This is a genomic window from Clostridium sp. CM028, assembly GCF_030585565.1.
GTDB classification, from domain to species: domain Bacteria; phylum Bacillota; class Clostridia; order Clostridiales; family Clostridiaceae; genus Clostridium_AD; species Clostridium_AD estertheticum_B.
Map to the genome: position 1 here is coordinate 1787813 of NZ_CP077766.1, position 57671 is coordinate 1845483.

The window sequence follows — 57671 nt, forward strand, 5'->3', positions numbered from 1 at the left end:
AAAAACAATGCTGAAAAGGTTGGACCAATTAGAAGTGCCAGGCCTTACTTCTTAGATATTTCAAAAGAATATAACCTGCCCTTTGCTCATTGTGGTGGAAGTTCGGAAGCTCTTGTTAAAATAAAAAATGAAAACTTGATGAGTATGAATGAAATGACACATGCTTCTACTTATTGGAGAGATTCGCTGCGAAAGGCTCCTCATAATCTTTATACCTCCACAGAAAAATTAAGAGAACTTGTTAAAAGAAAAGATTTTGTCAAAGCTCCTACTGTAAAATTAAAATTTGACAAAGGCTATTGGGATAACGCTAAATCACCGAAAGCTATAGATGTACTTTTAAAAATAAACAAAAATTACAACACTGGTTACAATTATAAGGATGGCCTTTACCTCAAAAGCATGGATGGAAAATCATCAACTAATAAAGAGAATAAGCTTCCACTAGCATTTAAAACCATAGTGGTGCAAATCACCTCCATTAAAAAACAAGCAGATGGACAACATTTAGACATTTCTCTTGTAGGTAAGGGGGATGGTTATGTTATTAGTAATGGTAAATTTATAAAAATGCATTGGGCTAAAAAAGATGCCACTTCGCAAACACTTCTAACTGATGAGGGTGGTAATAATTTGCCATTAAATCCTGGAAAAACTTGCTGGAACATTGTAGATAAAAATACCATTGTAGATATTAATTAAATTATAAGGTTAGGCGAAAAAAAGACTTGCCTCGTATAATGAGACAAGTCTTTTTGTTGTATTTCGATTAAGCTTTTTGAATTTTTCCATCAATTTCTTCCTGATTAATTGTTTCTACAATATATTCCTCATCAAAATATTCTTCATCAATATCTTCTTCAACAATATCATTACAAACCTCAGCTTTAGTTAAGCATATTAAACATTTTGAAACTTTTTTGTTTACTACACCCACTCCTAATAGAAGAAATGCGATACCTCCATATATTGCAACTGGTTCAAATATTCCTGGCAACAATTGTGATGGCACTAACGCATCCCTTACAGTAGCGGCAGAATAACCCTGAGCTACAGCTTGATTAAAGTTAGTTCTATATAAGAAAACATTATTAACTAATAATGCAACTCCCATAATTACAACAACTGAAGCGACAACATACAAAGTAATTGAAATAGCAGATTTTCCTGATTTTTTAGACGCATTTTTTGCTTTGATTTTCATAGTAATTCGTCCCCATTTCCGCCATTAAAGGCTATATTATAATTTCGTTTTAATACTGATATTATTTTTCAGCACTTCTGCTTCTTTTAATAATAGTAACAAATAATTGTTGCATTTAAGTGTCAATATTGTGAACAATTTATAACTAGGGTTTCCAAGTTTTAAACCCATCCTCCATTAATAATACATCTAAGTGTTTTGAAAGAGATTTCCACTCACTTTTTAAACAATGATATGCTTCTTTACCGTCATCACTTAAAACGTAAAACTTACGTGGGCGACTAAAACAAACTCGATTTGTACTACAAAAACAAAATATAAAATGTTTAAAACATAAATAGCCTATATTCGGCCCCTATAAAAGACCATATAGCCAGTAATGGTACTATTATCTAGCATATGTTCCATTTTTATCCGTATATCACCTATACCCCAATATTGACAGACCTGTCACATTTATTCTCAATTTATGGAGTTTTGTAAACAGACAATCCTATGATACCATATAGGTTGTTAGTTTTAATTAATAAAATTTGACTGACATTCTATTATTTTATTGAGGAGAGGTTATATGTTAGAGTTTAGGAATATAAGGAAGGTTTTCAAGGGCAAAACCGTAATTAACGACATTAGTTTTACTGTAAATAAGGGAGAATTTGTAGTTATAGTAGGACAAAGTGGTTGCGGTAAAACCACAACCTTAAAATTGATTAATAGGTTAATTTCACCAACATCAGGGAGCATACACTTGGATGGTAAAAATATATTAAAGGGTGATACAATTAAGCTACGACGGAATATGGGGTATGTCATACAGCAAACAGGACTTTTACCACATATGACTGTAGGAGAGAATATTGGAATAATACCAATGCTGGAAAAATGGCCAGAAGATAAAATACTTGACCGAACAACTGAACTTTTAAAGATGGTAGGAATGAAGGCAGAAGAGTATGTTGATAGATATCCATGTGAATTAAGTGGAGGTCAGCAACAAAGAATTGGGGTAGCAAGGGCCTGGGCAACAAATCCAGATGTAATTCTTATGGACGAGCCTTTTAGTGCCTTAGATCCAATTACGAGAAATCAGCTTCAAGATGAATTGTTTAATCTTCAGCAAGAGTCTAAAAAGACAATAGTTTTCGTAACTCATGATATGGATGAAGCCCTTAAGCTCGGTGATAGAATTTGTATTATGAAGGACGGAAACATTGTTCAGTATGATACTCCAGAAGAAATTTTAAATAATCCTGCTAATGATTTCGTTAAAGAATTTATAGGTAAAAATAGAATATGGCAGCAACCAGGGTTTATAAAAGCTAGGGATATTATGATTACAGAGCCAATTACAACTAGTGGCAACAGAACAGTAGTCCAAGCTTTAGAAATCATGAAGGCAAACAAAGTGGACAGCTTGTTAATTATTAATAAAGAAGATAAGCTGGAAGGAATCATTACAATAAAAGATATTATAAGGAATTATATAGGTTCTATAAAGGTAAATACTATTATGGGCACAGAAATTAAAACCGTTAATTTAGATGACTCTTTAATAGATATATTAAATCTAATGAATGAACTTAAAATTGGATATGTTCCAGTTGTAGATGACAGTTCTAAATTAGTTGGATTAATTACTGAGAGTAGCTTGTTGATTGTTTTAAGCAATCAGTATATTAACCAGGAGGATGATGAATAATGGGCATATTAAATGGAATAGTTAGTTTTAAAGACTTTGTAGTTTCAAGGCAGAGTCAAATAATAGATTTAACACTTCAACATATTGAATTAACCGTATTTGCTGTGGTTATAGCCATAATTATTGGAATCCCTTTAGGTATATTAATATCTAGAGTTAAGAAGTTATCGGGGCCCGTTATAGGTCTTGCGAATTTAATACAAGCAATACCTAGTTTAGCTTTATTAGGGTTTTTAATACCAATACTTGGAATAGGTAGTACGCCAGCAATACTTATGGTATTTTTATATTCACTACTTCCTATTATAAAAAATACCTATACTGGACTTATGAATATAAATCCAGATGTAATCGAGTCATCTAAAGGCATGGGTATGACAAATAAACAAGTACTTAAATTAGTTCAATTACCACTTGCGTTCCCAGTAATTATGACTGGTATAAGAATATCAGCAGTTACTGCTGTTGGACTTATGACAATTGCAGCATTTATAGGTGCAGGCGGACTTGGATATATGGTATTCTCAGGTGTGCAAACGGTAGATAATAATATGATTCTAGCTGGAGCAATTCCTGCATGTTTATTAGCACTGTTAATGGACTCTATTGTAGAGAAAATTGAACAAGGGGTAACACCTCCAGGAATCAGAAAAGCAGATGGAACAATTAAACTGTCTAAGAGAAAAAAACACAAGTTTAGTAAAACGCAAAAAATCATAGCTAGTAGTTTAGCTATGATACTGATAGCTAGCGGTGTGTATATGTCCACTAAAAAGACTGACACTATTGTTGTAGGTTGTTACAACAGTTCCGAACAAATTATATTAGGTAATATACTAGCAACACTAATAGAAAAAAATACAGATATCAAAGTAGAGACACATTTAAATTTAGGAGGATCAGGCCTCGCTTATTCTGCATTAAAAACTGGTGAAATAGACATGTACCCTGAGTATACTGGAATGAGTTTAGTCGGTATTATGAAGAGGTCCCCAATTAATGATCCAGCTAAAGCTTATAAAATTGTAAGTGATTATTACATTAAAAACTACGGTATAACTTGGCTAAACCCCCTTGGTTTTAATGATACTTATACATTGTCGGTAGGACAAGACACTGCTAAAAAATACAATCTAGAGACCATTTCAGACCTTGCAAAAGTAGGAGGCGAGCTTAATCTCGGTGCTACATTAGAATTTTGCAATAGAGCAGATGGTTATTCAGGATTAACTAAAGTATATAATTTGAAATTTAAAAGTGCTAGCGCGATTGATGGAGGACTTCGGTATACAGCCTTAGACAATAAAAAAGTAGATGCTATAGATGCTTTTAAAACTGAAGGGTTATTAAAGTCATATAACCTTAAGGTTTTAAAAGATGATAAAAACTTCTTCCCAAATTATGATTGTGTACCCATAGTTAGTAGTAAAACTCTTGAAAAACATCCAGAACTTAAACCTTTAATTAATAAATTAGGCGGCAAGATTACGAAAGAAAAAATGATAGACTTAAATTATAAAGTTGATAAGCTTTCCGAAGAACCAGCAAAGGTTGCCGAAGACTTTTTAAGGGAAAATAAATTGATTAAGTAGTATATAAAGTTATAGAATATCTTTTATAAGAAGAGGTATAGCAAAATTTTGCTATACCTCTTCTTATAAAAGATTATTTAGACATGAAGTTTTTACCACGGTGCATATCAATTTCCTCTACCTTTATTACTTTGAGTGAATCGCTAGCATCTTTTTCTAACGCTAATTTTCCGTACTTATTTACTTCATTTTTATCTCGTGAACCATGTTTAAGGGATGCTGCTCCACCTATGCATCCACCAGAACAAGCCATTCCTTCTATGAAATTGCCGTTTGATCTATTAAATTTCAATAATTTCAAGGCTTTATCACATTCAATAAGGCCGTCACAGCTAATAGGTTTAAACTCAACTGAAACATTTTCAGCATCAACTAAGTGTTTTACTGCTTCGGTAAGACCACCAGCTTTAGCAAAAATCCTTCCATAATAAGAAGCATTATTCAAAGGAAGTTCTTCACACTCTTGAAGATCTATTTCAAATGCCTCAAGCATTGCCTGAAGTTCTTCAAAAGTCATTACATAATCAGTAATGCCTTTTATATCTGATTGCTTTATTTCCATTTTTTTAGCCGTACAAGGTCCAATAAATACAACTTTAGCTAAAGGATCTGTATTTTTAATGAGCTTAGAAATTGCTATCATCGGAGAAACTGTGCTTGATACATGTTTACCGAGCTCTGGGTAATTTTTCTTAATATATGAAACAAAAGCTGGGCAACAAGAGCTTGTCATAGTTTTGAGCTCCTCGATAGTTTCTATAAATTCTTTTGTTTCATTTTGAACTACCATATCTGCACCAATAGCTGCTTCTACGACATCATAAAAGCCCATTTTTTTTATACCTGAAAGTACTTGACCAATCTTAACATCGGTAAATTGACTAGCGATTGCAGGCGCAACGACAGCATATACATGCATATTTTTATCTTCTTTTGATTCTATTAATGTATTAGTAATATCTACTACTGATGATTTATCCATAATCGCACCAAAAGGGCATTGATAAACACAAGCACCGCATTGTATACATTTATCATTATCTATTACTGCTTTTTTATCTTCATCAATACTTAATGCGCCTGCACTGCAAGCTCTACGACATGGTCTCATAACATCAGAAATTGCGTTGTACGGGCAAGCAGCTTCACATTTGCCACATTCAATACATTTTTCTGTATCAATGTAAGATCTACGATTTATAGAGTGAATTGCATCCACAGGGCATACTTGAATGCATTTGTGTGTTAAACAACCTCTACAAGCTTCGGTAACCGTGAATCGTTGTATGGGACATTCATCACAAGCAATACTTATTACTTCAATAACATTTTTGTTTTTTTTACATCCGCCCATTACAAGTTTTATTCTTTCCCCAATAATTGCCCTTTCCTTATGAATACAACAACGAGTTCTTGCTTTAGGGCCCGGAACAAGAACCTTAAATAGATTTCTACCTTCTTTTTTTAGAGTTCCTTTAATCGCAAGTTTAACTACCTCTGTTATTACCTCATATTTTATAAGTTGTATATCATTATCAAAATGCTTCAAATTTATCACTTCTCCTATTTTTATAATGTAAAGTATGAATATCAAATTGTAGACACTTTTAAAAACGTGTAAAAGATATTCAATTCCTATTATCGAGAATATATATATGTATTGTTCCTAATAATTGGTTTTAGTTACATTAAAATAATATCACTATGTTAAGAAATCAGCAAGTGGGCCCCTCAAGTACCCACAATACCTTTCCTTGACAAAACACCATTGTTATAATAAGTTCTAAACTTCTGGTTTATTTTTTATTAATTCCAATATACATTCTATATCCATAAATTTAAAATATAATTCTATAGTAAGCTCATCTAATACAACTAATACAACTACATCATATTCATAATTTTGTTTAATCCTAATTTTTTCTGAGTGCTTAGCAAGTTAAATTTAAACGTAATATGAAATATGTAATGAAATTGTAATAATTCTGTAATCTTTTAAATTAGAATAAGTAGTATTATAAATGTATAGATACGACAACATTTTACATATGAGATGATAATATTGCAAATTTTGGACAAGTTGTATTTAATTGTAATTTTATTCAGTGTTTATTATTTGCAAATAAGCTGTTAAGGAAGTGTTAAATAAGTGTTAAATATTAATGAAACAAAGAGACTTAATAAAAGAACTATAAAAATAAATTTATTATCTGGCTGCATTTTTTTAATTTTAATAGGTGCTCTCATAATAGGTAAAAATTTTCTTAAAGAAGAAGTTAAAGCTGAACCAGTTACTGCTACAAATAATAATGCATTACAGCATAATAATGAAACCATCAATAAACCACCAAAAAATTATACCGTAAATAAAGAAGGACAAAAGTACATTTATGATGCTACAAAGGTAAATGCCATAGTAAATTACAAAGAAAAAAATGATGGTAAGAAGATAGCATTTCTTACCTTTGATGATGGTCCATCTACCACTGTAACCCCCCAAATACTAGATATTCTAAAAGAGTATGACGTTAAAGCAACATTTTTTTTGATTGGAGAAAATATAGAAGAGAATGAAAAAAGTAAAGAACTTGTAAAGCGTGAATTTAATGAAGGACATGCAATAGGCAATCACACTTATTGTCATAGCCTGAATGTGTTGTTTCCTAACAACAAAATTAATATACCTGTTTTCATGAATGATGTAAAAAAAACCGAGGACGCTTTAAAAAATATTCTTGGCCAGGATTTTAATACAAATATTTTAAGGGTGCCAGGAGGATATATGTCCAGGACATATTATAAAGATCCAACTTTACCAGAGTTTGATACAATATTAAAGAAAAAAAACATGGTCAGTATAGATTGGAATGCTCAAATTAAAGACGCGGAAGGTAAGCGCAATAAAAGTCCAGAAGAGTTCCTTAGCATATTAAAGGAAGAGGTTGGAACAAAAGAAAAAGTAATTATATTGATGCATGATACTTATGGTAAAATAGGAACTGCTAATGCATTACCTCAAATTATAGAATATTTAAAGGGTCAAGGATATGAATTTAAAACAATAAAATAAGTGCTAACGCGACTAGTCGCGTTAGCACTTATTTTACTTTTTTTTGCCAATCATCCACATAACTACCCGTAGCCCAATGGGCCATTACTGGCAGCTCTCCTGATTTAAACTTCAAAGTTAATGATTTTTCTCCAAGGTTATATCCTTTTATAGTAAAAACCATTAATTCTGTATTGGTTAGAACAACAACAAAGTCTCTATTAGGTGAGGAATAAGCATCCACTGCACTAGGAACCTTTGTTTTTATTACGTTAAAAGAAGGAAATAAATTATCATATGTAGTTAATGATTTAGGTGTAGCATAAGGAATATCAAAATCTATAAATGAATTCTTACTATTTATTTTCGTTTCCATTCTTCCCCTTAGTATCCATCGTCCACTCCTTCTTATTACACCCCAATTAGTATCCACTTTTTTTAGATTTTCATCTTTAATGTTTTTAGGTGCGTTTAAAAGTGTACCTGCCAAAGTAGACTTTTCTATTTCCCTTCCCAGTATGCTTGTAAGTTTTATGGATTCTCCCAATAGATTATCCATAGGAAGAATTTTAAGCTGATTATTAGTGTATTTATTTTCTGAATAATTATTATTTACATCCTCTAAAGTATCAATTGAAACATAATTGCTACCTACAAATTTAATAGCCATACTACCTTCCGCTTTGGTATACTTTATTTGTTTTGAATTTGTATTTATCGGTTTAGTCGGATTAATTGGATTAATTGGATAAGACCAAAGTACATCCTTAGCATCTCCATTTTCTATTTTCTTACTTATCCCTACCTTCCAAAATCCATCTTGCCTTGGAAGTAGCAAATCTTTAGTTTCCACAATGGGTAGAATTTTATCATTTACCGAACTAATCATTAAGGTTTTATATAAATATTTGCTAAGCCCATCTTCCGCTTTAGGGTTTTCATACCTTAGTCCAAGTAATAATCCTGACTTAGATCTTATTTCTTTTTCTGCCTTACTGATTAAAATTTTTGTGTTATCTTCTTTATCTTTATCATATGAATGCGTAGTACTAGAATCTTTTACTTTATGAAAATATAATAAAATGCCCTCATAATTTTTTATTAAAGTTACCTCATCCAACTTTATGTATTCATCGTAAAAAATATTATTGGAGTTAATGGTTATAATTTGCACATCATCATTTTGTATTCCTAAACTTTTAGCACTTATTTTTACAGTATTCCAAAAATAGTTTTTAGTATTCACGGACTTAACTTTATATTGAGGATTATTAGAAATGTCACCATTAAAGTCAACTGTATCTTCACTAAAATAAGCACTCTTTCCAATTAATTCTTTTGCCTTTTTATCATCTATTGTAGCTCCACCAATAGAAACATATTTTTCTACTGTCCAGCTTCCTCCTATAGGAGACACCTTGAGTTTTTTATGTAATCCCTGAGAGTTTAAATTTAATCCTACATACTGACTCCATATAAAAATTATAATAGAAAATAAAACAAAAAATAAACATAACGCCTTTTTCACTGCGAGCCACCTCTTATATATTTAAATTTTATTATTTCTTATGCCAACGGTAAGAATATTCTAACATCTGTACCCATGCCGTGTTCACTTGAAATCTCAAGTTTACCATTGTGCATTTCTACGATTTCTTTACAAAGAGAAAGTCCTATTCCATTTTGTGACATACTTGTTCTGCCTTTGAAAAATTTTTCTGTGACTTTAGGCAAATCCGCCGGTGAAATTCCTATTCCATCGTCCTTTATAATAATGCAAATATTATTACCGGCAATGCATGCTTCGAGTGTTACATTGCCCCCTTTTTTTGTAAAATTAAAGGCGTTATCTAAAACGTTAATAATAACTTGATTCACCCTTTTTTCATCTGCAAAAACTGGAGATAAAGCTTCTTGTATTTTAACAGTAAAATTAATATTGTGACGTATTGACTTGGGCATAAACTGTTTTTCTATATAGGCTATAATGCTTTGAATATTTACATATTCTTTTGTAAGTGGTACTTTTCCAGATATAAATTTAGAAAAGTCCAACAGTTCTTCCACCATTCCTGTAAGTTTATCGCTTTCCTTTTCTATGATGCTAAGTCCATCTAGGATTTCTTCCTTATCTTCTAAACTACCAGAACTAATAGTTGCAGCCCAACCTTTTATAGATGTCAACGGAGTTCTAAGTTCATGAGAAACCGACGCAATAAATTCATTTTTCAACTTTTGATTTTTTTCAATTTCTTCAGCCATAAAATTAAATGTATCGGATAGTTCTCCAATCTCATCATTTCTTATTTTTTCTAGTCTTTCATTGAAGTTTCCAGACGCAAATTTCTTAGCTAGGTTTTTTATTTCCTCTAAGGGTTCCACAATAGTATTAGATATAAATATACTAGAAACACCAGAAATCACAATTACAAGAGCCCCAACTCCTAAGAAAAGAAATGTTATTTTACGAATCAGTGCATCTACCTCAGATAATGAAGTAACAAAACGCAGTACACCCTCTATTTTATTAGAGGATTTTAAGGGGTATGAAACGTACATAAAATTTTCTTTTGTATACTTATCTTTCTTAGTAAAGGTTCCAAGTCCCCCCATCAATGCCTTTTTTACATCATCATCTTCAATAGGTTTCTCATTAAAATTACCAATTGAATCCATTAGCATCATTCCTGAGTTATCAATAATTTGGACCTCAGCAGAGGTGTTTTTCCAAAAAATATCAGCATTATTCTCCACATTTTCCTTTAAACTTGATGAAGAAAAATAATTATTATAAAAATCAACAGACCCCTTAATTTGGCTCGAAAGCAAAGACTCCATGTTTTTGTAGTAATATTTCTCTATAGAAACCGTAAGAAAAACTTCTAAGGTAATTACCGTAAAAAAAATCACTAATAGATAACTCCAAACAAGTCTGGCTTTTATTCCTCTCAAAATATCACCTCTTTTTCCATCTATATCCAACGCCCCATACTGTTTCTATATATTTGGGCTTAGAAGGAGTATCTTCAATTTTTTCTCTAAGACGTCGTATGTTAACATCTACAATTTTAGAGTCTCCAAAGTATTCATAATTCCATACTAAGTTTAATAAATCATCTCTACTAAAAGCTTTTTCCTCATTTTCCATGAAGGCCTTCAGAATCAAGTATTCTTTAGGAGTTAAATCTAGAAGCTGGCGATTTTTATATACCTTCATTGAAACAGTATCTATGATGAAGCACCCAGATATTAATCGCTCAGGATTTTTCTCTTCACTATGACTCATTCGTCTAAGTAGAGAATTTGCTCTGGCAATAAGTTCTAAAGGATTAAATGGTTTTACCATATAATCATCAGCACCATACTCAAGGCCCATTATTTTATCCATATCTTGTCCTCTAGCAGTAAGCATGATAATACCCAAATTCGGAAAATCAGCCCTTAACAATTCACAGGTTTTAAACCCATCCATACCAGGAAGTGTTATATCTAAGATTATTAAATCTGGTCGCTCCTGGTGGACTTTTTCTAAACCTTCCTCTCCAGATACAGCTTCAAGCACTAAAAAGTTATTTCTTTGGAAATTAATTTTAATAAACCCTCTAATAGATTCCTCATCTTCTATAATGAGCACTTTTTTTTCCATAATTTCACCTCTTACAATGAAAGCAATATTCTACTACAATCTGCTTTACATATTATTAGCTTTAATTATAACATAATGCAGCTATGAAATATTATAAGTAATAATATTCTAATTGCTTTGTAATGCTCCTCCATCGCAATCTTTATTGCTGTGATTTTTGGACTAGATCATCTTATGCTTCGCTCTGCAATCGGATCAGCCTTAGCATTATTTAGATTTATTACAATTAAAACAAACTGGTTCAACTCAAAACAGTTTATACGTCAAAAATAGAGTAACCCTATAATAATTAAGAACTAAACCACTTAAAACGGCGGTACTTGCCTGCGCACATTTCTAGAAATTTAGTTCTTTTCTTAAAATTAACTCCTAACTTTGAAAAAGCGAAACATTTAGAATTTAAGGTAGATGTATAATGTGCTCTGAAAAAAGCACTTAATCATATTAAGTGCTTTTGTTTAAATTATTTAATTTTTCTTAATAATGACCATGAAGTATTGGACTAGGCAAAGAATTTTAGAGTTTCTACTCTTTTATTATATATGGTACAGTAAGCACTGCTACATTTCTATTTTTATATAGCATACTCTTTATAAAATATGCTGTTTGGTTATGAAGTAAATTATGCCACCACTTAGTAATGACATATTGTGATATTACAACTGTCACAGTTTCTCCATGTTTTGAAGCACGTTCTTCAGATTCTATAAAATTCATTAATGGTTTCATTATGTCTCTATAGGAGGAATATTTTATTATTAATGGAATCCCAGGATTATACTCTTCCCATTTTCTTTCTAATTTTTCAGTAGCTTCAGCATCAGTTGATACATGAAATGCAACTACATTTTGTGATAGGCATCTAGCACAGTTTAATGCCTTTAAAAATGATTTATTTAATGCTCCTACAAGTATTATTACATGTTGTTGGTTATTCGTTGTCACTCCTTCATTAGGTCTTTGTTCTAATGATAATTTAAGTTGTTGCGCTATCTTATTATAATGTTGCTTAATCTTAACCATAAGATAAACAAGTAAAGGTATTACAATACAAACTATCCAGGCTCCGTGGAAAAACTTTGTTATACCTATGAGTATTACTGTAATAAAAGTTACAACTGCACCTAATCCATTTATAAATTCCTTATGTTTCCATCCCAGAGTTCTACTTCTTTTCCACTTTAAGAACATTCCAACCTGCGAAAGTGTAAAAGATAAAAATACGCCTACTGCATATAAAGGGAGAAGCAAATGAGTATCAGCTTTAAATAAAATAATTAACATAGCAGCAGCTGCCCCTAATACTATTATTCCATTTGAAAAGCTTAGTCTCTTTCCTCTTTGAGAAAATTGCCTTGGAGCATATCCATCCTTTGCCATTATAGAGAGTAACAGTGGTAGACCTGCATAGGCTGTATTTGCAGCCATTACTAAAATTAACGCAGTGGTAACTTGCATAGTGTAAAACATAATGCTTTTTCCGAAAACTTGTTGAGCAATTTGAGCAAATACTGTCACATCTGCAATAGGTACTGGCCGATAAATTATTGCTAGGAAAGATAACCCACCAAAAATAAAAAGAACTAAAAAAGCCAATAAACTCAAAACAGCTTTTGCATTTTTTTGTGATGGTGCTTTAAAATTAGGTATACCATTACTTACCGCTTCAACCCCTGATAATGCAGTACAGCCTGAAGCAAACGCTTTAAGAAACAGGAACAATGTAATATCACCTGCTGCTTGTGGCACTGAATACATAGGTGCTGGTGAATATCCAAAAATGTAATGCTTAACAATACCGGTTACAATAAGCACTACACATGAAACTATAAATAAGTATGTTGGAACTCCAAAAAGTTTAGATGATTCCTTCACTCCTCTTAGGTTACCTATTGTTATAAAGAATAACATTGCAAGAGCTATAGCTACTTTAAGAGGAAGCAAGGATGGCATCGCTGAGGTTATTGCAGCCGTTCCAGCACATATACTAACAGCAACTGTCAGTACATAATCTATGGAAAGCGCTGCACCAGCAGTAAGCCCAGGGATTGTACCAAGATTATCCTTTGCGACTATATATGATCCACCACCACATGGGTAGCTATCAATAGTTTGCCTATAAGAAAAAACAAGTATAAATAATAGTACGACAATACACAACGCAGCATAAAACATATATCTATATGCTATAATACCTATAACACTAATTAACACAATTAAAATTTCTTCCCCTGCATATGCAACTGAAGAAACGGCATCACTAGATAATATAGGAAGTCCCCAAAAAACATTTAATTTTTCTCCTTCTAATTCTTCTGTTTTTAGTGTCTTCCCTATTAGTAGTTCTCTTAATTTTGAAAACATAATTACACCTCTATTATAGAATTTTTCATTTATTTATTTATTTATTATATAGTATTGATTCAAAGACTTCAATTTTGTATTCTTTCATTTAAGCTAAAATAAAAACAAATCCGCGACTAAATTGACAAAACTATTACATTTTAATCCCCATCCGCTTATATCCTTACTATATGTACGTTTTAGATGGAATTGTAATTGTTTCAATATTACATCTTATTAGTCTATATTTAAATTCCTAAAAATATTCTAACTTATTTTTAAATCTTCTATGTTTCCACATAGAACAATAATTTCATTGCATCCCCCCCTCTTTAATTAATTTAGCTTCAATTAGAAAGAGGTATAGCAAAATCCTGCTATACCTCTTTCTTTGTAACTCCTATATATAATCCTTAAAAAATAGGATGTCTGTTTAAACAAATGTCCTATTATAATTTTTATTTCATTATCAAATTATCTTTTAATATCACTCTTAGTAAATATTTTTGTTAAATATGTTATAAAAAATCCAAAAATTATAAATCCTACTGGCCCACCATAATTCTTTAATATTGGAACTATTGCTTCTTTGAAACTTGTAGCTCCTGCAATATCTCCCCAGCCAGCGCCAAAGAATGCTAATACACCTAATACGAAAACAATAGTTGAAGATGTAACTACAGCCGCTTTTGATTTTAACATTACAAATGGAGGTACATTACCTTTAAGCCTAAATACTAAATATGCAGCTGCAAGAACAATATAAGGTATTGCAAGACATAAACCGGATAATGTAGTTAATGTGTTAAAAAAAGTATCTATTGAATTCAATCCTATTAGTGGTACTATTATTAATGCTGATAGGATTCCACATTGAACCCAAAGTGCATTAACTAGTGTTCCATCTTCACGTTTCTTAGTTAAAAATTTAGGAAAGGTGCCACTCGGAACCTCTGAGAACATAGCCCTAATTGGAGATTCTAACCAGACCACAAATGCGGCTATAGACGATACAGTTAAAATAAAAGCATATATTTGAACAAATATTTTACCATTTAAACCCCAGGCTTCTGCTAATATCTTATAAACAACATAACCTGCATCCTTAACACCAGCTTTGGTTATTAATTCAGGTGATGCAACTAAGCATATTGCAAGTGATCCTAGTACATATGCTCCAGCTATAAATGTAGTTGCTATAAGAACAGCCTTTGGGAAAACTTTTTTAGGATTTGCAACATCTTTAATATAAGTCCCTGCCACCTCAGCCCCTGCAACAGCGAGAATCAGCCACGAGAAAGTTGAAAAATAGTCAGCATCAAACTTGGGAATAAGTGTTGTTTTTGTGAAAGTTGTAGCTGATGGTTGCTTACCAACTAATGCTCCAACAACTGCAAATAATATAAATATAACTGTAACTGCTAAAGTTAGTTTTCCACCTAAATCACTGATTTTCGAGAATCTTTTAACTCCAGTTGTAGCTATATACGTTAATACCACTGCTAGTCCCAATCCTATCCAAGGTAACAAATATGCATTGGCATCGTTAAATCTATTTTCACCAAAAAGAGTCCATGATACCATGACTGGTATTCTGGCAAAAACCATTTGCAAATAGAATAAATTAGCAACAAAGTATGACCAGGTACCTATAAACGCCCATCTTGGACCAATTGAACATTCTATCCAGGTGTATAAACCTCCTTCTTTGTCTTTATTAGAAGAAGCTAACTCTGCTATCATTATTGATAAAGGTAGAAAGAATAATAGAGCAACTATAAGCCATGATGGAATAGCTGCCGGTCCGAGTGCCACTGCATTTGAAGCAATATTCCCAAATCCAAATGTTGGAACAAAAATTAACATTACCAAAGTCCATAAGCCAAGTTTTTTTGTATCATTCATAATTTACCTCCCTAATTTTAGAGGTTAGTGCAATCACTAGCCTTGCTTTATACAATTATACCAATATTAGTAACCTATAATCAACTACTACTTTCACTTATAAACCAATTGTTTGATTTTATTGTAAAAAATGCACCTCTATAGTCCTCAAAATACGATAATAGCAGCCATAATGGCCTCTGTCTTAGTCTTAGTCTTATAAATCATAATGTAATTCTTTACGCTAAATAAACTTTATGTTATATTTACTTTAGTTTAACATGTTCATTAACGGTACATAGATACCCTACATATATATAAATAAGAAAAACAATTAACTCAAATATGGGGAATATTTTTAATATTTTTCCAGAAAGACAAATTTAATTTTAAGGGGTGATATCGTGATAAATAATAATAGGTCTATAGGAGTTATTGATTCAGGAATAGGAGGTTTATCAGTTGTTAAAGAACTTCAACTTCTCCTGCCTTATGAGAATATAATGTATTTTGGAGATAATAAAAATGTACCATACGGGAACAAAACAGTAGGCGAGATTACGGGTTTAACAAAACGTATGATTGATTTTCTAATTAGTAAAAACGTAAAGGTGATAGCAATTGCTTGTAATACAATATCCAGTATAATAGAACTATTTAGTATGGATTATGACATTAAAATAATTGGTATTATTAATCCTGTTATTGATACTATAAGTAAAAGTACAGACAAAGATGCTGTTGGTTTAATAGCTACATGTTTTACAGTAAATACTCATTGTTATAATAAAGCTTTATTAAAAGTTAATAGTAAAATACAAATTATATCAGAAGGGAGTGCAGAACTAGCAGAAATCATTGATAGTTCCGATTATAAATCTGAGGCTGTAAAGTGTATAGTAAAAAATCATATCGGAACTATTATTACTAAAGAAAATGTTGATACTATTATTTTAGGATGCACTCATTACCCACTAATAATGGATATATTTAAGGAATGTTATCCCAATATAAACTTTATAAATCCTGCTTTACAACAATGTGCTGAGTTAAAGCAGTATTTACAAGAAAATAATATTATTAATAATGATAAGACTAACGGTTCATTTGAGATTTATACAACAGGCGATATTAAAAAGTATGAAAAAGGTGTGGATTTATTAGCACTAAGAAATCCTGACAATATCATAAATTATATTGAAGAGAATTAATTATATAATAGAAAATAAAACAGGCAAGTTCCTTAGGATCTTGCCTGTTTTTAATGTACCTTATAAAAAATTTGAAATTTTATAACTTCCATCACTGTTATCTTCACTCTCATCCTTCTTTGTTCTCACCTTACTCACACTTTCTAATGACTCAATATCAGAGTGTTTTTTAAGAACTCGATCTTTTATACTATGACTTTCTGCTATATTATTTAGCACCGCTATCGCATTATCTTTTTGGATTTTATCACGATCTTCATTATAATGTATATTATTATTGTGTGACATAAAAAAACCTCCTCTTTTTTTAAAATTCCATACTCTTATTTTAGGCTTTTTGCCTTGTTGTAATACTATGAAATTCTTGGGATTTATATGAACTTGATAATGAAATAATGGTTATTGCTAAAAAATTATAACCTGAAAAAATCCGTAGAAATCAATCTACGGGTTATCCTCTATTTTTTTCTTTGCTTTTTTTTTGTAGCTTTTACCTGCTTTTTTTTATTTTTATTTTTATTCATCTTGTTAATTCCTAGCATATATTGCGACTTAGACTCAATACTCTCTCTAGGAAAACATCTCCAACACCCTAACTCTTCTATAGTATCCTTAAGAAATGAATACCCTTCCTCTTTTAACTTTGGAAATTTTTCTTTATCATGGATTTTAATAGCCCCATCCACTTCTTCTAAAGAAATGCACTCCTCATCTATTAGTCCATCTTTATAAGCCTTTTTTATGTGTTCATATAATTCACTAGGACCCGCTTCACAAGAATCATATATAAGTTCATTCCAAACTTGTGAAAATTCCCGTTCAAGTTTCTCTTCAAATAAACTTTTGTAATATTCAATAACTTCACTTTGTGATATAACTCCTTCGCCCAGAAGTACAATAAAGGATTTAATCGCAGCACTTCTAACATATTCATTAACACTGCTATCTTCTACTAATCTTTTTATAGGGTCCATATCACTTCCACAAACCGATGCTAAAATTTTGTGTAAATCCTCTGTAAGAAAATCACCAAAAATATCGTCTGAAATTTCATTTGGTAAACTAATTAAATCTATAATCGGCTCAATACTTTGCTTTTCCTTAAACTGTGCTAACAAGAAAATGGCATATATATGCGCAAAATAATTAGGTTTTTCTAAAATCTCTCTATAATTTTCTTTGGCATTTTTTAATATCTCAAGTAATTCAGGTATGAACTCTTCTTTGTGGTTTATTATTTCCTTTAATTGTGCTTCTGGAAATTTCCCATTATTATATTCAATTTCTTTAAGTAATTCATTCATAAAATAAAACTCCTTCTTCATTTGATTCGTTACTAATGTATTATCTTATAATTTCTTTATAATATCAATGCTTTTTATATTTTCAAGGTCTCTCTATCACCAAGTACATTTTCACTTCCCCTAATAACTTGGATAAAGGCATCAGCAATCTCTTTATCGAACTGATTACCGCTAGATCTACTAATCTCATCAATAGCGTCTTTATAAGTTTTACTTTTATTGTAAGGTCTGCACTACGAAAAAAATAATGAGGTCAGTAAAACTGACCTCATTTCTTTATTATTTTTCTCTTAGACATTTTGGTTCTACAGGCTGATAAGTAAACCACCAGCATGCTGAAGAAGCTACAGAAGTCGCAACGAATGTAGTTACCACTGCAATTAAAGTGAATAGGTGTTTATTTATTTTCTTCATACTAATTTTACCTCCTTTTCTTAATATTTATGATTTAAAAAGGTATCTACTTTACCTATTAATAAGTGTGCTGGAGCTGTAAGCGTAAATGCTTGCCATAAGATGCCTGAATATAAGCATAGAGTGTAAAAAAGTAGATTTATTCCACCACTATTTATATACAACAGGATAATAAATACTGAAATGATTAAATAAACACTTAAAAGTATTGTAGATCCTTTTTTCATCCGCTTTCTTTTTTCTTCTTTTACTATAGGCTTTGAAGCGCTGTCCACTGGGGCTAATTTGTAAATTATGTAATAGGACCATATAAAAATCAATGTTCCTATTATTATAATCAATTTTAAATTAACCACTGAGCTCATTAAAAGCGATATTAATATCGCTTCTCCTACACATACAATTGTTCCTATGAAAGTGCAAATCCCTGGTGAACTTGCATGAACTCCTCCAGAATATTTTCTAAGAATACTTGCTGTAAAGGAAATTATTAGGGCTTCAAACGCTACATGAAACAACAATCCAAATAAAAATACAAGAATTATAGAAATAAACATCTGCATTAAAGCAAAAGTGCCATAGGCAATTACCTCTCTATTATCCTCATCAAGGGATAATTCTAGTGCTACTTTATTAGCAATATTATCAGATAATTTCTCCATTTATTACCTCGCTCATCTTTTTTCTTCTAGCAACATATAAATAATATGTGGATACTATAATTGCAAAAACCAACAATGATGGAATTCCATATAATGTTTTTAATAAAGGTTCGCCTAACACATACATAATATCTGCTTTAAAGATATTATCAATTATAAAGACATTAATTCCCTCACAAATAAGTTCCAGAACTACTGTCATTATGCCTGCTTTTATGGATTTAATTATACTAATTTTATTTATATTAACCGTTAATACAATAATTACTATAATATTAAGAATAGCATGTACCCCATATTGAATTGGTAGTAATCTTATTAAATAAACTGCTATAATAAAAATAATACTTGATATTATATATCTTTTTATATTAATAACAGTCTTTGAAAATACATATACTGCGAAAAAAATTAGAAATCCTTCCGGCAGGCCTCTAAATAAAAACTCTAACAACGTTATTTTCAACATATTTTACTTCTCCCCTAACAACCTTCTAAAATTTCTATGTATATATTGCAATTATATCATTAATATTACAAAATAGGATATAATTCTTAATATAATTCAATAAAACTTCAGATACTACTAGTGCAACCCTCAGACTTCATTATCTCTGTTTCATTAATGATCTTTATGGTATTGAATATAATAATAAAGGCAAAAACTCTTATACATATATCTCCAATACTCATAACGCTATAACCCACATCAATTATATCTGTTAAAAACTTCAACTTAGTTACTTCACTCCCCATAATATGTATGTCATTGACTTTCATAAAAGAATCTGGTTTTGCATAACCAGTTAAGTATGCTAAAGTTGGAAATACTGGCATCTTCCCATTATTAGCTGCTATAGCAGTATTATTCAAAGCAGTTCCAATAAAAATAAATATTGACCCTATAATTGCACTAACATTAAGCTTATATTTAATAATCAAAATCAAAAACGTTAAAAGATAAAAATAATGAAAAGTGCTAGCATACTTTATAAATGCATAATTACCATGAAATAGCATTACCTCTAAAATTACATATATTAGTACAAATGCTAATACAGGATATACTGCCCATGTCTTAAAAAGTGGTCTTACTTTGTACCCTTTTATTTTTGCAATAAAAAGAGCTAGAAGTATGGATTCAATCATATATATTCCTCACATTCAAAATCTCAATATTAAATCTATTTCTCTTTAAATTATACTACTTTTTCAACCAATCTCATAAATTCTTCCATGCTGTTTACAACATAATCGGGCTCATACTTAAGAATCATGTCCATAGGCAGTGCGCTCCACCCAACAACCACGGATGTAATTTTTGCATTTTTGGCACATAAAACATCAAATGGACTATCCCCCACAAAGATGGTCTCCTCTGGCTTCCCTTTCAATTCCTTTAAAGCCATAAGTGCTGGGGTAGGATCTGGCTTATGTTGGTCTGTATCGTCTGCCCCTATAATGCTTTCAAAATAATCCATTAATCCGAAATATTTTAATCCTTTAATGGCCGAATCATTTAAACGGGAAGTAACGATTCCAAGATTATATCCTTGTCTATGGAGCTCTATTATTCCTTCCCTTACCCCCTTGTGAATTGTAATCAACTTTTCGAAGTTACCGGTTTGGAATCTACGATAGGTTTTAATGGCTTCTTCACTGTCATCACCAAATTCCCTATCTAATGTAATTTTTAAAATTTCTCCAAAGCTTTTAATAATCTCCTCTTTATCTACTTGCTTGTTCAAGTGCATTTTATAAGTATGCTGAAAAGATTGTATAATTAGTTCATTTGTATCTAACAAAGTCCCATCCAAATCAAACAAAATATTTCGAATTGCCATAAAAATCTCCCCCTCATCTACAATGATAGTGTAAACACTATCTTTACTTTTTTTATATAAATCCTTGCATTTGCAAGGATTTAAGTTGTTTTTAAAATAAAAAAACAATGACCCCTTCTATTTGATATAATTGTTGTATCTGAACTCAACAAAATACCAAAAGGAAGGTGTCATTGTGAGTACAATTATATCAATGTTAGTTACCTATAATCAAGTATTACTTTCTCAAATTAAACAATTACTTATTTTTATTGCTAAAAATATACCGCTAAAAGTTCCAAAATACGATATGACAAGTCCTAAATATAAAAAACTTACTGTAGACAAATTGCCTACTATCAAAACTTTTGAAAAGCTTAATTATAATCAACTATTAGATGAGTATAAAACCTCTCATGGTAAGGATAAAAAACCTGTCAATTCTCGTGGTAAATATCCAGTATCCCCAGAGACCATCTGCCCTCAATGTGGCGCTCCGCACATCTATATCTACGATAACGCTGGAGGCCGTGGGCAGCTTTGGTGCAAAGTTTGTGATCTGCATTTCAACAAAAATAAGGTTAATTTTAAAACTGAGAGCTTCCTTTGCCCATTTTGTGGACACTCTTTAAGTAAGAAGAAGGACCGTAAAAACTTTTATATCCATAAATGTGTTAATAAAAAATGTAATTATTACCTGAATTCTCTTTCAAGGCTTTCTCTTGAAGATATTAAAGAATACAAGAAAGATAAGCACAGATTTAAACTGCATTACATTTATCGTGAGTTTACAACGAATTATTTTGATGTAGATTTATCTTCTATGCCAAAAGGTGCTACTAGCCTAAATTTCAGAAATTTTTCGTCTCATGTAATGGGCCTATGTCTAACATATAACATTAATTTAGGATTATCTACACGCCGTACGGCGCTTGCTCTTTGGGAAATACATGGAGTTAAAATATCTCATGTCATGGTTAGCAGATACGCCGTCACAGCTGCCGCTTTAGTTAAACCCTTTGTCGATAATTATGACTATAAGCCTACTGATTACCTCGCTGCTGATGAAACTTATACTAAAGTCAAAGGAGTCCATCAATATGTTTGGCTTGTTATGGACGCTATCAAGAAATCAATTTTAGGATACCAAGCGTCTTTTAGCCGTGATACTGGCCCTTGCATTTTGACTATGCGTATGGCTTTCGATAAGTTCAAAGAGTTTCCCGGCAAGTCACTTAAATTCGTTGCTGATGGCTATACTGCATATAAGCTTGCTGAGCAACAGTTTAAACTTAACGGCATGGACTTCGATGTAATCCAAGTAATTGGTCTTACTAACTCTGATCCTATTTCAACCGAATATCGTTGGCTTAAACAAATAATAGAGCGTCTCAACAGAACATTTAAATTTTCCTATAGGGTTACAAATGGCTTTGGTAGTGAAGAAGGTTCCAACACGCACTTGGCGTTGTTTGTAGCATATTACAACTTTCTCCGCCCACATAGCTACGCTTATTGGGGACCATTGAACTCAATCCCTGAACTTGAAAAGATTTCTACTATGCCAGCAAAATGGCAAAAGTTAATCGAACTTTCACAGCAACTTATAATAGAAAAACAGGTTGTATAAGTGAATTTACCTTTTAATATAGTTTGAATTTTCTTACCCGGCAGGGTTCCGTAAAAAAGGAACAATCTGATTAGGTATATTTTTGCTGACTTTTTTTATTTACCAAAAAAATTACAAGGTTTTGATGAAGACAAAACTAATATTTCATTCCTTTAAGGTATATTTTCACTTTTCAAGGTGCAATTTAAATTCCAAAATTTTTAATCTTGTTTTTTCATAGATTAGTTAACACTATCTCTACAATAACGGAGTTACTCCGCTAATTTCATTCTACCAAAATAACAAGCATTTTAAAAGAAAAATAAAACTATCTCTCCATATATTTGTATTAAAGTAAATTATATTTAAACGACAAAAAACCACTGAAATATATGTATATTTCAGTAGTTACCTTCGATAGCTTTCACTAAGTTTTTTGTTACTATTCTTCTCTGTATTCTAAAATATCTCCTGGCTGACACTGAAGCTCACTACATATAGCCTCAAGGGTAGAGAATCTTATTGCCTTTGCTTTATTGGTTTTTAATATAGACAAATTCGAATTTGTAATTCCCACTCTGTTTGCCAGTTCAGATAAAGAAATTTTTCTTTTGGCCATCATTACATCTAAATTCACTATTATTGCCATGTATTTCACCTCAATTTGTTTATATAACGCAAATATCTATACCGTAAAATCATTTTCTTCTTTAACTTCAATCGCCTGTTTAAAAACCTTAGAAAGAACTAATGTAAAACAACCTGCAAAGAAAAAAATTATAAACTCAATGTCTGTGTGAATCCCTTTAGCATCAATTTCTATTAACTTTAAATTTAAATATTGATTGTTAATAAAAAAATTGAGCACATAACAAGCAGCAATTATAAAACATGAAGCAGCAACAATTTTTAAACTTTCAACATTCTTCCATACAAAAGGGTTTGCTTTAACTAATGAATTCATAATGCACCTAAGATAATACATTATACAAAGTAATGCAAAACCACCTAGGACGAATAGAACGCAGGTGATAATATTTTTAAAGTTAAGTAAGTTTACTTGCTCCGCCACCAATGCTTTTCTAAGTATTAATAAATACACAATAAACCCTATAACAATTAAACCATCTAGCATTAACTTTAGTAGGGATGATAAAGAAGTTTTTCCATAATATTTCATAAAAATTTCCTCCATAACTTGTACTTTTATTTTTTTAAATTAAATGCTACTTTATATTAACAAGTAAGTATAAATCAATGTGATTAATTTCAACAATTTATGTTGTTTGCTTTTTATCTCCAGATTCTTAAATGATATAAAATTGTAATTTAACTTATATGAACTTTAAAACAATATTATCACATTAGTTTTTTTTTTACAATGCAAATTCACTGTTTATCAATGAATTTATATTGCAAAACACTAGTACCCTGCTATTATCGATAATAGCTGGTATGAAGTCATTACTTCCAATTAAATTTAGCTGTTTTCAATGTTTTCCTGTTTCGGTGGTAATATTTACGTTGAAATACATGGGTGTGATATAATAAAAAAGTTAGTGTGTATATTGGTGATCCCAATGTAATGATAGGGACAATGTACCTATCTGCAATAAATAAAAAAACGGAGAATCCTTGTATGTGGAGCATAAAAAAATATATATTCCTAACAATAATAGTAATAGAATTATAAGGAAAGAGATGATCAAATGATAAATGCAAATTTCAACGATTGTAAGTTAAGCAGTGAGTTATTAAAAGCAATTAACATGTTAAATTTCAAGAATTTCACAGAAGTCCAAAAGCAGGTTATACCAGCGGTAATCGCGCAAAAGGATGTAGTAGTAAAGTCCCAAACCGGAAGTGGGAAGACTGCCGCATATGCCATTCCTATTTGCCAATTAGTAGATTGGGAAGAAAATAAACCTCAAGCATTAGTGCTTACACCAACAAGAGAGCTTGCTATTCAAGTCAAAGAAGATATTTTTAATATAGGTAGATTTAAAAGACTTAAAGTATCTGCAATTTATGGAAAGTCTCCTTTCTATGATCAAAAAAAGGAACTTAAACAAAAAACACATGTAGTAGTTGGCACACCTGGTCGTATTATTGATCATTTAGAAAAAGGTACATTTGATACATCAAATGTAAAGTATCTTGTAATAGATGAAGCTGATGAAATGCTTAATATGGGATTTGTAGATCAGATAGAAACAATAATAGGTGGCTTATCAAAAGAACGTGTGACTATGTTATTGTCAGCCACAATGCCCAAAGATATAGAGACTTTATGTAACAACTACATGAAAGATCCTATATACATAGAAATAGAGGACCAAAATAAATTAAAAAGTAATATATGTCAAGAAAGATATAACGTAGATGAACTAGATAAAATAGACCTTTTAAGAGATATAACCATAGTAGAAAACCCTGATAGCTGTATAATATTCTGCAATACAAAACTAAAAGTAGATGCAGTTTATAATAAGCTGGCAAATCTCGAGTATACTTGTAAAAAAATACATGGTGGAATGGAACAAATTGATAGATTAAGAGTAATGAATGATTTTAAAAAAGGTTATTTTAGATATCTAGTGGCTACAGATGTTGCAGCTAGAGGCATAGACATAGATAGCATTAGCCTTGTAGTTAATTATGATATACCGGGCGACAAGGAAAGCTATGTCCATAGGATAGGAAGAACTGGACGCATAGGAAAGACAGGCCATGCAATTACCTTTGTAACCAGAAACGAAAGCAGATTTTTAAATGATATACATCAATATATTGGCAAAGAGATTATTTTAAATGAAAGACCTTCAACCGAAACCGTAAGTAATGCCAAAGAAGAATTTGCGCGAAAAATGAATACAAGACCTGAAGTTAAAGAAGCAAAAGGCGCCGAGCTAAGCAAAGAAATTATGAAATTACATATTAACGCAGGTAAGAAAACAAAGATGAGAGCAATGGATATTGTAGGTACACTTTGCAGTATTAACGGCATGACAAAAGATGATATAGGAATCATCAATATAATTGATATATCTACTTTTGTAGAAATATTAAATAATAAAGGTGAGTTGGTATTTAAGGAATTACAAGAAACACCTATCAAAGGTAGACTTCGCAGCGTAAGTAAAGTGATATATGAATAGAAAAGTAGCTATCAGTTAAGATGTTAGTAGTAGGGGTAAGGCTTCTTTTGTTCCCCTGCTACTAGTTTTTTTGTATAATAATTAACAACTTTGTTACTATTCTTATCTGTATTCTTAAACATCGCCCGGATGACAAATAATAAAGAGGTGTTTCCATAATATTTCATAAAGATCCCATCCATAACTAATTTCTTTAATAAGGTCCTGTTTGCCACTTAAAAAATGAATCTACTTTTTATTTATTTTTTTGTTGTTCTTCTTTTTCTCTTCTTTCTTTTTCAACTTTTGGAAAAAAAATAAAATTAATATAAACAAATCCTATAATTAATATTCCAACAGTAACAATTACAATCATATCTTGAGAATTCATATCATCGCCTCCTTGTATTAGTATCTATAAATAATTTTTAATGTTTATTAATCAAAAAATAAAAAGGCGGGACTCAAATAAGAGTTTCCCGCCCTAGAAACAAAATTCTCGGAATCAAACTAAGCTTCAGTTTGTCCAACCGCTAAAAAACATTAAAATATATTTTTCTATATAGTATATAATACTACATAGTTTAAATTAATTCAATTTCTAAATAAAAAATCCTTTTCTTTGTAAAAAAGAGTAACTTTCATAAAATAACTGGTGTATTTATTTTGTGTGAGATTAAAAGGGAGTTATAGGCTTTTAACTTAAAAGCCTATAACTCCCTAATGTTATTTAAATTATTTTGCAAAGATTTAAGTGCATCATCTTCTATTTCACAGAACTGTCCAAGTAATGCTAAATTAGTTGAATCTTCTGGAATAACTTAATAGATGTTTTAAGAATATGAGTGAACTACTCCATGACTGGTTATTTACCGCTTACGGACAAAACACTTTTAAGGATTATATTATTTATCGTTATCCTTGAGCCAATCCTTAAAATCCTCATCCTTTATTTCATCATCTTTAGAAATGTTGGATGGTGAAGGGGTTACTTGATTCTCAACGTTAAGCTTTGTTTCCGTATCGGATGAATTCTTTTGCAATATCCACCCCAGCGTAAGTATAATAACTGCAAACAACACATATTGTGCACAGTTTGCCATGTAGAAGTTTACGATATCATACTCGTTTCCTTTTAGCTCCAACTTTCCCTGTGCAATCATCGTAGAAATTTGGTCTTGGCAGTGGATCACTGCCCAAGTCGTATAAAGCACAAGTAAAACGGCAAATACATATAAGATGATACTAAAAATTGGAATTTTCTTTTTACCCATGTTTCATTTACTCCCTTTCTATGAATTATCACTATTTAATTAAAAGCAATTTTCCACCATTTATTCCCCAAACCTCGTCTGCACTGGATGTGACTTTTTTGGAATGGGTGACGATGATAACGCACTTTCCCTCATTATGGGCAAGGGACGTTAAAATCTTCAAAACTTCCGCTTCAGTCTCACTATCCAGATTTCCGGTGGGTTCGTCGGCAATAATGACATCAGGATTGTGCGACAATGCGCGGGCAATGCCGACACGTTGCTGCTCTCCGCCGGAAAGCCTTAAAATTTTGCGATCTGCTGTTTCTTTGTCAATTTCAACCTTCTCTAAAAGCGCATATGCAAACGCTTTTTTATCTTTTTCTTTACTGCCGCTTATATTCATGGAAAGAACGATGTTTTCCATGGCTGTCGCATTAGTAATCAAATTGAAACCCTGAAAAATAACGCCGATGCTTTTTGACCTGTATTCGTCACGGTCCAATATTTTAAGGCTTGTACCACCATACAATATTTCTCCACCCGCACAGACATCTAGTCCGCAAACAAGAGATAACAATGTTGATTTTCCCGAACCGGATTTCCCAACAATAGTATATACTTTCCCAGCTTCAAACGTCGCAGTGACGTTTTTGAAAACTGATTTTTTACTGCCTTCATATTGATACGACACATCTTTTAATGTTAATACACTCATTTTAACCCTCCTAATTCCTTTCCATCAATATCTTGATAGGTTCGTATTTCGTAATCTTGCTGGTACTTACAATGCTTGAAGCTGATGCAAGTAGCAGGGCAATAAGCGATATTTTCCAAAGAGAGTCCAGACTCAAATGAGCACCTAGTTCACTGACTGGTTTATCATTACTGGTATCTGAATCTGAGCCAAACGACATCATTTTATCAGCGCCAGCTGAAGCATTTTCTGCCGCTGTTATCTGATTTTTAAGTAAGGCGTTTGCTATAGGTTGTGATGATACACTTCCTATACCAAGCCCTATTACAAGGCATATTGTGGTAATTATCAGTGATTCAGTTATAAATCCCGCCGCTACCTTGCCTTTTTTCATTCCCATTGCACGAAGAACTCCGACTTCATATTTACGTTCTCTTACTGAGATGGAAGAAAGTAAAGCAAGAATGAGCATTCCCAATATTAGGACAACAATCATAAATGTCATGGATATGCTTTTTAAACCTTCCACAGGTCCGACTACTTTGTCATAGCCTGCATCGTCTGCACTTACCACAAAAGTGTCAGCAAGTCCTTTTGTACGCAATTCAGCTTCAAACTTAGGCAATAAATCAGGGTTTTTTAGATAATATGACGCATTAATCATAACTCCTTCATCTTTCGCATTAATTATCGTATTAAACGTGGTAAGAATCTCATTACGTCTATTTGCCCAACTAGAGTGTATCGGCATTCCTCCGAACTCATCTGTTGTATCGAAATACAATCCTGTTACAGTTAATTTAATGCTTTTTCCATTACCTTTGACAGTAATACTATCACCAACAGAAATATTATTAAGCTTTGCAAATTCTTTGCTCAAAATACATTCATTTTCAGCTTTATAAATTCTGCCGTCTATTATCTTTCTTTTTCCATCCTTAAATTCTTCAAGATTATCAATATCTGATTCGCCTTTAAGCTTCATTGTTGGAATTTGTACTTCTTTACCTGAACCATTTGATGAAATGGACCCTCCTTCCCCTTCTTCTTTCCTAGCTTTCTCATCTTCATCTTGACCTATTCCCTTTAGTTTCTCACTACTAGTTTGTATTTCTGCGGATAACTTACTTTCTTTAATATAATCAGATTTAGCAAATGATAAATATTGATCAGCAGTTAATCTGCCCCCCCGCTTACCGCTTCCCATAATTTTGTCAATATCAGGCGCTATACTAACCTTTGCGCCGAATTCAGATTTGTAATTGTCAATAATTTCACTTGTTGCGTTGTTTATTATCAATGATACCACTGTCGTAATTATGATGATAAGGATAATAATACCCATAAGAATATTTCGTCCCTTGTTTCTGCCTACGTTTTTTATTGCATTTTGAAAAATGTACATTGCTTTGCCTCCTTGAATTAATTTGTTAGATTTCACAAAGTGGTTCATCTGAAGATTTCTTTTTAGATGAATTCACTTTGGAACAATTTCATTTTAGCAAATCTAATGTTAATCTAACGTTAAGGCCTCAGGTAAAATCATAAAAAAGGTTGTGCCACGCACATCCCGGTTTTCCACCCAACAAATACCACCACAAAGCTCACAGACATGCCTCACAATACTTAATCCAATGCCATATCCATTTCTTTTGAGCTTGCCTACTCTATACTGGTAATCAAATAATTTTTCCTGTTCCTCTTCATCAATACCTTCTCCTTCATCGGAAACAGTAATAATGATGCTACCTTTTTTGTTTTCAACTGAAACCTGTATTTCTCCGCTACCACCGTACTTAATAGCATTTGAGACAAGGTTAGAGACCGCGCGGCTAATCCATAGTTCACGTCCATACACCAAATTGTTAGCATAATCGTCAAAATTAAAATCAACCTGCGGGTAAATTTTTCTGTATTCGTCACATACATCCGCACACACTAAAGCAACGTCTACAATTTCAGTTTCCCCACTGTCTTTTGTTGCGGAGAGGGTCAAAACATCGTTCAAACTATCGGTGAGTTTATCCACCTCAGCCGTATAATCCGAGTTTTCCGAAAGCTGTAGTTTTGCCCGAAGTAATGCAAGAATGTTTTTTTGCTCGTGTGTCACATAGGAGCTTAGACGGACATAATCAAGTGCATAAGCCGCCAATCTGTCCTTTATTTTCTGATATTCTTTGACAACAGCTGGGTGTTGGTCTGGTAACGAATTTTCTTCGCCAATATTACAAAGCTGCTTTGCAAGCAATAGCGCTTGCTCCTCGTTTTGCCTTCTTAGTATTTTGGATAAGATAATTGTTCCAACAATGAACATTCCTATAATGCATATAATAAGAATCGGTATGTTTTTAAGCAACGCACTTATATAATAATTTTCCAAATTAGTTTTTGTAACAACAGAAGTGTACTTGTCATTAAAAGGTATTTCCATACTTTCGCCCTGCATAGAATAAGCAATGTTTTTCTCGTTTGCAACAAATAAATGTTTTGGCAAATTTGATTTTGGAACAGATATTGTGCTAACAAAAATATAGAAAACAAGAATTAAAAGTGCTGTTACCGCACCGGAATAATAAAGAAGAAGCCAATTAATTTTCATTGTTTTTTTTCGCATAACTGATACCCCTTCCCTTTAATCGTAATCAGCAATCCTTCTCCGCCTTTCCGGGTCAGCTTCTTGCGCAAATTTGCAATGTGAACGCGTAAAACGGACGAAAAAGGGTCATAAAACTCATCATACACATGTTCTACAATATCTTCACTTGATACAATATCCGGGCTTCTACTTGCCAGATATTCCAATATGTCAAATTCCTTTGCCGACAGTACTGTTTCAAATTGACCCACAAACACCTTGCGCGTATTTGGATAAACCTTAATTTTTCCAAGATCGATTTCATTTTTCGTGCGTCCATAAAAACGCCTAACAACGGCCTGTATTCTCGCTTCAAGCTCTACAAAGTCAAATGGTTTGATGATATAATCATCAGCACCACTATTAAGTCCTAACGCCCTTTGTTGAACTTCACCCCGCGCTGAAACTATAATAATCGGTGTGTGGATATTGTTTTCACGTAAAAAGGACAAAATTTCTATCCCGTCTTTATCCGGAAGATTAAGGTCAAGCAAAATTGTGTCATAACTATTTGCAAAGGCTTTTTCTTCACCTTCAAATCCTGTGTTCGCGACATCGGCAGTAAACCCATTTTTTTCAAGTCCGATTTTCATTACATATGACAATTCTTTGTCATCCTCTATGATAAGTAGACGCATTTTTAATCACCTCTCAAACTATCATGTAGTACCGTACCCTCGAAAACTCTCAAGCCATTGATATTCCTTAATTTGTTTTTACATAAAAATCATCACGTCACAATTTCGTGACTGTGTTTATGAACTTAAAAATATCAATGACTTATCTCCCTAATTTAAATTATTTTCACCAGCTTATGATTTTTCATATAATTCCAACTCGATTTATCTTTTAAATAGTATTAACCCTATTATAGACCTAAGTACTGATTTCCATGCTATTTCAACTAAATCATAATCATTGTCTCTAAAAGCGTTTATTGTAAATTATAATTTTTTGACTTAACTCTATTATACATTATCCAATGTTAATTCCGTGTTAATGCAAAATCTTGCTCCTGTTTAAATGTAGATGCAATTATGTACCTAAGATATTAAGAGAGTTTGGAATGGGATATTTTGAAGGGAAAGCACCTTAATAAAAATACAATAGTAGGTAGAATATATTTATTAATTTTGGTGCTAATATTAAATAACCCTATAAATTTTCTAAACCCACTAATTGAATAGTTTTTGATAACGAGTCTTTATCCACATTTCTAAGTTTTGCATAAAACTTTAAACACTGCAAACATGTTAAACTTGGATAGAAAATGGGCACCTCAATGATGGCACCAACTTCTTTAATGTATTTTAAAAATTCTTGCTCCACATCAAAATTATAGAGCTTTATTTTTCCTTGAGTAATACTAGATAAACCTACCATTAGCTTCATCAAGGTGGTTTTACCTGCACCATTTGGGCCAACCAAACCCACAATTTCATTTTTATTTAATTCGAAATTGATATTTTTTAAGATTTCCTTATTGCTTATATTTTTGCGAACATTTTCACATTTTAAAATACCCATAATGTCACTTCCTTCATTTCTGTTTGATGACTTTATAGGACCAAACTTTTGGCCCTATATTATCCAAGTCTTCCCAAGTGAAACTTAGTTCTTCATGAAAAAACTTATTTTTACGATGAGGCTTAAAAAATTAACGTTTATGAAAACTATATAGCATCTCCTATGCATCAAAAAAAGCATCCACATAGGATGCTTTTTAAATATATTTTATCCACAATTCTTGAACAAACATGTTACCTTCTATGCTTGTATTTAAGAATGCATTATGATATTTTTTATCTATAATCTGTTTTGCGCTGTACAGACCTAGTCCTCGTCTTTTCCATTTGTGGAATAGCCTTCTTCATATATCTTATGAATCTTAGGTTCCTGTCCAATAAAATCATTTCAATAACTACGGTCACATAATTATCTTTATAACTTTATTAGTTATCTACATATATAGTAGCATATTTTACTGACCCTTTTCATCTAAAAATCCTTTTAAAATTGATTTTCTTTCATTTTAATCCTCCTAATCTACAATTAATTTTATGCTAAATATAAAACAATTAGTTAATATAACTTGCTTTTTATAATAAACTATGATAACATAAGAATTGACTTAAATGAATAGTAATTAATGTAGCACATATATATTTCAATTGGTACTTTTAAATATAGTATTTTAATATCGAAATTTTATTAGTGAGCTATTACAAAGCATTTAAGAAAATAAAATTTCGGAGGTATACATTATATGAATGGTACAGTTAAATGGTTTAATGGAGAAAAAGGATTTGGTTTTATTACAGGAGAAGACGGAGTAGATGTTTTCGCACATTTTTCTCAAATAAATTCAGATGGTTACAAATCACTTGATGAAGGTCAAAGAGTTTCTTTTGACATCGTTAAAGGACCTAAAGGACCACAAGCAGAAAACATTTCAGTTTTATAATTAAAAAAAGACCATTAAATAGTTATACTATTTAATGGTCTTTTTTTATTTGTATGATTTACAACGTACGTATTTGTAGCTTAGAAAAGTGTTAATCATTACATTTGTTACTTATGCTTTCTTCCCACCAACCAAAAGCTATCCTACCTTCTGTTAAAACTTCTGGTGTTTCTGGATTTGATAGAAATATTAAGAAATTACCACCTTCGCCAATAATTATTTTACCATTTTCACTTTCCACCAATGTTGTTTCAGGCTGGGCACGTCTTACAAAAGCTTTGATTCCACCAGTTGGCTCACCTATAACATTAGATGCGTATTCTAATTTCACCTTTGCTCTAGGTTGTGGTTTGACCCTTAAATTTGTAGGCGTTACAAGTGCATACTTAACATCTGACTCAGGAGGAGTTGCGTTAAACCAAAACTGTGCACGGAAAGCTGACTCTGCAACATCAGTTACAGTCCAAACATTCACATGTAAAATAACACCTGAATTAATTGGATTGTATAATCTTGCCCATGCACTTGTACCTTTCCCAAATACTAAATCATCAGCATACCCAATAAAATATTGTCCACGCATAGATTCGTACAGCTCTATAGGAATATCAACAGTTTTCGAAAGTGTTTCGTATCTATCTTTACAATTTTTTTGATTCATTAAATTACCACCTCACTACATTATATTTGCAATATTAAAATATCGTGACATGATAAATTTTCATAAAAAAATACTAGTAAGAGTCACTCTTACTACTTTTTGAATGTTTGTTTTAATAATCTAAAACATCAATGCATTGGCATTTCTGCTGGTATTTCTTAAGATGAAAATGATGCCTATACCTTTACAAGTAATATCCCAAACATAATTATGCATAAAGATACCCTATAGGGCAGACTTTTTTTACTTGTCTACTCTATAGGGTATTTAAAAATTTCATTTATCATTATTCTTTTATTTATACTACTTCATTATCTAAGTTTGCTCCACTAAATTGACTATTATAAAGATCTGCATAGAATCCATTCTTAGCAAGAAGTTCATTATGACTCCCCATCTCAATAATACTTCCTTTATTCATAACTAATATTAACTCTGCATCTTTAATTGTAGAAAGTCTATGTGCAATTACAAAACTTGTTCTATTTTGCATAAGTTCTGTCATAGCTTTTTGTATATAAACTTCTGTTCTTGAATCAACGCTACTTGTAGCTTCATCAAGTATCATAATAGTTGGATTTGCAAGTATTGCCCTAGCTATAGTAAGAAGTTGTTTTTGACCCTGTGATATATTTGAAGCTTCTTCATTTAGTATTGTATTATATCCATCAGGAAGAGTCTTTATAAAGTGATGCGCATGAGCTGCTCTTGCTGCCTCTATAGCTTCTTCATTAGTTGCTCCCTCTTTACCATACGCAATGTTCTCCATTATAGTACCATTAAAGAGCCATGTATCCTGAAGTACCATCCCAAACATATTACGTAGTTCCCCACGCTTTATGTCTCTGATGTCCACTCCATCAACTGTAATTGAACCTGCATCTATCTCATAGAACCTCATAAGCAAGTTAACAAGTGTAGTTTTACCAGCACCTGTTGGTCCAACAATTGCAATTGTATGACCTCTTTTTACATCAAGGTTCATATTCTTAATAAGAGGTTCTTCTGCTTTATAACTAAAGTCAACATTCTCAAACTTAACTTCTCCCTTAGGAAGCTCAACTACCTTGGTATCCTCAGTTTCTACAAGCTCTTCGACCTCATCTAATAATTCAAAAATACGTTCAGCTGAAGCTACTGTTGATTGAATTATGTTAGCAATATTTGCAGTTTGAACTATTGGCTGAGTAAACTGACTAGAATATTGAATAAAGGCTTGAATATTACCAATACTAATTTTACCTTGCGTTGCTAAAAATCCACCAACAACACAAACTACTACATAACCTATATTACTAACAAATCTCATCATAGGCATTATTATTCCCGATATGAACTGAGCTTTCCAACCCGAAACATATAATCTGTCATTAATATTTTTAAACTCCTCAATAGAATCCTTCTCATGTCCAAAAGATTTAACAATTTTGTGTCCAGTATACATCTCTTCAACATGACCATTAAGTGCTCCAATTTCCTTTTGCTGCGCTGCAAAATATTTTTGGGATCGTTTTGCTACAAACGCTGTCACAACAATATATAGTGGCAAAGTTAATATAACAACCAGCGTCATTAATGGGCTTATTGTGAGCATCATAATGATAATACCTACGATTGTAACAACAGACGTAATAAGCTGTGTAAGACTTTGTTGAAGCGTTGTTGATATATTATCAACATCATTTGTTACACGACTTAATATCTCACCATGAGTTCTTGAATCAAAAAACTTAAGTGGTAACCGCGAAAGCTTATTTTCAACTTCTTTACGCAAATTATAAACAGTTTTCTGCGCAACTCCAGCCATTATATATTGTTGAAGAAATGCAAAAACTGTACTTACTATATATAATGCAAATAATAAAAGAATAATATTTCGAATGTATATGAAATCTATCTTTCCACCATTTACATCCATTATTTTAGAAATTCCAGTTTTAATTTTGGCAAGGCCCTCAATTACTTCAGGCCTCTTTGCAACTGCTGGATCAGACTTTATTAAAGCTGCTATTTTGCCCTGCTGAGCATGCAACTGAAGTAACCCAACTTTACTCATTATGCCTTCAAATAATTTATCTAAAGCTCTTGCTGAAACCTTAGGTCCTACTATTGTAAAAACAGTACTTACTATCGCAAATATAAATACCAGAATAAAATTAGTTCTTTGAGGCTTTAAATAACTTAAAAGCCTTTTTAATGTACCTTTGAAGTCCTTTGCTTTCACTACAGGACCTGCGAAGGATCCCATTGGTCCACCTGAGCGCCCCATGCCTTTTCCCGCTCCTTCACCTGATTTATTGTTCTTGTTATTTTCACTCATGATAATTCCTCCTCTGAAAGCTGTGAAGATACAATTTCATGATATATCTTACAACTAGTTAAAAGTTCCTTGTGAGTTCCTATGCCTGCAATTTTGCCCTCATCTAAAACTATAATTCTATCTGCGTCCATAACTGTTGCAACCCTTTGGGCAATGATTATTACCGTTGATTTTGCTGTTTCTTTTTTAAGTGCTTCACGTAGTTTTGCATCAGTTTTAAAATCAAGTGCTGAAAAACTATCATCAAAAATATATATTTCAGGTTTTCTAACTAAGGCACGTGCAATAGATAGACGCTGTTTTTGTCCACCAGAAACATTTGTTCCTCCTTGGGCAATAAGATGATCATATCCTTCTTTCATTCCATTAATAAAATCTGTAGCTTGTGCTACCGTAGCTGCATGCTGAATTTCTTCAATAGTAGCATTATCCTTACCATATTTAATATTCTCGGCAATAGTTCCAGAAAAGAGTACAGTATTTTGAGGAACGAAACCAATCTTAGACCTTAGAGCTTCCTGACTCATTTCGCGAACATCTACTCCATCAACCAATACTAAGCCACTAACTGCATCATAAAAACGTGGTATTAAGTTGATTAAAGTTGATTTACCAGAACCTGTACCACCAATAATAGCTGTCGTCTCACCAGGTCTTGTACTAAATGTTATGTGGCTAATGGCTGGTTGATCCGCACCTGGGTAGCCAAATGTTACATCCTTAAACTCAACATATCCACTTTGTTTATCCGCCAATTTAGTAATCTTTGGATCAATGATTTCCGGTTCCATTTCTAATACTTCATTTATTCTTATTGCAGAAGCTTGCGCCCTTGGTATCATTATAAATACCATAGCAAGCATTAAGAATCCGAATAAAATTTGCATTCCGTATTGTATAAATGCTATTAATGAACCAACTTCCATACTTGAAGCATCTATTCTTTTAGCGCCGAACCAAATAATAGCAACTGTTGTGACATTCATAATTAACATCATTACTGGCAATAAAAATGCCATGATTTTATTCACTTTTACAGCATTATTCATAAGATCAGTATTTGCATCATCAAATCTAGCCTTTTCAGTATCTATACGATTAAATGCACGTACAACCCTAATACCAGTAAGTCCTTCACGTAATACAAGATTCAATTTATCTATCTTCACTTGCATTAATTTAAATAATGGCATAGCGAATTTAAGGGTTATTCCAATAATAATTCCAAGTAACGGAATTACAACTGCAAAAATCCAGGTTAAATGTGCGTCCTCTCTTAAAGCCATAACAATACCACCTATAGCAGTTAAAGGTGCAAAAAGCATAATAGAAAAAATCATTACAGTTGCTGTTTGAACCTGAGTAACATCATTTGTAGTCCTTGTTATAAGGGTTGCAGTACCGACCTTATCAAACTCATGCAGCGAAAACCCTTCCACTTTAGCAAACAATTTATTACGAATAATCCTGCCAAACCCTACAGCAGTTCTTGACGATAGGAATGCAGCTACAACTGAGCATATAGCTCCACCTGCTGAGAATAATAGCATAAGTCCGCCTATTCTAATAATATAATCTATTCCTTTATAAGTTCCACTGAATCCTAAAAATGAAATAGTTTGAACTACATCCTTTTGTACTATACCTTTATCAACTATATTAGCCATTAAGGTTGGCAAATATAGGTTCGCAAGTACTTGAGTAAAAATCAATATAACTATTAGCACTATTTGCAATGTGTATTCTTTTAAAAATCTAAATAATTTAATCAAAAGTATCATCTCCATTCATTTGTTATTGCATTATTTTTATTGGTCATTTAAAAGCTTCTTAAGTGTATCTAAGCCTTCAAATATTTTATGAAGTTCTTCTGTACTTCCCTTACTCATTATATCTGCAATGTTTTTTTCAAATTGGTTATGAAAGTTTTTATGCATCTCTTTAAAGTTTGGTGACATACTTACGTAGACTACCCTCTTATCCACATCGCTTCTTTCTCTTACTACCATTTCCTGCTTTTCAAGCCTATCAATAATTCCAGAGACTGTACTATTTGATAAACAAAGCTCATTGCTAAGTTCTGTTATCTTAAGTTTCTTTTTTTTACTTAAAAGCCCCAAAACCATACCTTGAGGCGCAGAAATACCTGTATCACAAAGAACTTTACTCATATTATGTTTAAATAGCTGCATAACCTCTTGACAAAGTCTTGCAACTTCTACGCTTTCATTTATTTTTTTCACTTAATTACCCCCTTAAATGTATTTCGTATACTAATATTTCGTATTCGTATATTTAGCTTACGAATTATATTATAATCCCATATATATTTTATGTCAATACATTTTCACATACCCTTAAATTGGACTTTAGGATATTTTACCTTTGCCAAGCCCTAGAGTTTAAGTTATAATTTTATAAATAATGGAGGTGTGTTTATGAATGTTGATTTTTCTAATATTAATCTGAATACCATTATTATGGTTGCATTAGCTATATTACTTGCTTATCTTGGTATTGCAGTATTTAAAATAATTGGAAGGATATTAAGCATTACACTCGGTGTCTTCCTTTTAATATATGTCCTTAAACAAATAGGTATTGCAATACCTGTATTAACTGATTTTCTTAGCTATCTTTTACAGGTGATAAATCCAATTATCGATAATATAAGACATTTAGTTACTTCTGTAAATTTTAAATAGGCATATAATTCAGTTAGGTTTTTTATGTTTCATAGTGAAATAAAAAAAGCGAAGAACAGATTATCCAAATTTCTTTTGATAAAATAACAATAAAAAAACATGCTAATTAGCATGTTTTTTTTATCGCTACTAGGGAATGATAATATTATAGAAATTAATTTTATTAGGAGATGACAACATTGGATGCTAGTCAATTTTTAAATTATAAAAACTGGGTTGTAGTTGGGGATGTATTAAACCCTTCCAAATATGCTTATAAAATATTGAATTCCTTAAAAAAACATGGATTTAACGTAGTGGGGGTAAATCCATCTATTGAAAATGAGGGGATTTATACCACCCTAAGTGATATACCCTACAAGGTAGAAGTTTTAGATTTATGCATTAATCCATATAAAGGTATTAAAATTCTTCATGAAGCCCATGATTTAAAAATAGATAAAGTCCTTATTCAACCAGGAGCTGAAAGCCCTGAAATAATTAATTTTTGTAAATCAAGTGGAATGCAAGTAATAGATGGATGTGCCTTAGTAGAATTATCAAAAATATAAACCAAATAAAATCTTTCCTCCCCATATACCGTTTTGTAAACTCAACATAAATAAGTTTTGCACATTTTTAGAAATATTGCAGAAATTTGCAGAATAATTATTACCAATGATAACACAATATTACAAAATAATGTATTGCTTTGTGGTATAATTAAAATATTGCGGATAGGCATTTTACCTTTATATGTAAATTATCTAACCGGCATTGTTTTATACTATAGCGGGAGGGGAATATATGGAATTAAACACATTAGAAAGCGAGATGCTAATTGACATTTACGATGCTGATATGTTGCCAGGAATGTCATTCGAAATTGAAAATTACAATTTAACAGAGGAAGATCCAAAAGAGAAGAATCAAGAATTTGCTTCCTATTTGGGAAAATTAAAAAGGTTAGGTTTTGTAAAATATGAAGAGAAAGAAGCCTTTGTAAAATGTGGAAGTCGTAGCCCTAAATATAATAATAATGTAGTTATGATTTGTGAAGATAAAATACACATTGATTCCAAAGGAATAAAATTAGTAGAGTTGTATAATTACAGTAATTCCGAAATTCAAAGAAAACTGTATAGATGTGGCTAAATAATTAGCCCAAACAGTAAGAAATGAATTATTCGTTATGATATTATTTCAATTTGAATATTTTAAAAGATCATATAACCATGCAATTAAACAATAGAATTCCAGTAATGGGGTTCTATTTTAATTTATATCATAAGACATATCATAATAACACTATCCTAAAGGTGTTAACATGGTATAATAAGGTATTGGTATAGTAAAAAATAATAAACGGAATGGAGTGATAAAATTGGAATTCAATTTTAATAAAGACTTGAAATTTACTATGGAGCAGACTATTAACAGCAGTGACACCGCGATTTCTTATGGATCTGGAAGTCTAGATGTTTATGCTACTCCAGCTATGACAGCGCTTATGGAGAATGCAGCAACAAATTGTGTTCAACGAAATTTACCTGATGGGTTCACAACCGTCGGTATAGAGATTAGTGTTAAACACATAAAGGCAACACCTGTTGGCGTTAAGGTTAGAGCTGAAGCCTTATTATCAAAGGCAGAAGGCAAAAAATTGTTCTTTAAGGTGGAAGCCTATGATGACATGGGTAAAATAGGTGAAGGAATTCATATAAGGTACATAGTAAATTCTGAAGAATTCATGAAAAAAACAGCACGTTAAATCATAACCTGCGATTCTGTTCATCATCTTCGATGCTACAATATCACAATTAAGACTGTACCTAACAGGGCAGTCTTTTGTTATGTTAAAAATTAATACTATTTTTAGATACAATAGCAATATAAAAAAGCAGTAGAACTAACTACTGCAATTTTTTAGTTTTACTATATGATTTTTGCTGGACTTTTGTATATACCACCAGCTTAAAAAAACTGTTAAATCTCCATAATAATTGGAAGAATAATTGGCCTACGCTTTGTTTTTTCATACAAATATCGCTCTGTGGATTTTTTTATATTAGATTTTAATACATACCATTCAATAATTTTCTTGTCTAAGCACTTATTAAGCTCAACCCTAACAATTTCTTTTACTTCACTAATTAATTCATCCGATTCCTTTGCATATATAAATCCGCGAGTTATTATGTCTGGTCCCGCAATAATACTATAAGATTCGCGTTCTAAAGTAACCACAACAGTGAGCATGCCATCTTCTGCTAAGTGCTTTCTATCTCTAAGCACTATGCTGCCAACATCCCCAACACCAAGTCCATCTACAAATACAGATCCAGTGTGTACCCGTCCTGTTACTTTAGCTTCATCCTTTGTAAGTTCTAAAACCTGCCCTGTTTCCATAGTAAATATATCTTTGCCTTGCATACCTAATTCTTGTGCTAACTTAGCATGGTGACTTAAATGTCTGTATTCACCATGAACTGGCATAAAATATTTAGGATGAACTAATGCGTGAATTAATTTCAATTCTTCTTGATATGCGTGACCGGATACATGCACTTCTTCTAAATCCTCATAAATTACCTCTGCCCCTTTTTTGAATAGCTCATTGATTACTCTAGATATAAGTTTCTCATTGCCTGGAATTGGAGATGCAGAAATAACAAATAAATCCTCTGGTTCAAGGGTGATTTTCCTATGAGTAGCAAAAGCCATTCTAGCAAGTCCTGCCATAGGTTCGCCCTGACTTCCGGTAGTTATTATTGTAATATTTTTATTGTGGTAATTTTGCATATCATCTATACCTATAATGTAACCTTCTGGTACATGGAGATATCCAAGTTCAATAGCTACTTGTGAGATATTGTCCATACTCCTCCCACTAAAAACAATTTTTCTACCATGTTTCACAGAGGCGTCTACGATCTGCTGTATTCTGTGAATATTTGAAGCAAATGTAGCTACAATAACCCTTCCCTCTGCATTAGAAATTATTCTAGTTAGAGTCTTCCCTATAGTTTTTTCAGAAATTGTATGCCCTTCACGTTCCACATTCGTGCTATCCGCCATAAGAAGTAGCACGCCCTCTTTACCTAAATTTGAGATACGTTCAAGATCCATGACCAATCCATCAATGGGGGTATAATCAATTTTGAAATCACCAGTATGTAATATAACACCTAGTGGTGAGTGGATGGCAATAGCACAGGAGTCTGCTATGCTGTGAGTAACCCTTATGAATTCAACTTTAAGATTTTGTAGTTCTATTGTTTCTCCAGCATTTACATTGTGAAGTTCACAATTAGATAATATATTGTGCTCCTTTAGTTTATTTTCAATTAGCCCTAACGTTAACCTAGTACCATAAATAGGTACATTCAATTGTTTTAGAATGTACGGAAGCGACCCTATATGATCTTCATGTCCATGAGTTAAAAAAATACCTTTTACTTTTTCTTCATTATTTTTTAAATAATTTATATCTGGAATTACTAAATCTACACCATACATTTCCTCATCAGGAAAGGCTATACCACAGTCTATAACAATGATTTCATTCGCATATTCAAAAGCTGTTATATTCTTACCTATTTCTCCAAGGCCTCCTAAAGGAATAACCTTTATACTTTCCTCGTTTTTCACTAAATTCTCCCCTTCATTTATATCAATTATATTATTAATATTATTTTCTTTATTTTGCCTCGAATTATAAAATTAATACCTTTATGGGAGAATTTTTTTTGCTTTTTTATAATCATTTTATTTATACCAACGTTGTAATTTTATTTGAACTAAACACAGAATATACATAAACATTATAGTATAATAATATTATCTATATAAAAATAGATTTCATTATATTATAAATTTTATTTTTTGGAGGTATTACCATGAAAATAGCTGTAATAGACGCACAAGGGGCAGGTCTTGGTCAAACAATCATAAAAAAAATTCGTAAAGAAATTGGCCTAGATATCTATATTGTTGCACTTGGTACAAATACATTTGCTTGTTCAAATATGGTAAGAGCTGGTGCAAATATTGGTATAAGTGGAGAGGAATCAATTTGCTCATTTTGCAAGAAAAATAAAATTGATAGCATAATCGGTCCAATTGGAATAATATGTAGTGGTGGCATTAACGGTGAAATTACCCCCATGATTGCCACGTCAATATTTAATATGGATTGTACTAAATATATACTTCCACTACAAAAACATGGTATTTATATACCCGGCACAAGGACTATGCAAATCAAGGATATAATTGAAGAGATTGTACTTGATATAAAAAGTAATATAAAAAGTAATATAAAATATCATTTTATATAAGAAGGTTTATACATAATATTTAAAAGACTTTATTAATTCTTGGGTTAAGACTTCTCTCGGTATTCCATAACTAACAATTTTGCCTGCTTTCATGGCATAAATATTGTTAATCCGCTCTATTAGCTATCTAAAATTTTTATTTAATGTTTTAAGGATTTAAATCCGTATCCAAAGACTTCATAAATATTATTCACTGTTACAAAAGCATCCTTATCAACAAATTTTATGAATTTTTTAAGTGTTATAAACTCCCTTCTTCCTACTATAACCACAACAACTTCTTTATCCTCATCTGAAAAATCCCCTACTCCGTTATATACAGTAGATGTTTTATCTAGCTTTTCTCTTATATATTTTCTTATCTTATCGCTGTTCTTACTTATAATTGTAACTTCTTTGCACACATTTATTCCATCTATGATGTGGTCTATAAGAAAGCCATTAATTATAACTCCGAGCATTGCATATAATGATAGCTTAATTCCAAAAGCAAAAACTGCCATTAAAATTATAATTAAATCACATATTAAAACTCCTTTTCCTAAATTTATATGAAAAAATTCATTTAATATCTTAGCTAAGATATCTGTCCCCCCTGTTGAAGCGTTTTGATCAAAGACTATAGCTGTACCTATTCCTGATATTAGTATTCCAAATATAAGTTCCAGTAAAATATCTCCTGTAATTGAATTATTAATAGGTATAAACTTTTGAAATACAATTATAATACCTCCTACACCAAAGCTTGCATACACACTTTTTCCACCAAAACTCTTTCCGATAGCAATAAATGCTATTACAAACAAAATAAGGTTTATTATCATCATTATCCAACCTACGGATAACCCCCCTGTAAATTTATTTATAACTATTGCTAATCCATTCGCCCCACCTGTCGCTAAATTATTTGGCATTAAAAAGAAATATAAACCTGCTGATACCATAAGCATTCCTATGTTTATAAGCGCAAATTCCTTTATCTTTATTTGCATAATATGCCTCCTTATAATTATCAATTGTATTACCTATCCTCTGTAAAATAATCATAATTTCTTTCTCAACGAAAAATTAAGCCCTTTAGCATTTATGCTAAGGGCTTGATAATAATACCAACCATATTTGTAAAAAATGCAAAATTTAAAATGCATTTTCATACAAATATGCGTCACACCCCCTATCACTCGTAGCGTTCTTGGTGTATTAATGAAGGCAGGTCTTCTGACTTTGGATCATAGTCGCTTTAATCCTTCCCAACAAAATTGTCAGTGGTATAATTTAAAGCTTCTCACCATTACAGCGGCGGGACCGTTCAGGCTTTTCACCTGGTTCCCTTTTAAATGAAATGCAAAACATCTCATACCTTTATATGCTATATTAAATTACTTTCTTTTAATCTCTTCCATAAAACCTTTTTTAATTGAGCTTTATTTATAACAGAGTTTTTATTAAATTCTTCCACAATAACCATATCGGCTTCTCTATTCCCCGTTATATTGACAATAAATTCTTTGCCTAAGTTTTTGTACATATTCATAATAATTCCCCCTTCAAACTCTAAATATTATTAACTTAATTTTAGAATTTGAGGTGGTTATAATCAAAACTCTATACCCTCTCTAGATGGTATTCCTTCGTTAAAATAATGTTTAATATCCTTCATCTCAGTTACAAGGTTTGCTTTATCTATTATAGCTTTAGGTACGTCTCTCCCTGTTAAAATCAATTCTATATTACCAGGTTTATTCTCCATTAATTCTAGTAGTTGTTCTTCACTTATTAGTTGATTGTTCAACGCTCCCATTACCTCATCCATGATAAGTATGTCGCATTTTTCTTCTTTTAATGCTTCCCTGCAAAATTCATACCCCTTTTGTACTTCTTCTTTTAATTCATTTTTTTCCTCTGCATTTAACGTCCAAAAAAAACCTCTTTTTTTCTCAAACCTAAATATGTTAAAAAAGGGAGCCAATTTTTTTGCACTTTCAATTTCACCAGTTTTACTTCCCTTCAAAAACTGTACCATAAATACAGTATATCCATTTCCTGCTGCACGTACAGCTAGTCCTACAGCTGCAGTCGTTTTCCCCTTGCCATTCCCCGTATAAATTTGAACATATCCGTTTTTTAATTTCCCCATTATATTCATTTCTCCTTGTTATATCTCGTGTACAAGATAGTAAGCCTCTTGTCATAGCTATGTTTGCACATAAACTACATATAAACAATGTAGTTTATAATTTTTCATATAACTTACCTCTAAGAATCTCTAATTGCTCTTTTAACTTCCTATTCTCTTCTTCAAGTTCTTTAATCTTTTTATCCTTAGCCATTATGATAATGTCTTTAGATTTAGCTGTTTTATCATATTTAGCTCTTTGATTCATAGTCCTACTCGTTTGATTATCCCTAAGTTCCTCAATTCTTTTCTTAGTCTCTTCATTATTATAAAGAAAAGTTTTAGAAATCCCACCTAATTGAGAAACACTATTGAAGTTGATTTTCTGTTCAGTCAAAGAAAGTTCCCTAATGGCTTTATCCACCTTTTCCAAAGTAATCTTACTTTTATTTTTTGCATATTCTTTTAATCCTTTAGTATGGTCTGCCATTATGAATCCTCCCTTGATTTACCGTTCTTATGAACCAACTTTTGTTCTTTAACTTTTCCTAATGTTTTCTCTAATATATTTAGATACTGCTTATTCTTTTCTGACCATAATTCTCTGCCAAATTTATCACTAACTTCAATCTGTGTTTTAACTTTTAGTATTTCTTCCTCGTATTCGGGGACATTTTCGGTAGTAGTACAGAAACTTGCACAAGTTAAACAATGGTTCATTTGTTGCTTACAAGGGATTTTAGAAGCTTTAAAACATACTCCAAATGGTACTCTTACAGCGTCTAAATTCTTTTTAACATATTCATATCTAATAAGATTTTCTCCTGCGTCAGTTGATGTATCTACCTCTATAAGTTCATTAGTTTCAGTATTTACTTTAAAGAGTTCTAAATCCTCGGTATTCTTCCATTTCTCGTAAAGCATATTCTCACTAACAGTAGCATAATGAACTGTCATTTGAATGCTCTGATGTCCTAAAATCTGTTGTATAATACTTATTCCCATGCCTTGTTCTACATATTCCTTAGCCCTTGTATGTCTTAGTGAATGTAGTCTAAAGTGATATAACTCACCATTAATATTTCTAATTTCTTTTTGTTCAATTAGCCTTTTAATAGTTATTAATAATGATGCCTTGTTTAACGGTCTTCCTTTTAACTTTCCTTCATAAGTATTAAATAAATACTTCTTTGGATTATTTTCTTCTGTACTTAACTCCTTAGCTTTATCAATAGATTTTTGAACCATTTCAGCAACTTTATCTCTTATAGGTATTTTAAGTAGTGCTATATCTGTTTTGGTTATTTCACCACATAAGTAGTAGTTATAGCTTTGCTCTTTGTTATTCCAAATTTGTTCTAAGCAATTATGATATCTAAGATTTAATATATCAGTACCACGCCATCCTGTTTCTCTAAGGAGAATATAAATAGATATATACTGCGGTCTATCTAAATCCATAATGTTATTATCTAATTGTTTTAATATAGGCTCTGGGATAAATTTAGCTTTCTTAACTTCATCTTTATTTAATTCTCTTTTAGGAATATCATCTTGGAATATTAAAAATGATATCTCTTTTTTAGGAGCTTTATCATATTGAGCCATTTGAATATATTCTAAGAATGTTCTAATATAAGATATAAATTTACATCTGTATGTTGGGTTTTTGTCTTTATAATCATTGCCCAACCAATATAAATAGTTTTCTATATCTTGTCTTGATAAATTTTCCATAAATCCATTTTTATATCCATTGGAATAAAACTTATTAAAGAAATAATTTAAATTATTTGTAATCTGAACACAATGATTCCAACTCTTTTTAGTTATAATAGTTTTAAAATATCGTTTGACCATATCTCCATAATAAACAGGAATATTATTAAAATTAAGTTGATTATTTATTGCATTATTAGCACCACTTGCAGGTATTTTAGCACCTCTAATATTCTTTGAATACCATATATCTTTTTCGGTTTCTTCTCTATCATCATAAAAATCTTTAATAAAATCGTATAGAGAGCTTAATATGGAATTGCAAATATTTAAGCTATTATCAGTATTTATATTTGATATTAATAAATGGCTTTTCCATTTTATTAACAATGCGTTTTTATCTTCAATCATATTAAAACTATTTATATCTTTATATGATTTTTCAATAAAGATTGCCATAGGATTTAACCTATAACTTATATTTAACAACTGTGATTTTTTAAGATGATATTCCTTAAAATTAAATAACACATAATATTTAATTTCATTCTTTATCAGCTCATTTTTAAAAGAAAGAAAGTCAATATATCTTGAAGTATAAACTTTTTTTCTTACAAAAAATTCTTCTGTTAAATCCCATTTATCATTCTCTAGCCAATATCCATTATCTTGCTTCAAATACTCAATTATTTCATCATACTTACTTTGTTGATTACCTTTTATCCGTTGTAAATTTTTCATCTTATTCATCCCCTTCATTGTAAATATCTAATCTCAAATTCGGTTGAGTTTTATTAAACTCTTCCGTTATTTCTTTGTCAGAAGGGTGAATATAAGTATTCATAGTAGTATAAATATTTTTATGTCCTGCTCTTATTCTAAGTAATTCTGGTTGCCAACCCGCCATTCTAAGAGTAGTTATTGATGTATGCCTAAACATATGGGGTGTAACATATATATCAGTTTTCTTTTTTAATGTTCTAAATAAATTATCAACATCAACATAATGCATAGCTTTATACTTGTTTTCACCACTTAGTTTTATGAATATATGGTTAGTTTCAACTTCTTCGGTATGATATTCAGCTATATATTCCATAAACGTATCGGCTAAATTCTGTGATATATCAATCCTTCTTGGACTTGACACTGTTTTAATCTCTGCGTTATTTTCAAGTTCGCCTCTATCTTGTAGGTCTATAATCATGTCACTTATATCAAAATCTTCAATCCATAACGATAAGGCTTCGCCTATTCTCATTCCAGTTTCATATAGCAATATTAATAGAAACTTATCTCTAAGGTTATTACAAGCTCTAACGAGCGTTCCTATTTCGTCCTTAGATATGGTTTTAGGTTTAGACTTAGGGACTTTTAATCTTAATATATTACTTGAAACTTTCTTTTGTTCATGAGCTATTCCATATAAGAAACCTTTAAAGTTTCTACTTGGAGTAGATACAAACTTTTTAAGTCTATCTGAAATGTTATTGCTATATTCCTCGTGTCTTAAAATATAGTCGTAAAACGATAAAACTGCATTTACTATAATATTTACTGTTCTTGGACTTCTTGCTTCATCAACTTGATGCGTTGGAATTACCTTTAAACTCTTATAAGGATTCTGTAACCAGTTCACGAATAAAGCTAAGTCATCAATAGTTACCTTTTGAAAATCTAATTCTCTTTGTTGTAGATATTCAAAGTACAACTTTAAATGCTGACAATACATTCTTAAAGTATTTCTCGCAAAATTGGTGTTATCCTTAAACCTAATAAATTTTAATATTGGTTCTATAGGCAATCCATTATCATCTGCAACAAAATATCTTTCCTTACCATCTTCTGTTTTTACTTTTACTACTTCCATACTTTTATATACACTCCTATAATTCGATTATATTCTACATATAGTTTACTATAGCTACTATAATATTTCAAACTATATATTTAATACTTATCGTTTTATATCTATATAAGAATGTATCATAGAATACTATAAACACGGTCTAATTAACTACACTATATTCCTTGTTTTAGCATATGCATACATATGCTTTATTATCTCACGGTTATCTTATATTTTTTTATTTTATATTGCAAATCTTGTCTTGAAATACTTAATTCTCTTGATGTTTTGCTAACATTGTTTTCGTTTTTATTCAGTGTTTTTTCAATAATTCCCTTTTCAATATCAGCCATATAATTAACCAACTCGAACTTCTTTTCTACATTTACCACCATATTTTGAAAACACCTCCCTATCTCTCGTAGCGTTAACTGTGTATAATTATAGAAAGGTATTCTATAAGGCTGGAAAATCATTATTCAGTTTTATTCCCCTGATTTTCTTTTTTAGTTCTCTCTACGAATCTTCCCAGGAAAAAGAATAGAACACCAACTCCTATACCTGTCTGTAGACAAAAGAGTAAACTCTCAATTTCGCCTGGTAATTCTCCACCAATCCAAGTTTCCATAACAGGTTCAAACCAAGGCTTATACTCTGTACCTGTAATCTCGGAAACCACTTTGCTTCCTGCATCATCTGAGCCACCAAATTCAGCACCCTTTAACGTGAATAATGGTATAATGGCAATCACTGCAGCAATAATTAATAAAATGATAACCTTTTTTTTCGTCTTTACCATTAATTTTCGCCTCCCTTTAGGAATCCAAGTTCTGTTAATTCGGATTTTGCATATGTTTCAAGACCCATAATGATAACAACTGTCAGAATACCCTCGATAATTGCCAGTGGAAGCTGTGTCGGTGCAAATACTGCAAGGAACTTGACTACAGATGCTGCGATACCACCGTTTGCAGACGGATACGCAAGTGCAAGTTCAAAACTTGTTACACAATAGGTTAATAAGTCACCGATTGATGCTGCCAGAAAAATACCTACATATTTATTGACTTTGAGCTTCTGGCATGATTTGTAGATTACATAAGTAATAAGCGGTCCTGCAATAGCCATAGAAAACGTATTAGCACCAAGAGTGGTCAGTCCGCCATGAGCAAGCAAAATTGACTGAAAAAGTAGTACAATAATCCCCAGGATGCTGACTGCCATTGGTCCGAATAGGATTGCCCCAAGTCCGGTACCAGTCATATGTGAGCAACTTCCTGTTACTGACGGAATCTTTAAAGATGAAAGCACAAAAATGAATGCGCCTGACATAGCAAGAATAGTGATGGATTTACGGTTCTTAGCTAATGTTTTCTTAATTGATAAGTAACCTGCTACCAAGAATGGAACGCATATAACACCCCATATAATACAGAATTTTGGTGGAAGGTATCCTTCCATGATATGCATTGCGTTTGCTGCCGGAGCTACCCCGAAAATTAATGCGAAAGCAATCGCAATAAAGACAATTTTCTTTTCTTTCTGGTTCATTTTTTTCCTCCTCTATTGTTTTTAATTTATATTAATCTAAGCTAACCCGCCTAGAAAACCTAACTATTTTTCAAACATTTCCTTAAATTCTTGCGTACTTTTCGGATAGGCACTAGTATCTTCCAGCAGATGTTTTTCTACAAGCAATTCATATATCTCCATCACGGTTGGCTGTTTTAGATTTGCTTGTTTTAAAATTTCTGTGTTTTGGAAAATTTCTAATGGTGTTCCATCTGCGATAATTTTTCCTTTGCAGAATACAAGGACTCGCTCCGCCCATCGATATGCGAAATCTACATCATGGGTGGAAATGAGCATTGTCTTGCCCTCCAAACCAAGCTTATCCAAAACTTCTTCTAACATCAGTGCATTTAAAGGATCCAGTGATGCAGTAGGTTCATCAAAGATAATGATCTCCGATTTCATAGCAATGATGCCCGCAATGGTGACGCGCTTCTTTTCACCGCCACTCAAATAGTGTGGCGGACGATCCTTGAAATCTGATATGTTCATGTATGCCAGTGCTTCCTCAACTCGCTTTAGTACTTCCTCTTTTGGAAGCTTTAAATTCATCGGCCCGAATCCAACTTCTGCCCTAACTGTAGATGCGATTATTTGATTGTCCGCATCTTGAAATACAATTCCGATATTTTTTCGAAGTCCTTTTAAATTCTTTTTATTAACGACAGTACCCCGGTAAATGATTTTTCCCTGTTCAGGTGTAAATACACCGTTTATATTCAAGAAAAATGTAGATTTTCCCGATCCATTGGAACCAATGACAGCGATTTTCTCACCTTCATAGATATCCACGCTTACACCGTCCAATGCAGACTTTCCATTCCCGTAGACGTAGTATAGATCTTCGACCTTTAATATTGATTTCCCCATAATAGCTCCTTTCTATCTTGTAACGCCCCATATCAGGATCAAAAAAATTATAAATACTACTGCAGAGGCAATCTGTATTGTCTCTACCTTTTTATCTTCCTCCAAAAATATAAGATCCCCATCATAGCATCTGGCCTCCATGGCATCATAATAATCGTTTGCCTTTTTAAGCGAAATAACCAGCATATTGCTTGCAATGCTTCCAAATGTATAGCAGGAAGTCTTAAAATCACAGTAGCCCTGACGAGATTCTGCGGAATTTTTCATTTTAGTATAGACATCCATTAAAATGAAAATATAACGGTAAATGAGGTTCATCAGCTCTACAATAAGCTTTGGAACATGTGCTTTTCGAAGCACATATATAATCTCGGAGGATGGAGTTGACAGTGTCATCATTTGTAGGGCACTTATAGCTGCAAAAACTTTCAGAATCAAAAATGCCACTTCCTTAAGCTTTGCCTGAGAAGTAAACACATAGCAGAAGCCAAGATACAAATTATACTGCCCCATCGGCTGCTTTGAAAAATCAATAGCAATTGTAAAAGTGCCAAGGAGGATAAAGATGATTGGAATCGCCATTATTGACAAGTATTCGTTTACTGGAAGCTCTCCTTTTACAATGGTCAGATAGGCCATTGCAATAATGACCACAACAGACACATAGGGGTTTTCCAATACAATACAAAGAATCAATATCAAAACAGAAAGAGATACTTTAAAAGTAGCATTCCAGTGTCTGATTTTAGAAGTATAAGCATAAAAATCAATTGAAAACCCTTCGCCGTGTTTATGTCCGGTTCCATGGTGATGATTATGTGTCCCATCCCCTTTTTTCCATTTGAAGAAAAAGCCCACCATTAGAAAAATGGCACATAAAATAATAATTTTTCCCATTTCACATCTCCTTTGAATTTTCACCCCATGGCAGCATTCTGGGAGATTTTAGAATAATAAAAATAGATGAAGCATAGTAAACAATTACACCTACAATCTGATTTAAAAATGCAAGGCCAGATAATGTAACTATAATCGCATTGAAGCACCCGGCGAAAACGATGATATTCTGCCTAATCATGTTATAGGCTCGTTTTGACAATTCGTAGTATAGGCCTGTCTACAAAACAAAAATCCTTCTAACTAAAGTGTTAGAAGGAAACGATTCAAAAATATGCTTAATCATATAAAATCAACAAACAAATTTTCATTATAAAGCCCTCTCTATCACTCGTAGAGTTTGTAGTGCGAAAATATGGGCAGGTATTCTGACTCAAGAATCATTATTTAAGCGCGCCTTCCCCGTTTTCGAGTGGCATAATGCACTTAAATTCATCTATTACAGCTACGAGATAGTTCAGGATTTTAACCTGATTCCCTTTTAATTAATTTAAACCTATATTCTATTATTTAATTTTTATAATTCTTTCACACATGTACTCATTACATAGTAGACTTATTATTACAAAAAATCAACTACTTTAATTGTAAAAAGATAATATTTTTCAAACTTTCACAAAATAATACATTATACTATATTCTGAAATAAATGCTACAGTAAAAAAAGGGACCCACTAGGGGACCCTATACGTACTTTCTCATGTGCTTTAATGCAGTTTTTTCAAGTCTAGAAACTTGTGCTTGGGATATTCCTATTTCACCTGCTACTTCCATTTGAGTTCTTCCATCGAAGAACCTTAAATTTAAGATTAACTTTTCTCTAACATTTAATTTTTTCATTGCCTCTTTAATCGATATATTTTCAAGCCAATTATCATCTAAATTTTTGGTGTCACTTATTTGATCCATTACATAAATTTCATCTCCACCAGCGTGATAAATTGGTTCAAATAAAGATACAGGATTTTGTATAGCATCTAAAGCAAATACTACATCTTCCCTTGGTAATTCTAATTCTTTTGCTATTTCAGCTACAGTAGGCTCTTTGTTGTCTTGATTCACCAATCTGTCCCTAACTTGTAATGCTTTATATGCAATATCCCTTAATGATCTACTAACTCTTATTGAGTTATTATCTCTTAAATATCTTCTTATTTCCCCAATAATCATAGGAACTGCATATGTTGAAAATCTAACATTTAGACTTAGATCAAAATTATCAATGGACTTCATTAAACCAATACAGCCTACTTGAAATAAATCATCTACGTTTTCTCCTCGGTTATTAAAGTGCTTTATCACACTTAAAACCAATCTTAAATTTCCTTTAATAAATTTTTCTCTACACTCATACTCACCATTTTGTATCCTAAATAGTAGCTCTTTCATTTCTTTTTCTTTTAGTACGGGTAATTTTGAAGTATCTACACCACATATTTCTACTTTATTGAATACCATAAGGTCATCATTCCCTTCAGAGTAATTGCTTCTAAATTATGTCCTTATGGTTTGCTTTTTATACTACAGACAACCTTTAACATCTGAAAGGGTGTTTTTATTTTAATCTTAATAATAGATTCATCAAAATTGCATCACAATTTCTTTAATCCCGCCCATAACATTCCTACATATTACTAAACCTTATTTAAGCTATCTATTAATTCATTAAAATTCTTTTTAGCTACTATTTCTCTATTCTTAAAATCACCTATTTTTTGTTTATTAAATTTTTCACTTTTATCTAGGTTTACTAATTCCTCTTTTACAGTTTCTCTAAGCCTTGGAATAATATTTATTATTTTTTTTATTCCATAAATATATTCATCATCATAAAGCTTGAAACATTCAAATAAACCTGATATAAGTCTCCCATCAGAAAATATGTAAATATATCTATCACTCATTTCATCTGATAAATCAACTTCAATTTTATGCTTATACAGCCTAAAGAAAACATCATCTTTCTCAATGAAAACAGGAAATATCATAGAAAAAAGCATCTCTATTTCTTCTTCCTGCTCAACTAATCCTGAAAAATCGCTTTCATTAAGTTTTTTAACTATTTCATCTGTAAAAATATATTTCCTTACCTCTTTTCCCAATTTACTCCTTAGTTTTTGCTCCTTTTCATCAGATAATAAATTGTCTATTGAATCAATTAATTTATTTAGCGGACCTTTAATCTCATTTTTTTTCATAATGAAAAAACCTCCTTAATAATACATAAACTACATATATAAACTTAATTTAATCGAAGCCAAAATGTAGCGTATTCCAAGAAATTATCCTAAAAGCGCAAAAACATATTCCATAAAAGAGGATATAAAAGGACAGCTACAATTCCTGAAATAGCCATAGTTATTCCACTCATGGCTCCCTCAGTTTCTCCTATTTCCATAGCCCTCGCTGTTCCCAGCGCATGAGAAGATGCTCCCATAGCAATCCCTAAGGCAACTTTATCATTAACTTTTAAAATTTTATATAAAAACGGTCCGACAATTGAGCCTACAACACCTGTCATTATTATAGCTACAACTGTAATTGAGGAAAGTCCCCCTAACTGATTTGACAATGCTATTCCTATAGGTGTTGTTATAGACTTAGGTATTAAAGATTCAATAAGTACATCGGAAATTCCAAATAATTTCGAAAGGAATACTACACATACAATACCAGAAATCGCACCACTCAAAATCCCTATAAGTATTGGTATAGCATTTTTTTTAAATAAAGAGAATTTCTTATACATAGGCAAAGCTAATGCCACTGTGGCAGGAAATAAAAAAAATGAAATTATTTTACCTCCGTTATTGTAGTCTTCATATTTAATATGTAGCTTTGTCAAAAAAAATATTAATATAATAATGGCTATCAAAAGTGGATTAAAAATTGAAAGTCTGCCTTTCTTCTTTATGTAAATCCCAATTTCATAAGCAATAAGGGATATTATTACACCAAAAACTGGTGAAGTAATTAAATCATTCATATAAACGTCCTTTCCTTAAAAATTTAACTACGAGTGCTGTTACAATCCAAACTAAACATGTGGAAAGAACAACTATAACGATAAATGGTATCCATTTTCCTTTTAACACACCAAATGCTGTCATTAGACCTACTCCAGCAGGAATAAAGAAAAAAGACATATTTGATAAAAGGAACTCACAAACTTCTTCTATCATTTCAACCTTAACTATACCTATTTGCAACCCCAAAAACAGTAAAATAAGTCCAATAACCGCTCCCGGAATCGGTAATTTAAACATAAGTTGCAATATAGTTCCAATAATATACGGAATCAAAATAATCATTAATTGTCTTAAGTACTTCATTGTTTCACCTACTTATTATAAAATGTTGTCATTTGTGTAATTTTCTTATTAAAGTATAAAATTCTTACCTATTTATATATGTAATCTCTTGTCAAAGGCAAATCATTATTTACACCTTTAGCAAACAATATCTGATGAAGAATGATATTTTATTCTATCATTAGCCTTTTGAAATTGTTCTTCATTTAAGGTAATTCTAATAACCTTTACTTTATATTGTTTTGCTGAATTTTATAAAACAGTTTGTCAGTAACCAACATTTATCACTCCCTAATTATATTAATATAGTTTACTAGTAATTAGTTATTTATTTCACAATTATAACAACTAATCTTCTTAGGTATACCATTTTTTTAACTAGAGGTCAAAAGCAATCCGTAGAAGACTAGTGCTTGGTAAACGATAATCATAATCTAATTGATATCAAACACTCTCATTTACTTACTTATACTATATACTTATACTATATATTTGTTTATAATTTCATTAAGTTCATATACATTTTGCTCAGTCCAACTAGTGAAATCTTTTTTATCATTAATTGCAGCACTTGCAAGTTCGAATAAAAATTTTGGTACTTCTGCTTCCTTAATATCGCCATAATATTTACCTAGCTTTGTTTTACCTATCCCAATCTCTCCCCCAAAATGTAATTCGAATACATTTATAAGCTCATCTTGGACCTTTTTCTTTTTACCGCAAAACCCAATTGTTCCTATTTCGTGTACAGAACAAGAATTAGGGCATCCTGATATATGAACATGAGGCAGTATATCTTTTGTTAAATTATTTTCTTTAAAATAACTTAGTATATCCTTTAAAGTACGCTGTGTTTCTAAAATTCCCATCTGACAAGTAGGAACTCCTATACAAGCAATAGAACATTCCAGTGAAGTATTTCCACCCATTTTACCTGTTAGCTCAAGGATTATTTCAGCTTCTTTCCCATTCAAATTTCTAATGTATAATCCCTCTGACATAGCTAGTCTTATCTCTACTTCATTCATAACTTCTATTTTATCTATTATTAGTTTCAAATGCTCACTTTTTAATTGTCCGCCTATTGGATGCACATACACACTGTATAATCCCTTTTGTTTTTGAGTAAATAGTCTTGGACTTCGCATCGATGTTTCAATCCCAACTTTGTCGTAGATTTTGGTTTGTACCTTGATTTTTAAATTTTCTCTAGTCTTAACTTTTTCCAAATAACTATTATAGCAGTTTACAAATTTCTCCTCGCCCATTCTTTCCATAATATATCTTATGCGAGCTCTTCCTTTGTTAATGTAGTCGCCTTCATTAATAAAAAGATCTGTTATTGCTTCAACATGATATAAAATATCTTCTGGCTTAATCAACTGTTCTCTCTTCACAGATAGTTTTGAATTATTCCCCATTCCACCACCTAAATACACTTTAAAATACTCTATGCCATTTTCTTTAACCGCTAAAAACCCTAAATCAGTAGCAGTTACATGTGCCTCATCCTTTTCATTACTTGAAAATGCAACTTTAAATTTTCTTGGGAGTTTATACGTATATACCTTACTTAAAAAATGGTCTCCTACAGCTGTTGCGTAAGGTGATACATCAAACACATCTTTTTCCCCTACTCCAGATAGCGGTGAGACTGACACATTTCTAGGGAAATTACCGCCGGATCCCCTTGAGTATAAACCTTTCTTTATACCTTCTTCCATGGAATCACAAACTTCATCAATAGTAATTCCATGTAGTTGTATCGCCTGACGAGTAGTTAGATGTATACTATCTAATCTATATCTTTGTGTAAAATCATATATTAATTTAAGATCTTTTATAGAAGCTATCCCTGATGGTATTCTAAATCTTATCATAAATTTCTTGCCACTACGCTCGGCATACACGCCCATACCACCCGAGGATCCTTTAAAGTCCATTTTACTTGTTTCCCCATTTAAAAATTTATGTCCAAGCGCTCTAAAATCCTCAACTTCCCCAAGAAGTACTTCACTAAGAAGAATTTTATTTAAAGTTTTCATCATTATCAATCCTTTCCTATTGCAACATTATTATGGCTATAGTATACTGTTTTTTAACCAATAAGTATAATACATGTTTTATATAATACTTATTAATATTTCTGATAGGTAGGGTGATAATTTTGATTGAGGAATTAAAAACCTTTATTGCTGTGGTAGATAAGAAAAGTTTCACAAAGGCTGCAAAGAGCATCAACATATCTCAGCCTAGCGTAAGCTTACATATTGTAATTTTAGAAAAACACTTCAATACAAGACTAATAGAAAGATCAAATAAACAGAGAAGTATATTAATTACACAAACTGGAGAAATGTTGTACAAAAAAGCTAAACAAATAATCTCCCTAATAGATGATACAAAAGAAGAACTTAACAATTATCATAATTCCACCTCTGGCACTTTAAAGATTGGCGCAAGCATGACTATAGGTGAATTTTTACTGCCCTCAATACTAGGAGAGTTTATTAAAGAGTTTCCAAACATAAAACTAGAAGTTGCTATTGAAAATACCCATAATATTTATGAAAAATTTAAAAACTATGATATTGATATTGCTTTAACTGAAGGCAGCGTCCCTGTGCATGACTATACTTTCAAAAATTTTTATGAGGATACAATGGTTGTTGTAACTCCAAATTCCTTTACCTATGACCAAAATAT

The 57671-nt window shown here is 31.7% G+C and carries 59 protein-coding genes, 2 riboswitches and 1 other annotated feature (2 of these 62 running past the window's edge); of the genes, 14 read left to right on the top strand and 45 right to left on the bottom strand.

Features of this window, described 5'->3' with window-relative positions; translation table 11 throughout:
* Positions 1–702, top strand: partial view of a DUF3048 domain-containing protein gene (locus tag KTC94_RS08365; protein ID WP_220286769.1) — the 3' portion only. 324 nt of this gene lie to the left of the window's left edge; 702 of the gene's 1026 nt are visible here — the last part of the coding sequence; the start codon falls outside the window, past its left edge; its stop codon occupies positions 700–702.
* A gap of 67 nt (positions 703–769) precedes the next feature.
* On the opposite strand, the gene KTC94_RS08370 is transcribed toward KTC94_RS08365, so the two are convergent.
* On the bottom strand, positions 770–1204 hold the full coding sequence (locus KTC94_RS08370) for a hypothetical protein (protein ID WP_258876443.1): 435 nt from the start codon (positions 1202–1204) through the stop codon (positions 770–772).
* Between the two features lie 571 nt (positions 1205–1775).
* On the opposite strand from KTC94_RS08370, the gene KTC94_RS08375 reads away from it, so the two are divergent.
* A complete protein-coding gene (locus KTC94_RS08375; protein WP_165413311.1) occupies positions 1776–2903 on the top strand; it encodes an ABC transporter ATP-binding protein in 1128 nt (375 codons plus the stop codon).
* Positions 2903–4495, top strand: a complete 1593-nt coding sequence (locus tag KTC94_RS08380) for a glycine betaine ABC transporter substrate-binding protein (RefSeq protein WP_220320276.1) — start codon at positions 2903–2905, stop codon at positions 4493–4495. Before KTC94_RS08375 ends, KTC94_RS08380 begins: the two co-directional genes overlap by 1 nt.
* A gap of 73 nt (positions 4496–4568) precedes the next feature.
* On the opposite strand, the gene KTC94_RS08385 is transcribed toward KTC94_RS08380, so the two are convergent.
* Positions 4569–6044: a 4Fe-4S dicluster domain-containing protein gene (locus tag KTC94_RS08385; RefSeq protein WP_220320277.1), complete on the bottom strand. Its 1476-nt coding sequence runs from the start codon at positions 6042–6044 to the stop codon at positions 4569–4571.
* Between the two features lie 600 nt (positions 6045–6644).
* Here KTC94_RS08385 and KTC94_RS08390 point away from each other — a divergent pair.
* Positions 6645–7565 (top strand): polysaccharide deacetylase family protein, encoded by a 921-nt coding sequence (locus KTC94_RS08390; RefSeq protein ID WP_220320278.1) that lies wholly within the window; start codon positions 6645–6647, stop codon positions 7563–7565.
* 28 nt (positions 7566–7593) lie between these two features.
* Here the strand turns inward: KTC94_RS08390 and KTC94_RS08395 are convergent, their stop codons facing one another.
* The 5 genes from KTC94_RS08395 to KTC94_RS08415 form a co-directional block, all read right to left on the bottom strand.
* Positions 7594–9072 carry a hypothetical protein gene (locus KTC94_RS08395; protein ID WP_220320279.1) on the bottom strand — a complete coding sequence of 493 codons (1479 nt, stop codon included), beginning with the start codon at positions 9070–9072 and terminating at the stop codon, positions 7594–7596.
* A gap of 38 nt (positions 9073–9110) precedes the next feature.
* Positions 9111–10496, bottom strand: coding sequence for an ATP-binding protein (locus tag KTC94_RS08400; RefSeq protein WP_216303223.1), 1386 nt, complete (start codon positions 10494–10496; stop codon positions 9111–9113).
* A 4-nt stretch (positions 10497–10500) separates the two neighbouring features.
* Positions 10501–11190: a response regulator transcription factor gene (locus KTC94_RS08405; protein ID WP_165413305.1), complete on the bottom strand. Its 690-nt coding sequence runs from the start codon at positions 11188–11190 to the stop codon at positions 10501–10503.
* Positions 11191–11715: 525 nt separating this feature from the next.
* On the bottom strand, positions 11716–13554 hold the full coding sequence (locus KTC94_RS08410) for an APC family permease (RefSeq protein WP_220320280.1): 1839 nt from the start codon (positions 13552–13554) through the stop codon (positions 11716–11718).
* Positions 13555–14007: 453 nt separating this feature from the next.
* Positions 14008–15438, bottom strand: coding sequence for an amino acid permease (locus KTC94_RS08415; protein ID WP_216303225.1), 1431 nt, complete (start codon positions 15436–15438; stop codon positions 14008–14010).
* A 383-nt stretch (positions 15439–15821) separates the two neighbouring features.
* On the opposite strand from KTC94_RS08415, the gene murI reads away from it, so the two are divergent.
* A complete protein-coding gene (murI, locus tag KTC94_RS08420) occupies positions 15822–16628 on the top strand; it encodes a glutamate racemase (RefSeq protein ID WP_220286775.1) in 807 nt (268 codons plus the stop codon).
* Between the two features lie 60 nt (positions 16629–16688).
* Here the strand turns inward: murI and KTC94_RS08425 are convergent, their stop codons facing one another.
* The 7 genes from KTC94_RS08425 to ppaX form a co-directional block, all read right to left on the bottom strand.
* On the bottom strand, positions 16689–16916 hold the full coding sequence (locus KTC94_RS08425; RefSeq protein ID WP_220320281.1) for a hypothetical protein: 228 nt from the start codon (positions 16914–16916) through the stop codon (positions 16689–16691).
* 170 nt (positions 16917–17086) lie between these two features.
* Entirely contained in the window at positions 17087–17932 is an 846-nt protein-coding gene (locus KTC94_RS08430) for a DUF1186 domain-containing protein (protein ID WP_220320282.1), read from the bottom strand.
* Between the two features lie 279 nt (positions 17933–18211).
* On the bottom strand, positions 18212–18346 hold the full coding sequence (locus tag KTC94_RS08435; RefSeq protein ID WP_165413299.1) for a cyclic lactone autoinducer peptide: 135 nt from the start codon (positions 18344–18346) through the stop codon (positions 18212–18214).
* 20 nt (positions 18347–18366) lie between these two features.
* Entirely contained in the window at positions 18367–19008 is a 642-nt protein-coding gene (locus tag KTC94_RS08440) for an accessory gene regulator ArgB-like protein (RefSeq protein WP_220320283.1), read from the bottom strand.
* A complete protein-coding gene (locus KTC94_RS08445; protein WP_220320284.1) occupies positions 18992–19477 on the bottom strand; it encodes a hypothetical protein in 486 nt (161 codons plus the stop codon). The genes KTC94_RS08440 and KTC94_RS08445 overlap by 17 nt, the downstream gene beginning before the upstream one ends.
* Before the next feature lie 107 nt (positions 19478–19584).
* Positions 19585–20157: a DUF5317 family protein gene (locus KTC94_RS08450; RefSeq protein ID WP_216303230.1), complete on the bottom strand. Its 573-nt coding sequence runs from the start codon at positions 20155–20157 to the stop codon at positions 19585–19587.
* A 50-nt stretch (positions 20158–20207) separates the two neighbouring features.
* Positions 20208–20852, bottom strand: coding sequence for a pyrophosphatase PpaX (ppaX, locus tag KTC94_RS08455; protein ID WP_220320285.1), 645 nt, complete (start codon positions 20850–20852; stop codon positions 20208–20210).
* A gap of 175 nt (positions 20853–21027) precedes the next feature.
* On the opposite strand from ppaX, the gene KTC94_RS08460 reads away from it, so the two are divergent.
* Positions 21028–22461: a DDE-type integrase/transposase/recombinase gene (locus KTC94_RS08460; RefSeq protein ID WP_258280699.1), complete on the top strand. Its 1434-nt coding sequence runs from the start codon at positions 21028–21030 to the stop codon at positions 22459–22461.
* Positions 22462–22882: 421 nt separating this feature from the next.
* Here the strand turns inward: KTC94_RS08460 and KTC94_RS08465 are convergent, their stop codons facing one another.
* Both KTC94_RS08465 and KTC94_RS08470 read right to left on the bottom strand, forming a co-directional pair.
* On the bottom strand, positions 22883–23089 hold the full coding sequence (locus KTC94_RS08465) for a helix-turn-helix transcriptional regulator (RefSeq protein ID WP_165413294.1): 207 nt from the start codon (positions 23087–23089) through the stop codon (positions 22883–22885).
* A 36-nt stretch (positions 23090–23125) separates the two neighbouring features.
* Entirely contained in the window at positions 23126–23620 is a 495-nt protein-coding gene (locus KTC94_RS08470) for a DUF2975 domain-containing protein (RefSeq protein WP_216303232.1), read from the bottom strand.
* Between the two features lie 529 nt (positions 23621–24149).
* On the opposite strand from KTC94_RS08470, the gene KTC94_RS08475 reads away from it, so the two are divergent.
* Positions 24150–25598, top strand: a complete 1449-nt coding sequence (locus KTC94_RS08475; protein WP_216303836.1) for a DEAD/DEAH box helicase — start codon at positions 24150–24152, stop codon at positions 25596–25598.
* A gap of 235 nt (positions 25599–25833) precedes the next feature.
* On the opposite strand, the gene KTC94_RS08480 is transcribed toward KTC94_RS08475, so the two are convergent.
* The 8 genes from KTC94_RS08480 to KTC94_RS08510 all read right to left on the bottom strand — a co-directional run bounded on the left by KTC94_RS08480 (position 25834) and on the right by KTC94_RS08510 (position 31689).
* Positions 25834–25968: a hypothetical protein gene (locus KTC94_RS08480; RefSeq protein WP_258280576.1), complete on the bottom strand. Its 135-nt coding sequence runs from the start codon at positions 25966–25968 to the stop codon at positions 25834–25836.
* A gap of 82 nt (positions 25969–26050) precedes the next feature.
* Positions 26051–26109, bottom strand: a sequence feature (sodium ion sensor (DUF1646 type); this cis-regulatory element may regulate processes involved in with the transportation of sodium ions).
* A gap of 178 nt (positions 26110–26287) precedes the next feature.
* Positions 26288–26395 (bottom strand): hypothetical protein, encoded by a 108-nt coding sequence (locus KTC94_RS17765; RefSeq protein WP_369811899.1) that lies wholly within the window; start codon positions 26393–26395, stop codon positions 26288–26290.
* 87 nt (positions 26396–26482) lie between these two features.
* Positions 26483–26851: a hypothetical protein gene (locus KTC94_RS08485; RefSeq protein ID WP_220320428.1), complete on the bottom strand. Its 369-nt coding sequence runs from the start codon at positions 26849–26851 to the stop codon at positions 26483–26485.
* A 31-nt stretch (positions 26852–26882) separates the two neighbouring features.
* The gene (locus tag KTC94_RS08490; RefSeq protein ID WP_216303838.1) at positions 26883–27548 is read right to left on the bottom strand and encodes an ABC transporter ATP-binding protein; all 666 of its coding nucleotides are present in this window, start codon (positions 27546–27548) and stop codon (positions 26883–26885) included.
* Positions 27549–27558: 10 nt separating this feature from the next.
* On the bottom strand, positions 27559–28932 hold the full coding sequence (locus KTC94_RS08495) for an ABC transporter permease (protein WP_220320429.1): 1374 nt from the start codon (positions 28930–28932) through the stop codon (positions 27559–27561).
* Positions 28933–29040: 108 nt separating this feature from the next.
* Positions 29041–30141, bottom strand: coding sequence for a sensor histidine kinase KdpD (locus KTC94_RS08500; RefSeq protein WP_216303840.1), 1101 nt, complete (start codon positions 30139–30141; stop codon positions 29041–29043).
* Positions 30123–30800 (bottom strand): response regulator transcription factor, encoded by a 678-nt coding sequence (locus KTC94_RS08505; protein WP_220320430.1) that lies wholly within the window; start codon positions 30798–30800, stop codon positions 30123–30125. Before KTC94_RS08505 ends, KTC94_RS08500 begins: the two co-directional genes overlap by 19 nt.
* Positions 30801–31317: 517 nt before the next feature.
* Positions 31318–31689 carry an ATP-binding cassette domain-containing protein gene (locus KTC94_RS08510; RefSeq protein ID WP_220320431.1) on the bottom strand — a complete coding sequence of 124 codons (372 nt, stop codon included), beginning with the start codon at positions 31687–31689 and terminating at the stop codon, positions 31318–31320.
* Positions 31690–32428: 739 nt separating this feature from the next.
* Here KTC94_RS08510 and KTC94_RS08515 point away from each other — a divergent pair.
* Positions 32429–32626 carry a cold shock domain-containing protein gene (locus KTC94_RS08515; protein ID WP_165413285.1) on the top strand — a complete coding sequence of 66 codons (198 nt, stop codon included), beginning with the start codon at positions 32429–32431 and terminating at the stop codon, positions 32624–32626.
* 91 nt (positions 32627–32717) lie between these two features.
* Here the strand turns inward: KTC94_RS08515 and KTC94_RS08520 are convergent, their stop codons facing one another.
* The 4 genes from KTC94_RS08520 to KTC94_RS08535 form a co-directional block, all read right to left on the bottom strand.
* A complete protein-coding gene (locus KTC94_RS08520) occupies positions 32718–33287 on the bottom strand; it encodes a DUF6143 family protein (protein WP_220320432.1) in 570 nt (189 codons plus the stop codon).
* 298 nt (positions 33288–33585) lie between these two features.
* On the bottom strand, positions 33586–35607 hold the full coding sequence (locus tag KTC94_RS08525) for an ABC transporter ATP-binding protein (protein WP_216303844.1): 2022 nt from the start codon (positions 35605–35607) through the stop codon (positions 33586–33588).
* The gene (locus KTC94_RS08530) at positions 35604–37379 is read right to left on the bottom strand and encodes an ABC transporter ATP-binding protein (protein WP_220320433.1); all 1776 of its coding nucleotides are present in this window, start codon (positions 37377–37379) and stop codon (positions 35604–35606) included. Before KTC94_RS08530 ends, KTC94_RS08525 begins: the two co-directional genes overlap by 4 nt.
* Before the next feature lie 36 nt (positions 37380–37415).
* The gene (locus KTC94_RS08535) at positions 37416–37850 is read right to left on the bottom strand and encodes a MarR family winged helix-turn-helix transcriptional regulator (protein ID WP_220320434.1); all 435 of its coding nucleotides are present in this window, start codon (positions 37848–37850) and stop codon (positions 37416–37418) included.
* Positions 37851–38045: 195 nt separating this feature from the next.
* Between KTC94_RS08535 and KTC94_RS08540 the strand changes: the two genes are divergently transcribed.
* The 4 genes from KTC94_RS08540 (at position 38046) to KTC94_RS08555 (ending at position 40062) form a co-directional block, all read left to right on the top strand.
* Complete coding sequence (locus KTC94_RS08540) at positions 38046–38312, top strand: hypothetical protein (RefSeq protein ID WP_165415082.1); 267 nt, start codon at positions 38046–38048, stop codon at positions 38310–38312.
* A 179-nt stretch (positions 38313–38491) separates the two neighbouring features.
* The gene (locus KTC94_RS08545) at positions 38492–38863 is read left to right on the top strand and encodes a CoA-binding protein (protein WP_216303847.1); all 372 of its coding nucleotides are present in this window, start codon (positions 38492–38494) and stop codon (positions 38861–38863) included.
* A gap of 235 nt (positions 38864–39098) precedes the next feature.
* Positions 39099–39446 (top strand): hypothetical protein, encoded by a 348-nt coding sequence (locus KTC94_RS08550; protein ID WP_216303848.1) that lies wholly within the window; start codon positions 39099–39101, stop codon positions 39444–39446.
* A 229-nt stretch (positions 39447–39675) separates the two neighbouring features.
* Positions 39676–40062 (top strand): thioesterase family protein, encoded by a 387-nt coding sequence (locus tag KTC94_RS08555; protein ID WP_369811890.1) that lies wholly within the window; start codon positions 39676–39678, stop codon positions 40060–40062.
* 215 nt (positions 40063–40277) lie between these two features.
* Here the strand turns inward: KTC94_RS08555 and KTC94_RS08560 are convergent, their stop codons facing one another.
* Positions 40278–41942, bottom strand: coding sequence for a ribonuclease J (locus tag KTC94_RS08560; RefSeq protein WP_220320435.1), 1665 nt, complete (start codon positions 41940–41942; stop codon positions 40278–40280).
* Between the two features lie 248 nt (positions 41943–42190).
* Here KTC94_RS08560 and KTC94_RS08565 point away from each other — a divergent pair, with 248 nt between their 5' ends.
* Positions 42191–42631: a DUF3842 family protein gene (locus tag KTC94_RS08565; protein WP_220320436.1), complete on the top strand. Its 441-nt coding sequence runs from the start codon at positions 42191–42193 to the stop codon at positions 42629–42631.
* Between the two features lie 140 nt (positions 42632–42771).
* Here KTC94_RS08565 and KTC94_RS08570 read toward each other — a convergent pair whose 3' ends face one another.
* The 16 genes from KTC94_RS08570 to KTC94_RS08645 all read right to left on the bottom strand — a co-directional run bounded on the left by KTC94_RS08570 (position 42772) and on the right by KTC94_RS08645 (position 57010).
* Positions 42772–43623 (bottom strand): YitT family protein, encoded by an 852-nt coding sequence (locus tag KTC94_RS08570; protein WP_216303851.1) that lies wholly within the window; start codon positions 43621–43623, stop codon positions 42772–42774.
* A gap of 198 nt (positions 43624–43821) precedes the next feature.
* Positions 43822–44010: riboswitch (cobalamin riboswitch) on the bottom strand.
* Positions 44001–44165: a hypothetical protein gene (locus KTC94_RS08575; RefSeq protein WP_216303852.1), complete on the bottom strand. Its 165-nt coding sequence runs from the start codon at positions 44163–44165 to the stop codon at positions 44001–44003. It overlaps the preceding riboswitch by 10 nt.
* 63 nt (positions 44166–44228) lie before the next feature.
* Positions 44229–44768: a cob(I)yrinic acid a,c-diamide adenosyltransferase gene (locus tag KTC94_RS08580; protein WP_216303853.1), complete on the bottom strand. Its 540-nt coding sequence runs from the start codon at positions 44766–44768 to the stop codon at positions 44229–44231.
* A 94-nt stretch (positions 44769–44862) separates the two neighbouring features.
* A complete protein-coding gene (locus KTC94_RS08585; protein WP_220287862.1) occupies positions 44863–45237 on the bottom strand; it encodes a DUF6262 family protein in 375 nt (124 codons plus the stop codon).
* Complete coding sequence (locus KTC94_RS08590; protein WP_220287860.1) at positions 45237–47207, bottom strand: tyrosine-type recombinase/integrase; 1971 nt, start codon at positions 47205–47207, stop codon at positions 45237–45239. The genes KTC94_RS08585 and KTC94_RS08590 overlap by 1 nt, the downstream gene beginning before the upstream one ends.
* A gap of 1 nt (position 47208) precedes the next feature.
* Entirely contained in the window at positions 47209–48336 is a 1128-nt protein-coding gene (locus KTC94_RS08595; RefSeq protein WP_220287858.1) for a tyrosine-type recombinase/integrase, read from the bottom strand.
* Between the two features lie 191 nt (positions 48337–48527).
* Positions 48528–48710 carry a helix-turn-helix domain-containing protein gene (locus KTC94_RS08600; RefSeq protein WP_220320437.1) on the bottom strand — a complete coding sequence of 61 codons (183 nt, stop codon included), beginning with the start codon at positions 48708–48710 and terminating at the stop codon, positions 48528–48530.
* Positions 48711–48790: 80 nt separating this feature from the next.
* On the bottom strand, positions 48791–49114 hold the full coding sequence (locus tag KTC94_RS08605; RefSeq protein WP_165413365.1) for an energy-coupling factor ABC transporter substrate-binding protein: 324 nt from the start codon (positions 49112–49114) through the stop codon (positions 48791–48793).
* Positions 49114–49866: an energy-coupling factor ABC transporter permease gene (locus tag KTC94_RS08610; RefSeq protein ID WP_220320438.1), complete on the bottom strand. Its 753-nt coding sequence runs from the start codon at positions 49864–49866 to the stop codon at positions 49114–49116. Before KTC94_RS08610 ends, KTC94_RS08605 begins: the two co-directional genes overlap by 1 nt.
* Positions 49867–49929: 63 nt before the next feature.
* The gene (locus KTC94_RS08615) at positions 49930–50757 is read right to left on the bottom strand and encodes an energy-coupling factor ABC transporter ATP-binding protein (RefSeq protein WP_220320439.1); all 828 of its coding nucleotides are present in this window, start codon (positions 50755–50757) and stop codon (positions 49930–49932) included.
* Positions 50758–50769: 12 nt separating this feature from the next.
* A complete protein-coding gene (gene cbiQ, locus KTC94_RS08620; protein ID WP_369811900.1) occupies positions 50770–51618 on the bottom strand; it encodes a cobalt ECF transporter T component CbiQ in 849 nt (282 codons plus the stop codon).
* Between the two features lie 376 nt (positions 51619–51994).
* A riboswitch (cobalamin riboswitch) is annotated at positions 51995–52169 on the bottom strand.
* A gap of 169 nt (positions 52170–52338) precedes the next feature.
* Positions 52339–53112 (bottom strand): RNA polymerase sporulation sigma factor SigG, encoded by a 774-nt coding sequence (sigG, locus tag KTC94_RS08625; protein ID WP_165413361.1) that lies wholly within the window; start codon positions 53110–53112, stop codon positions 52339–52341.
* 176 nt (positions 53113–53288) lie between these two features.
* Positions 53289–53852 carry a hypothetical protein gene (locus KTC94_RS08630; protein ID WP_220287586.1) on the bottom strand — a complete coding sequence of 188 codons (564 nt, stop codon included), beginning with the start codon at positions 53850–53852 and terminating at the stop codon, positions 53289–53291.
* 89 nt (positions 53853–53941) lie between these two features.
* Positions 53942–54640, bottom strand: a complete 699-nt coding sequence (locus KTC94_RS08635; protein WP_220287584.1) for an LrgB family protein — start codon at positions 54638–54640, stop codon at positions 53942–53944.
* A complete protein-coding gene (locus KTC94_RS08640; protein ID WP_216303861.1) occupies positions 54633–54986 on the bottom strand; it encodes a CidA/LrgA family protein in 354 nt (117 codons plus the stop codon). The genes KTC94_RS08635 and KTC94_RS08640 overlap by 8 nt, the downstream gene beginning before the upstream one ends.
* 458 nt (positions 54987–55444) lie before the next feature.
* Positions 55445–57010 (bottom strand): nitrite/sulfite reductase, encoded by a 1566-nt coding sequence (locus tag KTC94_RS08645; RefSeq protein WP_220320441.1) that lies wholly within the window; start codon positions 57008–57010, stop codon positions 55445–55447.
* Between the two features lie 122 nt (positions 57011–57132).
* Between KTC94_RS08645 and KTC94_RS08650 the strand changes: the two genes are divergently transcribed.
* Positions 57133–57671, top strand: partial view of a LysR substrate-binding domain-containing protein gene (locus tag KTC94_RS08650; protein ID WP_216303864.1) — the 5' portion only. It continues 349 nt past the right edge of the window; the window shows 539 of its 888 coding nt (coding positions 1–539); it begins with the start codon at positions 57133–57135; the stop codon falls past the right edge of the window.

Coding starts and splice junctions, on each gene's coding strand:
- KTC94_RS08370 (WP_258876443.1), bottom strand. CDS start 1,204: ATGAAAATCAAAGCAAAAAATGCGTCTAAAAAATCAGGAAAATCTGCT.
- KTC94_RS08375 (WP_165413311.1), top strand. CDS start 1,776: ATGTTAGAGTTTAGGAATATAAGGAAGGTTTTCAAGGGCAAAACCGTA.
- KTC94_RS08380 (WP_220320276.1), top strand. CDS start 2,903: ATGGGCATATTAAATGGAATAGTTAGTTTTAAAGACTTTGTAGTTTCA.
- KTC94_RS08405 (WP_165413305.1), bottom strand. CDS start 11,190: ATGGAAAAAAAAGTGCTCATTATAGAAGATGAGGAATCTATTAGAGGG.
- KTC94_RS08410 (WP_220320280.1), bottom strand. CDS start 13,554: ATGTTTTCAAAATTAAGAGAACTACTAATAGGGAAGACACTAAAAACA.
- KTC94_RS08415 (WP_216303225.1), bottom strand. CDS start 15,438: ATGAATGATACAAAAAAACTTGGCTTATGGACTTTGGTAATGTTAATT.
- KTC94_RS08425 (WP_220320281.1), bottom strand. CDS start 16,916: ATGTCACACAATAATAATATACATTATAATGAAGATCGTGATAAAATC.
- KTC94_RS08430 (WP_220320282.1), bottom strand. CDS start 17,932: ATGAATGAATTACTTAAAGAAATTGAATATAATAATGGGAAATTTCCA.
- KTC94_RS08435 (WP_165413299.1), bottom strand. CDS start 18,346: ATGAAGAAAATAAATAAACACCTATTCACTTTAATTGCAGTGGTAACT.
- KTC94_RS08440 (WP_220320283.1), bottom strand. CDS start 19,008: ATGGAGAAATTATCTGATAATATTGCTAATAAAGTAGCACTAGAATTA.
- KTC94_RS08445 (WP_220320284.1), bottom strand. CDS start 19,477: ATGTTGAAAATAACGTTGTTAGAGTTTTTATTTAGAGGCCTGCCGGAA.
- KTC94_RS08450 (WP_216303230.1), bottom strand. CDS start 20,157: ATGATTGAATCCATACTTCTAGCTCTTTTTATTGCAAAAATAAAAGGG.
- ppaX (WP_220320285.1), bottom strand. CDS start 20,852: ATGGCAATTCGAAATATTTTGTTTGATTTGGATGGGACTTTGTTAGAT.
- KTC94_RS08465 (WP_165413294.1), bottom strand. CDS start 23,089: ATGGCAATAATAGTGAATTTAGATGTAATGATGGCCAAAAGAAAAATT.
- KTC94_RS08470 (WP_216303232.1), bottom strand. CDS start 23,620: ATGAAATATTATGGAAAAACTTCTTTATCATCCCTACTAAAGTTAATG.
- KTC94_RS08475 (WP_216303836.1), top strand. CDS start 24,150: ATGATAAATGCAAATTTCAACGATTGTAAGTTAAGCAGTGAGTTATTA.
- KTC94_RS08480 (WP_258280576.1), bottom strand. CDS start 25,968: ATGAATTCTCAAGATATGATTGTAATTGTTACTGTTGGAATATTAATT.
- KTC94_RS08485 (WP_220320428.1), bottom strand. CDS start 26,851: ATGGGTAAAAAGAAAATTCCAATTTTTAGTATCATCTTATATGTATTT.
- KTC94_RS08490 (WP_216303838.1), bottom strand. CDS start 27,548: ATGAGTGTATTAACATTAAAAGATGTGTCGTATCAATATGAAGGCAGT.
- KTC94_RS08495 (WP_220320429.1), bottom strand. CDS start 28,932: ATGTACATTTTTCAAAATGCAATAAAAAACGTAGGCAGAAACAAGGGA.
- KTC94_RS08500 (WP_216303840.1), bottom strand. CDS start 30,141: ATGCGAAAAAAAACAATGAAAATTAATTGGCTTCTTCTTTATTATTCC.
- KTC94_RS08505 (WP_220320430.1), bottom strand. CDS start 30,800: ATGCGTCTACTTATCATAGAGGATGACAAAGAATTGTCATATGTAATG.
- KTC94_RS08510 (WP_220320431.1), bottom strand. CDS start 31,689: ATGGGTATTTTAAAATGTGAAAATGTTCGCAAAAATATAAGCAATAAG.
- KTC94_RS08515 (WP_165413285.1), top strand. CDS start 32,429: ATGAATGGTACAGTTAAATGGTTTAATGGAGAAAAAGGATTTGGTTTT.
- KTC94_RS08520 (WP_220320432.1), bottom strand. CDS start 33,287: ATGAATCAAAAAAATTGTAAAGATAGATACGAAACACTTTCGAAAACT.
- KTC94_RS08525 (WP_216303844.1), bottom strand. CDS start 35,607: ATGAGTGAAAATAACAAGAACAATAAATCAGGTGAAGGAGCGGGAAAA.
- KTC94_RS08540 (WP_165415082.1), top strand. CDS start 38,046: ATGAATGTTGATTTTTCTAATATTAATCTGAATACCATTATTATGGTT.
- KTC94_RS08550 (WP_216303848.1), top strand. CDS start 39,099: ATGGAATTAAACACATTAGAAAGCGAGATGCTAATTGACATTTACGAT.
- KTC94_RS08565 (WP_220320436.1), top strand. CDS start 42,191: ATGAAAATAGCTGTAATAGACGCACAAGGGGCAGGTCTTGGTCAAACA.
- KTC94_RS08570 (WP_216303851.1), bottom strand. CDS start 43,623: ATGCAAATAAAGATAAAGGAATTTGCGCTTATAAACATAGGAATGCTT.
- KTC94_RS08575 (WP_216303852.1), bottom strand. CDS start 44,165: ATGAATATGTACAAAAACTTAGGCAAAGAATTTATTGTCAATATAACG.
- KTC94_RS08580 (WP_216303853.1), bottom strand. CDS start 44,768: ATGGGGAAATTAAAAAACGGATATGTTCAAATTTATACGGGGAATGGC.
- KTC94_RS08585 (WP_220287862.1), bottom strand. CDS start 45,237: ATGGCAGACCATACTAAAGGATTAAAAGAATATGCAAAAAATAAAAGT.
- KTC94_RS08590 (WP_220287860.1), bottom strand. CDS start 47,207: ATGAAAAATTTACAACGGATAAAAGGTAATCAACAAAGTAAGTATGAT.
- KTC94_RS08595 (WP_220287858.1), bottom strand. CDS start 48,336: ATGGAAGTAGTAAAAGTAAAAACAGAAGATGGTAAGGAAAGATATTTT.
- KTC94_RS08600 (WP_220320437.1), bottom strand. CDS start 48,710: ATGGTGGTAAATGTAGAAAAGAAGTTCGAGTTGGTTAATTATATGGCT.
- KTC94_RS08605 (WP_165413365.1), bottom strand. CDS start 49,114: ATGGTAAAGACGAAAAAAAAGGTTATCATTTTATTAATTATTGCTGCA.
- KTC94_RS08610 (WP_220320438.1), bottom strand. CDS start 49,866: ATGAACCAGAAAGAAAAGAAAATTGTCTTTATTGCGATTGCTTTCGCA.
- KTC94_RS08615 (WP_220320439.1), bottom strand. CDS start 50,757: ATGGGGAAATCAATATTAAAGGTCGAAGATCTATACTACGTCTACGGG.
- cbiQ (WP_369811900.1), bottom strand. CDS start 51,618: ATGGTGGGCTTTTTCTTCAAATGGAAAAAAGGGGATGGGACACATAAT.
- sigG (WP_165413361.1), bottom strand. CDS start 53,112: ATGGTATTCAATAAAGTAGAAATATGTGGTGTAGATACTTCAAAATTA.
- KTC94_RS08630 (WP_220287586.1), bottom strand. CDS start 53,852: ATGAAAAAAAATGAGATTAAAGGTCCGCTAAATAAATTAATTGATTCA.
- KTC94_RS08635 (WP_220287584.1), bottom strand. CDS start 54,640: ATGAATGATTTAATTACTTCACCAGTTTTTGGTGTAATAATATCCCTT.
- KTC94_RS08640 (WP_216303861.1), bottom strand. CDS start 54,986: ATGAAGTACTTAAGACAATTAATGATTATTTTGATTCCGTATATTATT.
- KTC94_RS08645 (WP_220320441.1), bottom strand. CDS start 57,010: ATGAAAACTTTAAATAAAATTCTTCTTAGTGAAGTACTTCTTGGGGAA.